Origin of the sequence: Pseudomonas sp. 65/3-MNA-CIBAN-0223, assembly GCF_040310425.1 — a bacterium.
GTDB classification, from domain to species: domain Bacteria; phylum Pseudomonadota; class Gammaproteobacteria; order Pseudomonadales; family Pseudomonadaceae; genus Aquipseudomonas; species Aquipseudomonas gregormendelii.
In genome coordinates, this window is record NZ_JBEOPV010000032.1 from 1 (window position 1) to 42506 (window position 42506).

Consider the following 42506-nt stretch of genomic DNA (forward strand, 5'->3'; position numbering starts at 1 on the left):
CTGGTGGACGCAGCATTTATGTACGGCGCAGATCACTGTGGGAGCCAGCCTGCTGGCGATGGCGTCTGCACATTCGAAAACGATGCGGCAGGGAGATTGCCATCGCGGGCAAGCCTTGCTCCCACAGGGTACTGGTGGTGTACGCAACATTTTTGTACGGCTGACATCTCTGTGGGAGCCGGGCTTGCCCGCGATGGCGGTCTGACAAACACCGCATGATGTCGGATGTAGGAAGCAGGCTACGTCGCCTTGCGCCTTTGCCTACAACTACGTCAGAATCCGCCGGCTTGTGCGGTTTGGACGCGTCCGGTAGCTTGATTTCCGTCACTGCTCATCAGTGATCGGGTTTCGCAGCCCGGGTCAATCAAGGCGCTCAGCGCTACCGTTACGTTCAGTTGGCGTTTTTTACGTCCGCTGCATTTCGTTATGGCGGCTGTGCGCGGGAGATCTTCGGGTCTGCCGGGTTCCTTGATTCCCGGTCTGCGAACCTGCGTACAGCTGCCACCTCCCTCGTTTCGCAGCGAACAGTGGCGGCTCCATTAATCAAGGAGCTTCACCATGTTCAAACCCACGCCCAACCCCCCGCAGCCAGACCAAGAGCACACTGAATCTGACGATTCAGCCCAGCAAAACTACCTCAACTTCAGCGCCCTTAAACACGCTGAAACCCCCTACAAACCCGAAAGCATGTTCATGATCGCCCCTGACATCGCCACCGAAACCTTGCTGGCCCAGGCCTGCGAATCCCTGGCATCGGCGAATGTGATGGCCAATGACCTGGCAGGCTTTATCACTGGCCCGTATCGCAACGCCCTGTTGGGAATAGCGCAGATCATCATGCTGGCCGAATTGGCGGTAAACCGTGCGCTGGATAACATCGAACCTCAGGACTAGCGACGAATCGACGGTCGCTGGTTATTGAGTTTCCCGGTGTTGCAGCGGCCATACTCCGGGTAGAACTCGCCATTGGGTTGGTTTAGTTTTCCCGATTCGTTTCAACGAACAGGGAGTTTCCATGCTGAAAACAACTATCAATCCATCGACCGTTTTTGATTCTCTTCAATACGGATTCAGCCAGGCCGTGGAAGTCACTGGTGGGCGGCGGGTGCTGCTGTCTGGTCAGGTGGGGGTCGATGAGTTCGAGCGCACGGTTGCGCCCGGGCTGTACGAGCAGACGGTCAAAGCTTTCCAGAATATCGAGAGCATTTTGAATGAGGCCGGTGGGAATCTGGCGCATGTGGTCATGATGCGGATTTACGTCGCGGAGTCTGCAAGGGATGAGCAGGACCACATAACCCGCGTCCTGCTGGAACGGTTTGCGGATAAGCCGCCTGCGTCTTCGTGGGTCATTGTCAGTGGGCTTTCTTTGCCGGAGTGGTTGATCGAGATTGAGGTGGAGGCGGTTTTGCCTTGATGGTCGCAGAGCCCTGAGAAGACCGTGTCATCGTTCATCGCGGGCAAGCCTTGCTCCCACATACTTAGCACAGCAGACCTTGGCCCCACAGGCCTTGCTCCAACAGACCTTCCCCCTGCAGTTTGGGGGGAGCTCCAGTTAAAGTGCACACCCACAAAAAAGGCGACCTCAGGTCGCCTTTTTCATTACCGCTCAGTGATCACTGGCCGCCGTAGATCTGGTCAAAAACCCCACCATCATTGAAGTGAGTTTTTTGCACGGTGCGCCAGTCACCGAAGGTTTTCTCTACCGAAAGAAAATCCACTTTCGGAAAGCGATCGGTGTACTTGGCCAGTACTGCCGGGTCACGCGGGCGCAGGTAGTTCGCCGCCGCGATTTCCTGGCCTTCCGGGGACCACAGGTACTTCAGGTATTCCTCGGCGGCTGCGCGGGTGCCTTTTTTCTCGACGACTTTGTCGACCACAGACACTGGCGGCTCGGCTTCGGCGGAGACGCTGGGGTAAATGACTTCAAACTGGTCGCGACCGAATTCGCGGGCAACCATTTCCGCTTCGTTTTCGAAGGTCACCAGCACGTCGCCGATCTGGTTGGTCATGAAGGTGGTGGTGGCCGCGCGGCCGCCAGTATCGAGCACCGGAGCCTGCTTGAACAGTTTGCCGACGAAGTCCTTGGCTTTGTTCTCGTCACCGCCGTTTTTCAGCACGTAACCCCAGGCCGAGAGGTAGGTGTAGCGACCGTTACCCGAGGTTTTCGGGTTCGGCACTATGACTTGCACGCCTTCCTTGAGCAGGTCGGGCCAGTCTTTCAAGGCTTTCGGGTTGCCCTTGCGGACGATGAACACGGTGGCCGAGGTGAATGGCGCGCTGTTGTTCGGCAGGCGGGTGACCCAGTTGTCCGGGACCAGTTTGCCGTTGTCCGCCAGGGCATTGATGTCGGTGGCCATGTTCATGGTGATCACGTCAGCGGGCAGGCCATCGATCACCGAACGCGCCTGTTTGCTGGAGCCGCCGAAAGACATCTGTACGGTGATGTTTTCGTTGTGCTCGGCTTGCCAGTGCTTCTGGAAGGCAGTGTTGTAGTCCTTGTAGAAATCGCGCATCACGTCGTAGGAAACGTTGAGCAGGGTCGGTGCGGCCTGAGCCATGCCGGTCAGTGCCAGGCCAGCGGCGAGAAGTGAGGCACCAAAGAGTTTTTTCACTGCGCATTCCTTGTTTGGTAGGAGCTGCCGAAGGCTGCGATCTTTTGATCCTGATTTGAGGAAGAAGATCGCAGCCTTCGGCAGCTCCTACGGGGTCATTTTTTCAGGTCCAGTAGGTGTCGGCATCTTACCGCAGCGACTATAACGGCAGCGGCATAGTCCTTTAAAGATTAAAAAGCTCTGTGCTTATTCCAGTTTCTTGAACAGCGCATTGCCGCAGCGCGAGCAGAATGCGGCGCCGTGTTCGTGACTGTTCTTGCGGCACACCGGGCAGTCGTGTTGCAGCTGCTCACCGCGCATGGCGTTGGCCAGTTCTGCGGTAAAAATCCCGGTGGGCACGGCGATGATCGAGTAACCGGTGATCATCACCAGCGACGAAATTACCTGGCCCAGCGGGGTCTTCGGCACGATGTCGCCAAAGCCCACGGTGGTCAGCGTAACGATCGCCCAATAGATGCCTTTGGGGATGCTGGTGAAGCCATGTTCCGGGCCTTCGATCACGTACATCAGCGTGCCAAACACCGTCACCAGGGTGCATACGCTGACCAGGAACACCACGATCTTCTGCTTGCTGCCACGCAGCGCCGACATCAGGTAGTTGGCTTGCTTGAGATAGGGGCTGAGCTTGAGCACGCGGAATATCCGCAACATGCGGATGATGCGGATGATCAGCAGGTACTGCGCGTCGGCGTAATACAGCGCCAGGATGCCGGGCACGATCGCCAGCAAATCCACCAGCCCGTAAAAGCTGAATGCGTAGCGCAACGGCTTGGGGGAGCAGTACAACCGCAAGCCGTACTCGATGGCGAAAATAATCGTGAAGCCCCACTCGATATACGCCAGCACGTTGGCGTAGTTCTGGTGGATCGAGTCGATGCTGTCGAGCATCACAATCACAATGCTGGCGAGGATGATCAACAGCAAAATGCCGTCGAAGCGCCGCCCCGCCTTGGTGTCGCTCTGGAAAACCATGACGTAAAGCTCTTCACGCCAGTTTCTGCTGCTGTCCATGGATACCGCCTGAACCAATGATCAGCGAAGCCTAGGTTGATTCTCCTCCAGAGCGCAAGGCGTATGGGCGACAGCGGCCTTTCCGAGCATTTGCACAACCGTGCGGATCAGCCAGCAGGCGAGGATGAAAGGGGCGGTCAGCGTCGGCAGGCCGATGGCGGCAAACACCGGTGTCAGTATCAGTGCGAATGCAATTCCGAGCAGCGGCAGCCAAGGCTTCTGGTGCAGTGAGTTGCAGGCGAGGGCGGCGAGTACGGCGTTGTAGCCACCCAGGCCGATCAATGCGCTGTAGAAGTCGTAATGCAGCATGCTCCAGCCCATGCCCGCGACAGACGCCAGCATCGCCCAGCAGAAGGCACGACGGTCGGCGATCAGCAAGCCGGCGGCAATCATCGCGCCGGCCAGCGGATGACCGAGGAACATCACCTGGCCCAGGCCTTTGAGTGGAGCGGCGAGGATGTTCTGCGGGCTGATTTCGATCAACTGCGCATTGCTCGAGGGCGTGGCGAAGCACAACAGCAACCAGCCCAGTACCACGAATGGCGCCGTATAGGCTGGCAGGCACTGGCTGAAGCGCACACGTTTGAGCCACTGTTGGGTGAACATCGCACTCAGCCCGCCCGCAGCAATGATCAGCGGTGGCAGCAACGCGGACCAAGGGAAATAAAGGCTCAGCAGCAAACCGAGCAGCACGCCGTTGTAGCTGAATAGTCCAGCCTGACGGTCGGCCTTGGCGTAGCCGCGACGTTGCGCGGTAAGCAAGCCGGCGACACCGCCCAGCAGTGCGCCGCCGAGCAGGACGGGCGCGGTGAACAGAATGGCCAACAGGCACAGCAAGCCAAACAGCGGGTGCCGCTGGAGGAAAATCTGGCTGAAGCCGTTGAGCAGGGCAGTCGCCCAATCGGGGCAGTGGGTGTTGAAGTGGTTGGCAGGCATTTTTATTTTGTGTCAGGTGAAATGGGGCGCCTGCATTGCCAGCAGGCTGGCTCCCACACTGAATCTCCGTTCAGCCTTGATGATGTGAACGACACAAAACCAATGTGGGAGCCAGCCTGCTGGCGATGAGGCCGATATGGGCGTTCTAGATCAACGTCTCGATACGCAACGAGTTAGTCGACCCCGGCTGCCCAAACGGCACACCCGCAGTGATCAGCAAGGTGTCGCCGCGCTGGGCCATGCCCTGGGCCTGTGCGATCTCCAGTGCCGTCGAGCACACTTCGTCCACCTGGCGCAGCCGGTCATTGACCACCGAGTGCACACCCCAGGCCACGGTCAGGCGGCGCGCGGCCTGCAGGTTTGGTGTCAGGTTAAGGATGGGCACCGTCGGCCGCTCACGGGCAGCGCGCAGGCTGGAGGCCCCCGACTCGCTGTAGTTGACCAGCACCGCCACCGGCAGCACGTTGCTGATGCGGCGAATCGCGCAGCTGATGGCATCGGACACCGTGGCCTCGGCTTTTGGCCGGCTCACATCCAGTTGCGCCTGGTAGTCCGGACCGTTTTCCACCTGGCGGATGATTTTGCTCATCATCTGCACGGCTTCCAGCGGGTATTCGCCCGAGGCGGTTTCCGCCGAGAGCATCACCGCGTCAGCCCCTTCAGCCACGGCGTTGGCGACATCGGTCACCTCGGCGCGGGTGGGCGCAGGGGAGAAGCGCATCGATTCGAGCATCTGCGTGGCCACTACCACCGGTTTGCCGAGCTCGCGGCAGGTGCTGATGATGTTCTTCTGGATCTGCGGCACGCTTTCGGCGGGCACTTCCACGCCGAGGTCGCCGCGAGCCACCATGATCGCATCGCTCAATTCGGCGATTTCGCGCAACTGGGTGACCGCCGAGGGCTTCTCGATCTTGGCCATCAGGAACGCTTTGTCACCAATCAGCGAGCGTGCTTCGCGGATGTCTTCCGGGCGCTGTACAAACGACAGCGCCACCCAGTCCACGCCCAGCTCCAGGCCGAAACTCAGGTCGCGGCGGTCCTTGGCCGTCAGGGGGCTCAACTCCAGCACCGCTTGCGGTACGTTCACGCCTTTGCGGTCCGACAGCTCGCCGCCATTGAGCACCGTGGTGTCGATGGCGTCGGCGTATTTGGTCACCACCCGCAGGCGCAGCTTGCCGTCATCGAGCAGCAGGTCCATGCCCGGCTCCAGCGCGGCGATGATTTCTGGGTGGGGCAGGTTGACTCGTCGCTCATCACCCGGTGTTGCATCCAGGTCCAGGCGCAGGGCCTGACCACGCACCAGCTGCACCTTGCCTTCGGCGAACTTGCCGACCCGCAGCTTGGGGCCTTGCAGGTCCATCAGGATGCCCAGCGGATAGTTGAGCTGGCGCTCGACTTCGCGGATCCACTGGTAGCGCTGAGCATGATCGGCGTGATCGCCATGGCTGAAGTTCAGGCGAAAAATATTGACCCCGGCCTCGACCAGCTCGCGAATGTCGTCAATACCGTCGGTGGCGGGGCCGAGGGTGGCGAGGATTTTAACCTTCTTGTCAGGCGTCATTTTTAGGGCTCTCGAGGATCAGGATGGCGCGGAAATCGTTGACGTTGGTGCGGGTCGGCTCGGTGACAATCAGGGCGTCCAGCGCCTGGAAATAACCGTAGCCGTTATTGTTGTCGAGTTCATCGCTGGCGCTCAGGCCCAGGGCGGTGGCACGGGCGTAGCTGTCGGGCGTCATGATCGCGCCGGCATTGTCTTCGGAACCATCGATGCCATCGGTGTCCCCAGCCAAGGCGTACACCCCAGGCAGGCCCTTGAGGCTGTCGGTCAGGCTGAGGAGAAACTCGGCGTTGCGCCCACCCCGGCCATTGCCACGCACGGTCACGGTGGTTTCGCCGCCGGAAAGGATCACGCAGGGGGCGGGCAGGGGCTGACCATGCAGCACCACTTGCCGCGCAATGCCGGCGTGAACCTTGGCCACTTCCCGGGATTCGCCTTCCAGGTCACCGAGGATGAGCGGGCTGAAACCGGCTTGCCGGGCTTTCACTGCGGCCGCTTCCAGCGACTGTTGAGGCCGGGCGATCAGCTGGAAATGACTGCGGGCCAAGCTCGGGTCGTCAGGTTTTACAGTTTCCGATTCGGGATTTTGCAGCCACTCGCGTACGGACGCCGGAACTTCGATGGCGTAGCGCTTGAGGATCGCCAGGGCTTCGGCGCTGGTGCTTGGGTCGGCCACGGTCGGGCCGGACGCGATGACCGTGGCGAGGTCGCCCGGTACGTCGGAAATGGCGTAGGTGTAAACGGTGGCAGGCCAGCAGGCCTTGCCGAGACGACCACCCTTGATCGCCGAGAGGTGCTTGCGCACACAGTTCATCTCGCCGATGGTGGCGCCGGACTTGAGCAGGGCTTTGTTGATGGACTGCTTGTCAGCCAGGGTAATGCCGGCAGCGGGCAGGGCGAGCAGCGCTGAGCCTCCGCCCGAGAGCAGAAAGATCACGCGGTCGTCTTCGCTCAGGTTGCTGACCAGCTCCAGTACGCGCTTGGCCACGGCCAGGCCGGCGGCATCGGGCACCGGGTGCGCGGCTTCGACCACTTCGATTTTTTCGCAGGGTGCGCCATGGCCGTAACGGGTGACCACCAGGCCGGAGACTTCGCCCTGCCAGCAGCGTTCGACCACTTGAGCCATGGCAGCAGCGGCTTTGCCGGCGCCGATTACGATCACCCGGCCCGTGCGATCACGTGGCAGGTAAGCTTCGAGAACGTGTTGTGGATGGGCCGCGTCGATGGCGGTGGCGAACAGGTCGCGAAGAAATTGTTGCGGATCGACCGACATGGCAGGCTCCCGGAATTCTTGTTATTGGAGGTGGAGCAACTCTGCTCCTTGTGGGAGCCAGCCTGCTGGCGATTCAGGCGCTGAGGTCTAACAGACACACCGCGTTGATTTCATCGCTAGCAGGCTAGCTCCCACAGGGTTTGTGCAGGGTTTATTTATCGCGAATCGAGAAATTCGCCATGTGCTCCAGGCCCTTGATCAGTGCCGAGTGGTCCCAGTTGCTGCCACCGATCGCCGCGCAGGTGCTGAACACTTGCTGGGTGTTGGCGGTGTTCGGCAGGTTGATGCCCAACTCGCGGGCACCGGCCAGGGCCAGGTTCAGGTCCTTCTGGTGCAGGCTGATACGGAAACCCGGATCGAAGGTGCCTTTGATCATACGCTCGCCGTGCACTTCGAGGATCTTGGAGGAAGCAAAACCACCCATCAGCGCTTCACGCACCTTGGCCGGGTCGGCGCCGTTTTTCGAAGCAAACAGCAGCGCTTCGGCCACGGCCTGGATGTTCAGCGCCACGATGATCTGGTTGGCCACTTTCGCGGTCTGCCCATCGCCATTGCCGCCCACCAGGGTGATGTTCTTGCCCATGGCCTGGAACAGCGGCAGTACGCGTTCGAAGGCATCGGCATCGCCGCCGACCATGATGCTCAGGGTCGCGGCTTTCGCGCCGACTTCACCACCGGACACTGGTGCGTCGAGGTACTGGGCGCCTGTTTCGTTGATCTTGGCGGCGAAGGCCTTGGTCGCGGTCGGCGAGATGGAGCTCATGTCGATGACGATCTTGCCTTTGCCAATACCGGCGGCGACGCCGTCGGCGCGGAACAGCACGTCGTCGACCTGTGGGGTATCGGGCACCATGATGATGATGACTTCAGCTTCCTGAGCGACTTCTTTCGGGTTCGCCAGGGCGATCGCGCCGGCGGCAACCAGGTCAGCAGGCGCAGCGTCGTGGTGTGCCGACAGGAACAGGCTGTGACCGGCTTTTTGCAGGTTCGCCGCCATTGGGTGGCCCATTATGCCGGTGCCGATAAATCCGATTTTAGCCATGAGAAATTCCTCTTGTTTTATGCGGTTCCCTGTAGGAGCTGCCGAAGGCTGCGATCTTTTGATTTTGATCTTGATCTTGATCTTCAAAATCAAGATCAAAAGATCGCAGCCTTCGGCAGCTCCTACAGAGATGTCATGTTCGTTTAGATCGCGTTGTGGGTCTTGAGCCAGCCCAGACCGGCTTCAGTGGTGGTCAACGGCTTGTATTCGCAACCCACCCACCCCTGGTAACCGATGCGGTCCAGGTGCTCGAACAGGAAGCGGTAGTTGATCTCACCGGTACCGGGTTCGTTACGCCCCGGGTTGTCGGCCAACTGCACATGGTTGATCTCGCCCAGGTGCGATTGCAGGGTGCGGGCCAGGTCGCCTTCCATGATTTGCATGTGGTAGATGTCGTATTGCAGGAACAGGTTGGCGCTGCCCACTTGTTCGCGAATCGACAGGGCCTGGGCCGTGTTGTTCAGGTAGAAACCCGGAATGTCGCGGGTGTTGATCGCTTCCATGACCAGCTTGATCCCCGCCGCCTGCAGCTTTTCGGCTGCGTACTTGAGGTTGGCGACAAAGGTTTTTTCCACGGTGGCGTCATCCACGCCTTGTGGACGAATGCCCGCCAGACAGTTGACCTGGGTATTGCCCAGCACTTGCGCGTAGGCAATCGCCAGGTCGACACCGGCGCGGAATTCTTCAACCCGATCCGGCAGGCACGCGATGCCGCGCTCGCCCTTGGCCCAGTCACCGGCCGGCAGGTTGAACAGCACCTGGGTCAGGCCGTTGGCGTCGAGGGTGGCCTTGATCTCGGCCGAGCTGAAATCGTAAGGAAACAGGTACTCGACACCACTGAAACCGGCCTTGGCGGCCGCTTCGAAACGGGCAAGAAAATCCTGTTCGGTGAACAGCATGGACAGGTTGGCTGCGAAACGCGGCATGGTGATCTCCTGTTATAAATTGAGAATGATGGCTCTGTGTAGGAGCTGCCGCAGGCTGCGATCTTTTGATTTTGATCTTCAGCATCAAAGATCAAAAGATCGTCCGAACGCGGCCCGAACCTGCGGAAGCTCCTACACGTGGCGAACCATCAGCAATAGTGGATCAGTCGAGCAACGAAATCGCAGTCGGTGCGTCGTTGCCGACCAGCGCCAGGTCTTCGAACTCGTTGACGGCGTTGATCTCGGTACCCATGGAAATGTTGGTCACACGCTCCAGGATAATCTCCACGATCACCGGCACCTTGAACTCTTCGATCAGTTCCTGGGCCTTGCGCAGGGCAGGCTGGATCTGAGCCGGTTCGAACACACGCAGTGCCTTGCAACCCAGGCCTTCGGCGACCGCGACGTGATCGACACCGTAACCGTTGAGTTCCGGAGCGTTGAGGTTATCGAAGGACAGCTGCACGCAGTAGTCCATGTCAAAACCGCGCTGCGCCTGACGGATCAGGCCCAAGTACGAGTTGTTTACCACAACGTGGATGTACGGCAGTTTGAACTGCGCGCCCACGGCCAGTTCTTCGATCATGAACTGGAAATCATAGTCGCCCGACAGTGCCACGACCTTGCGGCTCGGATCTGCCTTGACCACGCCCAGTGCCGCCGGAATGGTCCAGCCCAACGGACCGGCCTGGCCACAGTTGATCCAGTGACGCGGCTTGTACACATGCAGGAACTGCGCGCCGGCAATCTGCGACAGACCGATGGTGCTGACGTAGCAGGTGTCCTTGCCGAACACCTGGTTCATTTCTTCATACACGCGCTGCGGCTTGACCGGCACGTTGTCGAAGTGGGTCTTGCGGTGCAGGCTGGCCTTGCGCTGCTGGCAGTCCTGCAGCCAGGCGCTACGGTTTTTCAGCTTGCCGGCTGCTTGCCATTCGCGAGCGACTTCGATGAACACGGTCAGCGCGGCGGCAGCATCGGAAACGATGCCCAGGTCCGGGGTGAACACGCGGCCGATCTGGGTCGGCTCGATGTCGACGTGAATGAACTTGCGGCCTTCGGTGTAGACGTCGATGGAACCGGTGTGACGGTTGGCCCAACGGTTACCCACGCCCAGCACCAGGTCGGACTTGAGCATCGTGGCGTTGCCGTAGCGGTGCGAGGTCTGCAGACCGACCATGCCCACCATCAATGGGTGATCGTCCGGAATCGTGCCCCAGCCCATCAGGGTCGGGATCACCGGGATCCCGGTCAATTCGGCGAACTCCACCAGCAGCTCGGAGGCGTCGGCGTTGATGATGCCACCGCCGGCGACCAGCAATGGGCGCTCAGCCTGGTCGAGCATGGCCAGGGCCTTCTCGATCTGCACGCGGTTAGCGGTCGGCTTGGCCAGTGGCAGTGGTTCGTAGGCGTCGATGTCGAACTCGATTTCGGCCATCTGCACGTCGAACGGCAGGTCAATCAGCACCGGGCCCGGGCGACCGGAGCGCATTTCGTAGAAGGCTTTCTGGAAAGCGTAGGGCACCTGGCCCGGTTCCATCACAGTGGTCGCCCACTTGGTGACCGGCTTGACGATGGCAGTGATGTCCACCGCCTGGAAATCTTCCTTGTGCATACGGGCGCGGGGGGCCTGGCCGGTGATGCAGAGGATTGGAATCGAGTCGGCCGAGGCGCTGTAGAGCCCGGTGACCATGTCCGTACCAGCGGGTCCCGAAGTGCCGATGCACACGCCGATGTTGCCAGCCTTGGTGCGGGTGTAGCCCTCGGCCATGTGCGACGCGCCTTCAACGTGGCGAGCGAGGACGTGATCGATGCCACCGACCTTTTGCAAGGCGGAGTACAGCGGGTTGATCGCGGCGCCCGGGATGCCAAAAGCGGTATCAACCCCTTCACGGCGCATCACCAGAACGGCGGCTTCGATTGCTCTCATTTTGCTCATAGTTTTGTGCCTCTTACGTTTTGTAATTGTATACAAGTGGCTTTGCGCAGAGTTTATTCACGGCGGACGGCGCAGGTCAATCCATTTTCTCAAGCGACTGTTTCATTCGTCGGAAGCCCCTTGTGCTGTGGCTTTTCGTCGCATGTGGCGCTTTTCGATAATTATTGTATACAAAAAAATAACTCATTGTGTTCTATTTGTTGCATCGGGCTGCGGCACTAGCGCGCAGGCCACTGGCTTTCCCTATAACAAAATGAGGACGGCACCATGAGCGCTTTAACCTTGAAAGTTGCAGTCAACCTGGTCAATCAGGCCATTTCGGCAGGGCGTGCAATCTCTGCGGCTCCACTGACCATTGCAGTACTGGATGCCGGCGGGCACTTGATCACCTTGCAACGCGAGGACGGCGCCAGCCTGCTGCGCCCGCAAGTGGCCATCGGCAAGGCCTGGGGCGCAATCGCCCTGGGCAAGGGGTCGCGCCTGCTGGCACTGGACGCACAACAACGCCCGGCATTCATCGCGGCCTTGAACAGTTTGGGGCAGGGCAGCGTGGTGCCGGCACCGGGTGGTGTGTTGATCCGGGATCAGGATGGGAATGTACTGGGAGCGGTGGGGATCAGCGGCGATCTTTCGGATGTCGATGAGCAGTGTGCAATCAGTGCGATCGAGGCGTCGGGGTTGCGGGCGGATGCGGGAGTAGTGGCTTGATCTATGGGTGATTGATACCGCTATCGTCAGCAGGCTGGCTCCCACAGGGGTTTATCTGGAGTGTCAGAGATCAACTGTGGGAGCCAGCCTGCTGGCGATGACGGACATTCAAGCACATCCAGCTAACTGTCTGCCCCGCCCTTGGGGAATATCAGGACTAGCCTAGTTCCTGAATCAATCATGCAAAGGGCAAGGAATGCCTGATTTACCCGCTTCAAAGCGCCTGCGAATCGGCCGCTATGCTGAATCCAGCCGCATTTACCTGCTGACTATCAATACTCGCGACCGAGAACCGATATTCAAGGACTTCTCCTTGGGTAGAGGGGTGGTCAATCAATTTCGCTGCGCTCAGGATCAAGGCTTCGCCAACTCACTGGCATGGGTTGTCATGCCCGATCACTTTCATTGGTTGATTGAGTTGCGGCAGGGGTCGTTGGGTGGACTGGTGCAAAGGACTAAATCCTTGAGCACCAAGGCAGTGAAGCAGTCTACCGGTCGAACCACCAGTCTCTGGCAGAGAGGGTTTCACGACCGGGCGCTGCGGCGGGAAGAGGATTTAGTGAAAATGGCTCGATATGTTGTAGCCAACCCGCTGCGGGCTGGACTGGTAGAGAAGCTTGGCGACTATCCGTTGTGGGATGCTATCTGGGTTTGACCCGAATCGGAGTCGTCCCCATCGCCAGCAGGCTGGCTCCCACAGAGTGTTATCTGATTGTCAGAGTTCAACTGTGGGAGCCAGCCTGCTGGCGATGACATCAGTCCGGCTCACACCCCTTCAACACCAACCGGATAATCGTCTGCGCCGCTGCTTCGTAATCCTCTTCATCCAGCTTCGCCTTGCCGGTAATTGCAGTGATCTGCCAGTCAAAGTCTGCATACGTCTGGGTCGCTGCCCAGATGCTGAACATCAGGTGATTAGGGTCGATCGTTGCGATCTGGCCGCGGTCGATCCAGGTCTGGATGCAGTCGATGTTGTGCTTGGCCTGGCTGTTCAGTTGTTCGACCAGGTCGGCGCTCAGGTGTGGGGCGCCGTGCATGATTTCGCTGGCGAACACCTTGGAGGCGAACGGCAGGTCGCGGGAGATGCGGATTTTCGAGCGGATGTAACCGCTCAGCACTTCACTGGGTACACCGTCGGCGTTGAACGGCGTCGAGGCCTGCAGGATGGGCTCGATGATGCTTTCCAGAACCTCGCGGTAGAGGTTTTCCTTGGATTTGAAATAGTAGTAGACGTTAGGCTTGGGCAAACCCGCCTTGGCTGCGATGTCACTGGTTTTGGTCGCAGCGAAGCCCTTGTCGGCAAATTCTTCACTGGCGGCACGCAGGATCAGTTCTTTGTTGCGCTCGCGGATAGTGCTCATAAACCAGGTGGTTCCTTGCCTGTACTGGCGGTGGCGCATGGTAGCACCGGCTTTGCGCACCGCTCAAGAATGCCCCGCGACGGCTCTGGCAGGCTATGCTGCCCAGCATTCACTCTTTGCAGGAAATTTCATTCATGGCAGGAAGCAGTTTGCTGTTGCTGATCGACGACATCGCCGCGGTGCTCGACGATGTGGCGCTGATGACCAAGATGGCCGCGAAAAAGACGGCAGGCGTGCTGGGTGATGACCTGGCACTCAATGCGCAGCAGGTGTCCGGAGTACGTGCCGAGCGCGAAATACCGGTGGTATGGGCCGTTGCCAAGGGCTCGTTCCTGAATAAGCTGATCCTGGTGCCGTCGGCGCTGGCGATCAGCGCATTCGTCCCGTGGCTGGTCACGCCATTGTTGATGGTCGGTGGGGCTTACCTGTGCTTTGAAGGGTTTGAGAAGCTGGCGCATAAATTCCTCCACAGCAAGGCTGAGGACGAGGCTGAACACGCCCAGCTGGTCGAAGCGGTAGCCGACCCGGCGACCGACCTGGTGGCTTTCGAGAAGGACAAGATCAAGGGTGCCATTCGTACTGATTTCATCCTGTCGGCGGAAATCATCGCCATCACCCTGGGAACCGTGGCTGGCGCTTCGCTGACCCAGCAGGTCATCGTGTTATCGGGGATCGCCATCGTGATGACCGTGGGCGTCTACGGCCTGGTCGCGGGCATCGTCAAACTCGATGATCTGGGCTTGTGGATGACCCAGAAGCCAGGCCAGGTGGCCAAGAGCATCGGCAATGGAATCCTGCGGGCCGCGCCCTACATGATGAAAAGCCTTTCGGTGATTGGTACCGCGGCGATGTTCCTGGTCGGCGGCGGGATTCTGACCCATGGCGTGCCGGTGGTTCATCGCTGGATCGAGGAGGTCAGCGCGGGTGCTGGCGGGGCCGGCTTTATCGTGCCGATGTTGCTTAATGCCGTGGCAGGGATTGTGGCGGGTGCGGTGGTGTTGGCGGGGGTGATGCTGGTGAGCAAAATCTGGAAAGCGCTGAAGAGCTGAAGCTGCACGCATTTCAAAGATAATACTGTCCAATGTGGGAGCGGGCTTGCCCGCGATGGCGGCGCGACATTCAACGTAGAGGGTGAATGTTGTGGCCCCATCGCGGGCAAGCCCGCTCCCACAATTGGTTTTGATGTTGCCGCTGTTACTCGGCGATCTGCAACTTGCGCGATTCGGTATACACGTAGCGCACCTTCTCGTACTCGAACGGCGAGTTCAGCTGGCCGTAACGGAAGCTGGTCTGATAGCGCCGATCAACTGCGCGCAGCATCCAGACTTCCGGGTGGTTGGAGCTGACTTCCGAAACGTTGAAGAAGTTGTTCGCCGACTCGGCGGTAAAGTCCACGGCCAGGCCGCCGGTGTCGCGGATGTTGGACGGGCCGAGGATGGGCAGCACGAAGTAGGCGCCGCCCGGTACGCCGTAGAAGCCCAGGGTCTGGCCGAAGTCTTCGCTCTGGCGCGGCAGGCCCATGGCGGTGGCCGGGTCCCAGAGGCCGGCGATGCCGATCGTGGTGTTCAGCAGCAGGCGCGCGGTGGTTTCCATAGAGCGCTTGCCCTTGAACTGCAGCAGGCTGTTCATGAGGTTCGGCACATCGCCGAGGTTGTTGAAGAAGTTGCTCACGCCGGTGCGCAGGAAGCTCGGCGTGATGTAGCGGTAGCCATCGACCACAGGCAGGAACACCCATTGGTCGAAGCGGTAGTTGAAGTGGTAGACCCGGCGGTTCCACTCTTCCAGTGGGTCATAGACGTTAAGCGCGTTGAGCGTCGAGCGCTCGAACTCGCGCTGATCCAGTCCCGGGTTGAACTTGAGTTTGCTCAGCGGTTCCTTGAAACCATCGCTATCGACGACTATAGGCGCATTGGCTTTGCTGTTGTCGGCATGGGCGACGCCTGCACAGAGTAACGCTGCGATAAGCAGGAGAGATTTAGCCACGGAAGAACTCCAGCATGGCGTCGCTGTTGACGCGGTAATTGAGGTTGCCGCAATGGCCGCCCAATGGATAAACGGTCAGGCGGTCACCGAACGTCTTGCGCAGGAAACCCAGGTCACCGGGGCCCAGGATCACATCGTCGGCGTTGTGCATAACGGAAATTTTCGGGCTGTCGCGCAGGTAATCCTCGAGCGCGTAGAGGCTCACCTGGTCGATCAACTGCAGCAGGCTGCCCCCGTCCGTGCGGGCACGCCACATCGGAATCACCTGTTCGGTGATGTAGCAGTCGAAATCACACTGCAGCGCGCGCTTGAGGAACGGTGTAAGGCTGGTGCCTTCGGTGATCGGGTATTTCGGTGGAGTAATCAGGCCGCGACGGTTGATCAAGTCCGAGGTGAACGAAATATCGGCTGCCGAGAAGCGGAACGAGGTGCCGATCAACATCGCCATCTGTTCGTTGCTCAAGTGCTGCTTGGACTGCTGGAAGTCGTAGAGCAGCGCATCGTTGAGGTCGACGTAACCTTTCTGCTGGAAGTAGCGGGTCAGTTTGTTCAGCACCAGTTCATAAAAGGTGGTGCTGTTGTTGATGCCTTTAACCTCGGTCTGGACGAGTTTGTCCAGGTTGGTGATGGAGGTGTAAAGGTTGACCGGTGGGTTGAGCAGCAGCACTTTCTTGAAGTTGAAACTGCGGCGGGTCTCGTCCAGGTGCGCGACAAAGGCCGCATCCAGGGCGCCCAGGCTGTAACCGGTGAGGTAGTACTCGGTCACCGGTACTTTCGGATTCTGCGCCCGCACCGCCTGCATGACCCGGTACATGTCTTCGGCATCTTCCTTGGTGATGCCCGGGGTGGCGAAGCGCGAGGCGGCGCTGATGAAGTCGAAGCTGGTCGGCGAGGACAACTGCACGACGTGGTAGCCGGCCTTGTAGTAGAGCTTTTTCAAATATTCGTTGAGGCTGCTGTCATAGCGCGCGCCGGTACCGGCGATCAGGAAGATCAGCGGCGCGGCCTTGTCCTGGGTGGCGATGCGATAGGTAAGCTTCTTGACCGCCCAGAAGTTGTCCGGCAGTTGGAATGCGCGCTCCGGCCGCAGGGTGACGCTGCGGTCTTCCTGATTGATGTCGTCGTCCAGCGGCAACTCCGGACGCAGGTCCGGTGGAGTCGTGGCAATGGTGGCCTCAAACGGGTTGGTCAAGGGGTAGCCATAACTGGCGGCGTCGATGTCGACCGCCAGTGCGGACGCACTCAAAATAAGGCCGCCAAACAGGGCGGCGAAGCGCAAGGAACGGAGCATGACTAGATCCCTTAGAGGAAGGTGCCGGATGAAGTTCGCAGGCTATGACCACGGCTTTGCCGCCAAAGTGCCACGCATCGGCACGAAACAGGCGTAATTTCGGGTAATAGTAGCTGGACGATACACTTTGCAGCCATTTGATGACTACTTATCTGTCGCGCGCGTTTGATTAAATTGTGAGGAAGATTAAGCTGGCGGCCGTTTTCGCCTATTGGAGTGCCCCATGTCCCGCCGTCTACCCGTGATTCTGCTGCTTGTTTTGCTGCCGTTGTGGCTGGCCGCCAGTTACGGCGCGCGTTATGGCTTCATGGAAGACGCGCAGTGGGTGGGCATCTGCGTGGATGAGGCCAGTCGCTGGGAATGCCAGGCGCGTTCGAGCCTGGGCTTGATGATTCACTTCAAGGTATTAGGCTGGTCGGCGATCGCCGCAGCGGTGCTGGGCTTTGTTGTCCCTGGCCGGGCAGGGTGGTGGTTGGCGGTGTTGGCCCTGGTGCTGGGGTTTCCCGCATTGGCGTTGTACAACACGACGTTGGCGGTGTTTGCGGTGGTGATTGCAGCTTTGCGGCTGGTGCGGGCGGCTCGTAGCGACTGATAGCGGCCATCGCGGGCAAGGCTTGCCCGCGATGAGGCTCGAAGGTTCGCTGAAGGATCAGCCCTGCTGACGAACCCGCAAGCACCGCCACAACGCCGCCACCATCAGCCCACTCACCAGCGCCCAGGCCCAGGCCTGCTGGTTCTGCAACCCTTCTACAAACAGCTGCGGCGCAATGCCTGCGCCGATAATGAAAGTCAGCACGGCGATTTCCCGGCGTGGCACGCTCACCGGGCGGCACAGGTAGATCAGCGCCGGCAGGATGAATGCCATGCTTGGGAAGCTGCGATAACGCGCATCGAACACCAGTTCCAGCATCATCACCGCACCGGCAAAGCCTGCGCCGGCGACCAGCCAGCCGGCCCTGCGCTCCAGCACATTGAATGCTCGTCCACGCCAGCCCGTGCGAGCGCTCAAGGTCAGTGCGGCATGGGCCAGCACCAACAGATTTAATGCCGTCAGTAACGCAACCCACAGCCATTCGCTGGCAAATCGGGTGGTGACGCGCGCCAGGTCGCCCCAGGCGCCGATGGAACACGCTGCCAAGGCGCCCATTAAAGGCAGCACCAGCGCCGCGCGAGTGCTGCGCACGCGACCGCCAAGCACCAGGGTGCCAAGGAAAATCAAACCGCCGACCACCAGCCATTGCGCCCAGTACGGCACGTTCGACACGGGACCGGCCAGCACGCCCTTATCCTGGCGATCAGCATCGAACAGTCCCCAGTAACCGCCCACCGCACCTTCACTGGCGCGTTTCCATGGCTGGTCGAAGGCTTCGATCAGGTTGTAGTGCCAACCCTGTTGTTCTGCCATGGCAACAAAACCGCGGATGAACTTGGCTTCATTGACCCGGCTGGGCAGGGCCGTCTCGCGCTGGCGTCCTTCGCTCGGCCAGCCGGTTTCGCCAATCATGACGTCCTTCGGGGCGAATTTGTTGCCGAACACCTGGCGCACTTCAGCCACATGCTGCAGTGCGGCATCAATGTTGGAGGGATCGTCTTCCCAGTACGGCAGCAAATGAATGGTCAGGAAATCCACCGCCGGGGCGATTTCCGGGTGCTTGAGCCAGAATTCCCAGACGTCGGCATAGGTCACGGGTTGTTTTACGTTGCTCTTGACCTTGTTGATCAGCACGGCCAGTTGCGGGCCGGTGATTTCCTTGCGCAACAGCACTTCGTTGCCGACGATCACCGACGTCACCACGTCGGCATTGGCATTGGCCGAAGCGATCAGCAGGTCGACTTCCTTGGCCGTGTCCAGCGGGTTGCTGTTGACCCAGGCGCCGATCATCAACTTCAAGCCATGCTTGCGCGCCAGATCGGGCAGGGCTTCGAGGCCGGTCATTGAGTAGGTGCGGATGCATTCAAAGCGCGTGGCGAGCAGCGCAAGATCGGCGTCCATGCGCTCGGGGCGTAATTTGAACGGCACGTCGAACGGCGACTGGTCCTTGTCGAACGGCGTGTAGGAAGCGCACTGCAACTTGTGCGTAGCGCTGGCGACGTCCGGCAGGATCACCGGTTTACCAAGGCCGTACCAGAAACCACACAAGGCAAAAAGCCCAAGCAGGCAGGCGAACAGATAGGCAAAAAAAGGAAAGCGCGAGATCGCGGACATGGTCAGGCCGTCTGGGAGCAAAGCGGGGCATGTTACCTGCATTTACCGTGCGCTTGGTGCCTCGCATGGTTTTGACATGCAATGTTCGGGCGGATTGGCCGGGTGCGGGGGAGTGGCGATCATTAATGGCGTTCTGATGTCGTTTCTCGATGGCTTGAGGTCGCTGGCAGAGCAGGTCGCCCGCGGCGTCAGGTTGATTATCGAGGCGTCAGTGCTCTCATGGAAAAACCGAGCTGATGATCGAACGAGCTTGCGGTGTGCGTGATGGGGGCGCGGCGCACCAGAACAATACGTTGACGCGACTCGGCATCCGTCGAGCGCAGCACTTTCGGGGAAGTAACGATGAAGATGCGACGACTTTTAGGCGCGGGTGCCGCTCTGGTGCTTGCGATTGGCTCCACAATGGCCAATGCCGAGAGCAAGACCCTGAGCATCGGTTATGTCGACGGTTGGTCCGACAGCGTCGCGACCACTCATGTGGCGGCCGAAGTGATCAAGCAGAAACTCGGTTATGACGTGAAGCTGCAAGCGGTGGCGACCGGGATCATGTGGCAGGGCGTGGCCACCGGCAAGCTCGACGCCATGCTCTCCGCCTGGCTGCCGGTGACCCACGGCGACTACTGGGCCAAGAACAAGGACCAGGTAGTCGACTACGGTCCGAACTTCAAGGATGCCAAGATTGGCTTGATCGTGCCGGAGTACGTCAAAGCCAAGTCGATTGAAGACCTGAAAACCGACGACAGCTTCAAGGGCCGCATCGTTGGCATCGACGCCGGTTCGGGCGTGATGCTCAAGACCGATCAGGCGATCAAGGATTACGGCTTGAGCAATTACACCCTCAAGGCAAGCTCCGGCGCCGGCATGATTGCCGAGCTGACCCGTGCCGAGAAAAAGAACGAATCCATCGCCGTTACCGGCTGGGTGCCACACTGGATGTTCGCCAAGTGGAAACTGCGCTTCCTCGACGACCCGAAAGGCGTCTATGGCGCGGCTGAAACCGTGAACAGCATCGGCAGCAAAGAGCTGGCGACCAAGGCGCCGGAAGTGGCCAAGTTCCTGAAGAACTTCCAGTGGGCGTCGAAAGACGAAATCGGCGAAGTGATGCTGGCCATCCAGGATGGCGCCAAGCCGGACGCCGCGGCCAAGGCTTGGGTTGCGAAACACCCTGAGCGTGTAGCTGACTGGATCAAGTAATCTGAGGTCAGGCATCTATACCCTGTAGGAGCTGCCGCAGGCTGCGATCTTCTGATTTTGATTTTTCAAGATCAAAAGATCGCAGCCTGCTGCAGCTCCTACAGTCGTGTTTAAGGCAGGGGAATTGTTTGCTGCTGGAAAATGGCGAGTCTGTCATGTCGTTCTAATACTAAGGTCGTCTGGAACCTGGCCCGCAGCCGCATAGAGTGGATAACGTTCCAACAATAATCTGTGCTGCGAGGATAAAAACAATGAACGACAGCATTTACCTCTCGATTCAAAACAGCCCGCGTTTCAAGGAGCTGGTTAGCAAGCGAGAAAAGTTCGCCTGGATTCTTTCGGCGATCATGCTTGGGCTTTACTCCGGATTCATTCTTCTGATCGCTTACGGGCCGCATTTGCTGGGCGCGAAAATCAGTCCTGAGTCATCCATTACCTGGGGCATTCCGATCGGTGTTGGGCTGATCCTCTCCGCCTTCATCCTGACCGGCATCTACGTAAAACGCGCCAACGGCGAATTTGACGACCTGAACAATGCGATTCTCAAGGAGGCTCAGCAATGATCCGGCGTCTATTGGCTCTATTGAGCGTTGCAGCATTTGCACCGGGTGCCTGGGCGGCGGATGCCTTGACCGGCGCAGTGACCAAGCAGCCACTGAATGTCCCGGCGATCCTGATGTTCGTGGCGTTTGTCGGCGCTACTTTGTGTATCACCTACTGGGCCTCGAAGAAAAACAACTCGGCGGCCGACTACTATGCGGCCGGCGGCAAGATCACCGGTTTCCAGAACGGTCTGGCGATTGCCGGTGACTATATGTCCGCGGCGTCCTTCCTGGGTATTTCCGCCCTGGTGTTCACCTCTGGCTACGACGGCCTGATCTATTCGATCGGCTTCCTGGTGGGCTGGCCGATCATTCTGTTCCTGATCGCCGAGCGCCTGCGTAACCTGGGTAAATACACCTTTGCCGACGTGGCGTCCTACCGCCTTGGGCAAACCCAGATCCGCTCGCTGTCCGCCTGCGGCTCGCTGGTGGTGGTGGCGTTCTACCTGATCGCGCAAATGGTGGGTGCCGGCAAGCTGATCCAGCTGCTGTTCGGCCTCGACTACCACGTTGCGGTTATCCTGGTCGGTATCCTGATGTGCATGTACGTGCTGTTCGGCGGCATGCTGGCGACTACCTGGGTGCAGATCATCAAGGCAGTACTGTTGCTGTCCGGCGCCTCGTTCATGGCGTTGATGGTAATGAAGCACGTCAACTTCGACTTCAACGCGCTGTTCTCCGAGGCGATCAAGGTTCACCCTAAAGGTGAAGCAATCATGAGCCCTGGCGGTCTGGTGAAAGATCCGGTCTCCGCGTTCTCCCTGGGCCTGGCGCTGATGTTCGGTACCGCTGGCCTGCCGCACATCCTGATGCGCTTCTTCACCGTGAGTGACGCGAAAGAAGCCCGCAAGAGCGTGCTGTACGCAACCGGCTTCATTGGCTACTTCTATATCCTGACCTTCATCATCGGCTTCGGCGCGATCCTGCTGGTCAGCACCAACCCGGCGTTCAAAGATGCTGCTGGCGCGCTGTTGGGCGGCAACAACATGGCAGCGGTGCACCTGGCTAACGCAGTGGGCGGCAGTATCTTCCTGGGCTTTATCTCGGCGGTAGCGTTCGCGACCATCCTGGCAGTGGTTGCCGGTCTGACCCTGGCCGGTGCTTCGGCGGTGTCTCACGACCTGTACGCCAGCGTGATCAAGAAAGGCAAGGCGAACGAGAAGGACGAGATCCGCGTGTCGAAAATCACCACTATCGCCCTGGCGGTGCTGGCGATTGGCCTGGGTATCCTGTTCGAAAGCCAGAACATCGCGTTCATGGTGGGCCTGGCATTCTCCATCGCGGCGAGCTGTAACTTCCCGGTACTGCTGCTTTCCATGTACTGGAAGAAGCTGACTACCCGTGGGGCAATGATCGGTGGTTGGCTGGGGCTGGTGAGCGCTGTTGGCTTGATGGTCCTGGGCCCGACCATCTGGGTGCAGATCCTGCATCACGAGAAGGCGATCTTCCCGTATGAGTACCCGGCACTGTTCTCGATGATCATCGCGTTCGTGGGCATCTGGTTCTTCTCGATCACCGACAAGTCGGCGGCTGCAGACAGGGAGCGGGCGCTGTTCTTCCCGCAGTTTGTCCGTTCGCAGACAGGTTTGGGGGCGAGTGGGGCGGTTTCGCACTAAGCGCATCGTAGGCTGTTAACAAATGCCCCGGTCGAGAGACCGGGGCATTTTTGTTCCTGTCCAAAATGTGTGTTGTCAGGTTCGGCCTCATCGCCAGCAGGCTGGCTCCCACATTGGAATGTGTACTTCCTGTGGGAGCCAGCCTGCTGGCGACAGCGGTGGTTCAGTCATTGCCTAAAACCAAGGCTGGCTCCCACATTGGAGTGTGAGCTTCCTGTGGGAGCCAGCCTGCTGGCGACAGCGGTGGTTCAGTCATTGCCTAAAACCAAGGCTGGCTCCCACATTGGAGTATGAGCTTCCTGTGGGAGCCAGCCTGCTGGCGATAGCGGTGGTTCAGTCATTGCCTAAAGCCCGGGCTGGCTCCCACATTGGAATGTGTGCTTCCTGTGGGAGCCAGCCTGCTGGCGATAGTGGTGGTTCAGACATTGCCTAAAGCCCAGGCTGGCTCCCACATTGGAATGTGTGCTTCCTGTGGGAGCCAGCCTGCTGGCGATAGCGGTGGTTCAGTCATTGCGTAAAGCCCAGGCAAACAAAAACGGCCTCTATTCACATAGAGGCCGTTCCCGGTGCAGCGTCAAGACGTTATCGCAAGACAGGTCTTATTTACGATCTTCCAGCTTGGTAATGTCACGCGACTCGTAGCCGGTGTACAACTGGCGCGGGCGGCCGATCTTGTACGGGCTGGAGAGCATTTCTTTCCAGTGGGAGATCCAGCCGACGGTCCGCGCCAGGGCGAAGATCACGGTGAACATGCTGGTTGGAATGCCGATCGCCTTGAGGATGATGCCCGAGTAGAAGTCGACGTTCGGGTACAGCGAGCGCTCGATGAAGTACGGATCGGTCAGGGCGATCTCTTCCAGGCGCATGGCCAGTTCGAGTTGCGGATCGTTGTTGATGCCCAGCTCTTTCAATACTTCGTCGCAGGTCTGCTTCATCACTGTGGCGCGTGGGTCGCGGTTCTTGTAGACCCGGTGACCGAAGCCCATCAGTTTGAACGGATCGTTCTTGTCCTTGGCCTTGGCAATGAACTTGTCGATGTTCGACACATCGCCAATCTCGTCGAGCATGGTCAGGACAGCCTCGTTCGCGCCGCCGTGGGCAGGGCCCCACAGTGCAGCGATGCCGGCGGCGATACAGGCGAACGGGTTGGCACCCGAAGAGCCGGCCAGGCGTACGGTGGAGGTCGATGCGTTCTGCTCGTGGTCGGCATGGAGGATGAAGATCCGGTCCATGGCCTTGGCGAGTACCGGGCTGATCGGTTTGATCTCGCACGGGGTGTTGAACATCATGTGCAGGAAGTTTTCCGCGTACGTCAGGTCGTTGCGCGGGTACATCATGGGTTGACCCATGGAGTACTTGTAAACCATCGCTGCCAGGGTCGGCATCTTGGCAACCAGGCGGATCGCGGAGATTTCGCGATGCTGCGGGTTATTGATGTCCAGGGAGTCGTGATAGAAGGCCGAGAGGGCGCCAACTACACCGCACATGACGGCCATCGGGTGGGCGTCGCGACGGAAACCGTTGAAAAAGGTCTTCAGCTGCTCATGAACCATGGTGTGGTTCTTGACGGTGCTGACGAACTGGGCTTTCTGTTCTGCAGTCGGCAATTCGCCGTTGAGTAGCAGATAGCAGGTTTCCAGGTAGTCCGATTTTTCAGCGAGCTGTTCGATCGGGTAGCCGCGGTGCAACAAAATGCCGTTGTCGCCGTCGATATAGGTAATCTTCGACTCGCACGAGGCGGTCGACATGAAACCAGGGTCAAAGGTGAAACGGCCCGTGGCCGTGAGGCCCCGAACGTCGATAACATCGGGACCAACGGTGCCGGTTAAAATGGGCAGCTCGACGGGGGCTGCGCCCTCGATGATCAACTGCGCTTTTTTGTCAGCCATGTGGCCTCCTATTTATGCTTGAAATCATCAGACAGACCCCCCACGCAGGGCCCGCACCACTATAGTGAGATAAATTCGAATGTCAATTTGCCTAAAGTCTTGCTCCAGAAGGCTTTAACCGGACTTTTTCCTCGAAATTGTCTGCCGTTTACGCCTTTTATCCAACTTGTGCAATGCGCTATTAGGGGAAGGTGAACGCGTTGTCATTAGTAGCCTAACTGTCTATACTCGGCCACCGACCTCCAGGGGCTTTTGGGCCTGCTTTATTGGGGGTCGCATCCCTGGGTGGTGGTTACCTGACCAGTGCACTCCCCAACAACTTTGCCCTGATTGTTAGGGGCTCTTCAGTGTGAAAAAAAGCCGTGAAAAGCCAACGACCTGTAAACCTAGACCTAAGGACCATCAAACTCCCCATCACCGGCGTTACGTCGTTCCTGCACCGTGTTTCCGGCATCATCCTCTTCCTGGGCCTTGGCTTCATGCTTTATGCATTGGGCAAATCCCTGGGCTCCGAGGAAGGTTTTGCCGAGGTGAAGGCAACCTTGACCAGCCCGCTGGCCAAGTTCGTAGCATGGGGTCTCCTGTCCGCTCTGCTTTATCACCTGGTAGCCGGCGTGCGCCACTTGATCATGGATATGGGCATCGGTGAGACGCTGGAAGGCGGCCGCCTGGGCTCGAAAATTATCATCGCGGTTTCCGTGGTGTTGATCGTTCTGGCAGGAGTTTGGATATGGTAACCAGCGTTACGAACCTTTCGCGTTCTGGCCTCTACGACTGGATGGCACAACGAGTGTCTGCGGTCGTTCTCGCGGCTTATTTCATTTTCCTGATCGGATACCTCGCAGCGAATCCGGGCATTGGCTACGAGCAGTGGCATGGCCTGTTCGCCCACAACGGGATGCGTATCTTCAGTCTGCTGGCCCTCGTTGCCCTGGGTGCTCACGCCTGGGTCGGCATGTGGACCATCGCGACCGACTACCTGACGCCGATGGCGCTGGGCAAGTCCGCGACTGCAGTACGTTTCCTTTTCCAGGCAGTATGCGGCGTTGCGATGTTCGCTTACTTCGTCTGGGGTGTGCAGATTCTCTGGGGTATCTGATCCATGGCTAACATTCCAACGATTTCATTCGACGCCATCATTATTGGTGGTGGCGGTGCCGGCATGCGCGCGGCGCTGCAACTGGCCCAGGGCGGTCACAAGACTGCCGTGATCACCAAGGTGTTCCCGACCCGTTCGCACACCGTTTCGGCCCAGGGTGGCATCACTTGCGCCATCGCTTCTGCCGATCCAAACGATGACTGGCGCTGGCACATGTACGATACCGTCAAGGGTTCCGACTACATCGGTGACCAGGACGCTATCGAATACATGTGTCAGGAAGGCCCGGCCGCGGTGTTCGAGCTGGACCACATGGGTCTGCCGTTCTCCCGTACCGAGCAAGGCCGTATCTACCAGCGTCCATTCGGCGGTCAGTCGAAGGATTACGGTAAAGGCGGGCAGGCTGCCCGTACGTGCGCCGCTTCCGACCGTACCGGTCACGCGCTGCTGCACACGCTTTATCAGGGCAACCTGAAAGCCGGCACCACGTTCCTGAACGAGTACTACGCGGTTGACCTGGTTAAAAACCAGGACGGCGCATTCGTCGGCGTGATTGCCATCTGCATCGAAACCGGCGAAACCAGCTACATCCGTGCCAAGGCTACCGTCCTGGCGACCGGTGGTGCCGGTCGTATCTACGCCTCCACCACCAATGCCCTGATCAACACCGGTGACGGCGTCGGCATGGCCCTGCGTGCTGGCGTTCCGGTACAAGACATCGAAATGTGGCAGTTCCACCCGACCGGCATCGCCGGCGCCGGTGTACTGGTTACCGAAGGTTGCCGTGGTGAAGGTGGATACCTGATCAACAAGCACGGCGAGCGTTTCATGGAGCGTTATGCTCCGAACGCGAAAGACCTTGCCGGTCGTGACGTGGTTGCCCGTTCGATGGTTAAAGAAATCATCGCCGGCAACGGTTGCGGTCCGAATGGCGACCACGTGATGCTCAAACTCGACCACCTGGGCGAGGAAGTGCTGCACAGCCGTCTGCCAGGCATCTGCGAACTGTCGAAGACTTTCGCGCACGTTGATCCGGTTGTCGCCCCGGTTCCGGTTGTTCCGACTTGCCACTATATGATGGGCGGTGTTCCGACCAACATTCATGGTCAGGCGATCACCCAGAACGCTGAAGGCGTGGACGAGATCATTCATGGCCTGTTCGCTGTAGGCGAAGTGGCTTGCGTATCGGTTCACGGTGCCAACCGCCTGGGCGGTAACTCGTTGCTCGACCTGGTGGTATTCGGTCGCGCGGCCGGCCTGCACCTGGAAAAGGCGCTGACCGACGGCATCGAATACGATGACGCCACCGACGCCGATATCGAAGCAGCCCTGTCGCGTCTGTCCGCCCTGAACGAGCGTACCGATGGCGAAGACGTGGCAACCCTGCGTCGCGAGCTGCAAAGCTGCATGCAGAACTACTTCGGTGTATTCCGTACTGGCGAATACATGCAGAAGGGGATTGCCCAGCTGGCCGACCTGCGTACACGCATCGCCAACGTCAAGATCAACGACAAGTCGCAGGCGTTCAATACTGCGCGGATCGAAGCGCTGGAGTTGCAGAACCTGCTGGAAGTGGCCGAAGCCACTGCAATCGCTGCTGAAGTGCGTAAAGAGTCCCGCGGTGCTCACGCCCGTGAAGATTTCGAAGATCGCGACGACGAAAACTGGCTGTGCCACACCCTGTACTTCCCGGGTGACAAGCGCGTAACCAAGCGTGCCGTGAACTTCTCGCCGAAAACTGTTCCGACTTTTGAACCTAAGATTCGGACTTATTAAGGGTGGCTGCCATGTTGAAAGTCAGCGTTTATCGTTACAACCCTGATCAGGACGCCGCGCCGTTCATGCAGGAATTCCAGGTCGATACCGGTGGTAAAGACCTGATGGTGCTGGACGTGCTGGCCCTGATCAAAGAGCAGGACGAGGGTTTCTCCTATCGTCGCTCTTGCCGTGAAGGTGTTTGCGGTTCCGACGGCATGAACATCAACGGCAAAAACGGCCTGGCGTGCGTTACGCCATTGTCCGCTGTCGTAAAAGGTAACAAGTTGGTTGTTCGTCCGCTGCCAGGTTTGCCGGTTATCCGTGACCTGGTCGTCGATATGAGCATCTTCTACAAGCAATACGAGAAGGTTAAGCCTTACCTGCAGAACGACACGCCGGCTCCGGCCATCGAGCGTCTGCAGTCCCCTGAAGAGCGTGAAAAGCTCGACGGTCTGTACGAGTGCATCCTGTGCGCCTGCTGCTCGACCTCTTGCCCGTCCTTCTGGTGGAACCCGGACAAGTTCCTGGGTCCAGCTGCTTTGCTGCAAGCGTACCGCTTCCTGGCAGACAGCCGTGACACCAAGACGTCCGAGCGTCTGGCTTCGCTGGATGACCCGTTCAGCGTATTCCGCTGCCGCGGGATCATGAACTGCGTCAACGTATGTCCCAAAGGCCTGAACCCGACTAAGGCCATCGGTCACATCCGTAACATGCTGCTGCAAAGCGGCGTGTGATTCAGATGCTGTTGTAAGCGCAGTACCGCTGTACCCGTAGATGCTACGGCGCAGGCTTCAACCGGCGCCGTAGTTTTAACCTGAGCAGCAGCTCAAAAAGCTGCAGCTCTTATTTTGAAGAAATGAGACAAGCAGGGGCATCCGGGCTGGTACCCGGACTATCAGCGTGATCCTAGGTGGCTTGTTTTAGTCGCTGCATTCGGACTTCTGCAAGCGTGCTCGGTGTCGACGCCGGTGGTGTTCCCCTAACCGAGGGTGACCAAGCATGCAAGAAAGCGTGATGCAGCGCATGTGGAACAGCGCCTACCTATCCGGTAGTAACGCTGCCTATGTGGAAGAGCTCTACGAGCTCTACCTGCACGACCCTAACGCTGTGCCAGAAGAGTGGCGCACCTACTTCCAGAAGTTGCCTGCTGATGGCAACACTGCCACCGATGTTTCGCACTCCACGATTCGCGATCATTTCGTCTTGCTGGCAAAGAACCAGCGCCGCGCCCAACCGGTTTCCGCCGGCAGCGTGAGCAGTGAGCACGAGAAGAAGCAAGTTGAAGTGCTGCGATTGATCCAGGCCTACCGTATGCGTGGCCACCAGGCAGCCCAGCTTGACCCGCTGGGGCTGTGGCAGCGTCCTGCACCTGCAGACCTGTCGATCAATCATTACGGCTTGACCAATGCCGATCTTGATACGACCTTCCGTGCCGGCGACCTGTTCATCGGCAAAGAGGAGGCGAGCCTACGCGAAATTCACGAAGCGTTGCAGCAGACATATTGCCGCACCATCGGCGCTGAATTCACGCACATCACCGATTCCGAGCAGCGCCAGTGGTTCCAGCAACGTCTGGAAAGCGTACGCGGCCGTCCGACTTACTCCGCCGACATCAAGAGCCACCTGCTCGAGCGTGTCACTGCCGGCGAAGGCCTGGAAAAATACCTGGGTACCAAATACCCGGGTACCAAGCGTTTCGGCCTGGAAGGCGGCGAGAGCCTGATTCCGATGCTCGACGAGCTGATCCAGCGTTCCGGTTCCTACGGCACCAAGGAAATCGTTATCGGCATGGCCCACCGTGGCCGTCTGAACGTGCTGGTCAACACCTTCGGCAAGAACCCGCGCGAGCTGTTCGACGAGTTCGAAGGCAAGAAGAAGGTCGAGCTGGGTTCCGGTGACGTTAAATATCACCAGGGCTTCTCGTCCAACGTCATGACCACCGGCGGTGAAGTTCACCTGGCCATGGCATTCAACCCGTCCCACCTGGAAATCGTATCTCCAGTGGTCGAGGGTTCGGTGCGCGCCCGTCAGGATCGTCGTAACGACCCTACCGGCGAGAAAGTGCTGCCGATCTCCATCCACGGTGACGCGGCATTCGCCGGTCAGGGCGTGGTGATGGAAACCTTCCAGATGTCGCAGACCCGCGGTTTCAAGACCGGCGGTACCGTGCACATCGTGATCAACAACCAGGTTGGTTTCACCATCAGCAACCCGCTGGACTCGCGCTCCACCGAGTACGCCACCGACGTTGCGAAAATGATCCAGGCGCCGATCCTCCATGTGAATGGCGATGATCCGGAAGCCGTGTTGTTCGTGACCCAGCTGGCGATCGACTACCGCATGCAGTTCAAGCGTGACGTAGTGATCGACCTGGTCTGCTACCGTCGTCGCGGCCACAACGAGGCCGACGAGCCTAGCGGCACCCAGCCGATCATGTATCAGCAGATCACCAAGCAGCGCACCACCCGTGAGCTGTACGCTGATCGCCTGACCCAGGGCGGTGTGCTCGACGCAGAGCGTGTTCAGGCGAAAGTCGACGAATACCGCAACGCGCTGGACAACGGCCTGCATGTTGTTAAAAGCCTGGTCAAAGAGCCGAACAAAGAGTTGTTCGTGGACTGGCGTCCGTATCTGGGCCACGCCTGGACCGCGCGTCACGACACTCGTTTCGACCTCAAGACCTTGCAAGAACTGTCTGCCAAGCTGCTGGAAATTCCGGAAGGCTTTGTGGTTCAGCGCCAGGTTTCGAAGATCTACGAAGACCGTCAGAAAATGCAAGCCGGCGGCCTGCCGATCAACTGGGGTTACGCCGAAACCATGGCGTACGCGACCCTGGCGTTCGAAGGTCACCCGATTCGCATGACGGGTCAGGACATCGGTCGCGGTACGTTCTCGCACCGTCACGCTGTGCTGCACAACCAGAAAGACGCGGGCACCTACATCCCGCTGCAGAACCTGTACAAGGGCCAGCCTCGTTTCGACCTGTACGATTCGTTCCTGTCCGAAGAAGCCGTACTGGCGTTCGAATACGGTTACTCGACCACCACGCCTGAGGCGCTGGTGATCTGGGAAGCCCAGTTCGGCGACTTCGCCAACGGTGCCCAGGTGGTTATCGACCAGTTCATCACCAGTGGCGAGCACAAGTGGGGCCGTCTCTGCGGTCTGACCATGTTGCTGCCGCACGGTTATGAAGGTCAGGGTCCGGAGCACTCCTCGGCTCGTCTGGAGCGTTACCTGCAGCTGTGCGCCGAGCACAACATCCAGGTTGCGGTACCGACCACGCCGGCCCAGATCTACCACTTGCTGCGTCGCCAGGTGATCCGTCCGCTGCGCAAGCCGCTGATCGTGCTGACTCCAAAGTCGTTGCTGCGTCACAAACTGGCCGTATCGACCCTGGAAGATCTGGCCGAAGGTTCGTTCCAGACCGTTATCCCGGAAATCGATGTACTGGACCCGTCCAAGGTCGAGCGCATTGTTCTGTGTAGCGGCAAGGTCTACTACGACCTGCTGGAAAAACGCCGTGCCGAAGGTCGTGACGACATCGCCGTCGTGCGCATCGAGCAGTTGTACCCATTCCCTGAGGACGACTTGAACGAAGTCCTGGCTCCGTACACCAACCTCAAACATATCGTTTGGTGTCAGGAAGAGCCGATGAACCAGGGTGCCTGGTACTGCAGCCAGCACCACATGCGCCGCATCGTTGGCAATCACAACAAGGCACTCGTACTCGAGTACGCCGGTCGTGATGCTTCCGCTGCACCTGCTTGTGGTTATGCATCGATGCACGCCGAGCAGCAGGAAAAACTGCTGCAAGCCGCCTTTACTGTTTAACGCCTTCGCGCACCTGAAACCGAATTTAAGGACCCACAGATAATGGCTATCGAAATCAAAGCCCCCACTTTCCCGGAATCGGTTGCCGATGGCACCGTTGCCACCTGGCACAAACAACCGGGCGACGCTGTAAAGCGTGATGACCTGATCGTCGACATCGAAACCGACAAGGTTGTGCTGGAAGTGTTGGCTACTGCCGACGGCGTGCTGGGCGCAATCGTCAAGAACGAAGGCGAAACCGTTCTGTCCGACGAAGTACTGGGCTCGATCGAAGCAGGTGGCGCCGCTGCCGCTCCAGCGGCTGCCGCTGCTGCTCCAGCCGCTGCCCAAGCCGCTGCTGCTCCTGCTGCCGAAGGCGAAGATGATCCTGTTGCTGCACCGGCTGCTCGCAAGCTGGCTGAAGAGAACGGCATCAACATCGCCTCCGTTGCCGGCACCGGCAAAGGCGGTCGTGTGACCAAGGAAGACGTGGTGGCTGCTGTTGCCGCCAAGAAATCCGCTCCGGCTGCCGCGCCTGCCAAGGCTGCAGCTCCTGCTGCCGCTGCGCCAGTGTTCGCCGCTGGCGACCGCATCGAGAAACGCGTACCGATGACCCGCGTTCGCGCTACCGTGGCCAAGCGCCTGGTTGAAGCGCAGTCCAACATGGCGATGCTGACCACTTTCAACGAAGTCGACATGACTGAAGTCATGGCCCTGCGTTCGAAGTACAAGGACCTGTTCGAGAAGAGCCACAACGGCGTACGCCTGGGCTTCATGTCGTTCTTCGTCAAGGCTGCCACCGAAGCGCTGAAACGCTTCCCGGCTGTCAACGCGTCGATCGACGGTGCTGATATCGTCTACCACGGCTATGCCGACGTTGGTGTAGCGGTTTCCAGCGATCGCGGCCTGGTGGTTCCGGTTCTGCGTAACGCCGAACTGATGAGCCTGGCTGAAATCGAAGGCGGCATCGCCACCTTCGGCAAGAAGGCGCGTGACGGCAAATTGTCCATGGACGAAATGACCGGCGGCACTTTCACCATCACCAACGGTGGTACCTTCGGTTCGATGATGTCGACCCCGATCGTCAACCCGCCGCAAGCGGCCATCCTGGGCATGCACAACATTCTGCAGCGTCCTATGGCGATCAACGGTCAGGTCGTTATCCGTCCGATGATGTACCTGGCTCTGTCCTACGATCACCGCCTGATCGATGGCAAAGAAGCTGTGACCTTCCTGGTTACCATCAAGAACCTGCTGGAAGACCCGGCTCGTTTGCTGCTGGATATCTGATAGAAGCAGCCACAGGTCTCAAGCCACGCGCTGCATGGATATGCAGCCTGGCTTGAGGCTTGTGGCTTCAAGCTTGTTGCCAAAAGAGGATTTTTTGAATGTCGCAGAAATTTGACGTAGTAGTGATCGGTGCGGGCCCTGGCGGCTACGTGGCTGCCATCAAGGCAGCGCAGCTGGGTCTTTCGACTGCCTGCATCGAGAAATACACCGACAAGGAAGGCAAACTGGCTCTGGGCGGTACTTGCCTGAACGTCGGCTGCATTCCATCCAAGGCGCTGCTGGACAGCTCCTGGAAGTACAAGGAAGCCAAAGAAGGCTTCGCGATCCACGGTATCAATCACGCTGGCGTGACCATGGACGTGGCAGCAATGGTTGGCCGTAAAGCCAACATCGTCAAAGGCCTGACCTCTGGCGTTGCCACCCTGTTCAAGGCCAACGGTGTGACTTCCCTGCAAGGCCACGGCAAACTGCTGGCCGGCAAGAAAGTCGAGCTGACCAAGCCTGACGGCACCGTGGAAATCATCGAAGCCGAGAACGTGATCCTGGCATCCGGCTCGCGTCCTATCGACATTCCACCGGCTCCGGTTGACCAGAACGTGATCGTCGATTCGACTGGCGCGCTGGAATTCCAATCGGTTCCAAAACGTCTGGGCGTTATCGGCGCTGGCGTGATCGGTCTGGAACTGGGTTCGGTCTGGTCGCGTCTGGGTTCCGAAGTCGTGGTTCTGGAAGCACTGGAGAAGTTCCTGCCAGCGGCTGACGAAGCCGTTTCCAAGGAAGCCTTCAAGACCCTGACCAAACAAGGTCTGGACATCAAGCTGGGCGCTCGCGTCACCGGTTCGAAAGTGAACGGCGACGAAGTCGTGGTGAACTACACCGATGCCAATGGCGAACAGAACATCACCTTCGACAAGCTGATCGTTGCCGTTGGTCGCCGTCCAGTGACCACCGAGCTGCTGGCAGCTGACAGCGGTGTGAACATCGACGAACGTGGTTTCGTTTTCGTTGACGACCAGTGCGCCACCAGCGTACCGGGCGTTTACGCAATCGGCGACGTGGTTCGCGGCATGATGCTGGCGCACAAGGCGTCCGAAGAAGGCATCATGGTGGTTGAGCGCATCAAGGGCCACAAAGCCCAAATCAACTATGACCTGATCCCGTCTGTTATTTATACTCACCCGGAAATCGCGTGGGTTGGCAAAACCGAGCAGGTCTTGAAGGCTGAAGGCGTTGAAGTTAACGTCGGCACCTTCCCGTTTGCAGCCTCTGGCCGTGCCATGGCAGCCAACGATACCGGTGGTTTCGTCAAGGTCATCGCCGACGCCAAGACTGACCGCGTGTTGGGCGTCCATGTGATTGGCCCGAGCGCTGCAGAACTGGTTCAACAAGGCGCGATCGGTATGGAATTCGGCACCAGCGCTGAAGACCTGGGCATGATGGTTTTCTCCCATCCGACCCTGTCCGAAGCCTTGCACGAAGCAGCCCTGGCAGTGAATGGCGGCGCCATCCACATTGCCAACCGCAAGAAGCGTTAAGACAAGACAATAAGAAACCACGACGGAAGGCCCGTCGTGAGCCTTGCGTGCAAGACTCACCGCGGAATGTCCGCCGGACGCAGCCTTGCGTAGTCTCACCGGTTATCCGGAACGTCTACGCAAGCAGCAGTCACAGGTGGTGCGGCACTGAACAAGTGCAGCACCGAATGCGCAGTACCTAACGAAGACGGTAATAAGCATGAATCTTCACGAGTATCAGGGTAAGCAGCTGTTCGCTGAGTACGGCCTGCCAGTATCCCAGGGTTTCGCCGTAGACACCCCGGAAGCAGCAGCAGAAGCGTGCGACAAGATCGGCGGGACCGAATGGGTTGTCAAAGCCCAGGTTCACGCAGGTGGTCGCGGTAAAGCGGGCGGCGTAAAGCTGGTTCGCAGCAAGGAAGACGCCAAAGCATTCGCTCAACAGTGGTTGGGCAAGCGTCTGGTGACTTACCAGACTGATGCCAACGGTCAGCCAGTCACCAAGATCCTGGTTGAATCGTGCACTGACATCGCCAAAGAGCTGTACCTGGGCGCTGTTGTTGACCGTTCGAGCCGTCGCATCGTGTTCATGGCTTCCACCGAAGGTGGCGTGGACATCGAGAAAATCGCTCACGATACTCCTGAGAAAATCCTCAAGGCCACTATCGATCCACTGGTTGGCGCTCAGCCATTCCAGGGTCGTGAGCTGGCTTTCCAGCTGGGTCTGGAAGGCAAGCAAGTTGCCCAGTTCGCCAAGATCTTCGTTGGTCTGGCCAAACTGTTCCAGGATCACGATCTGGCCCTGCTGGAAGTGAACCCGCTGGTGATCAAGGCTGACGGCGATCTGCATTGCCTCGACGCGAAGATCAACATCGACGCCAACGCCATGTACCGTCAGCCTAAGCTGAAGACTTTCCACGATCCGTCGCAAGACGATCCGCGCGAAGCGCACGCTGCCAAGTTCGAACTGAACTACGTAGCGCTGGAAGGCAACATCGGTTGCATGGTCAACGGTGCTGGCCTGGCCATGGGTACCATGGACATCGTCAACCTGCATGGCGGCAAACCAGCCAACTTCCTCGACGTGGGCGGCGGTGCTACCAAAGAACGCGTTACCGAAGCGTTCAAGATCATCCTGTCCGACACTAACGTCGCTGCAGTACTGGTCAACATCTTCGGCGGCATCGTTCGTTGCGACATGATTGCCGAAGGCATCATCGGTGCAGTGAAAGAAGTCGGCGTGAAAATCCCGGTTGTTGTTCGCCTTGAAGGCAACAACGCTGAGCTGGGCGCTAAAGTACTGGCAGAAAGCGGTTTGAACATCATCGCTGCTACCAGCCTGACCGACGCTGCTCAACAAGTCGTTAAAGCTGCGGAGGGCAAATAATGAGCGTCCTGATCAATAAAGACACCAAAGTTATCTGCCAGGGTATTACCGGTTCGCAAGGTAGTTTCCACACCCAGCAAGCCATCGAATACGGCACCAAGATGGTTGGTGGCGTAACTCCGGGCAAAGGCGGCACCGAGCACCTGGGTCTGCCAGTGTTCAACACCGTGAAAGATGCTGTAGCTGCCACTGGCGCTACCGCCAGCGTGATCTACGTTCCAGCTCCTTTCTGCAAGGACTCGATCCTGGAAGCTGCTTTCGGCGGCATCAAGCTGATCGTCTGCATCACCGAAGGCATTCCTACCCTGGACATGCTGGACGCTAAAGTTAAGTGCGACGAACTGGGTGTTACCCTGATCGGCCCTAACTGCCCAGGCGTGATCACTCCGGGCGAATGCAAGATCGGCATCATGCCAGGCCACATTCACTTGCCAGGCAAGGTCGGTATCGTTTCCCGTTCCGGCACCCTGACCTACGAAGCTGTGAAGCAGACTACTGACGCCGGTTTCGGTCAGTCGACTTGCGTCGGCATCGGTGGTGACCCGATCCCGGGTTCGAACTTCATCGACATCCTGAAGCTGTTCCAGGAAGACCCGAAGACCGAAGCGATCGTCATGATCGGTGAGATCGGCGGTTCGGCTGAAGAAGAAGCGGCTGCCTACATCAAGGCACACGTGACCAAGCCGGTTGTTTCCTACATCGCTGGTGTGACTGCCCCTGCGGGCAAGCGCATGGGCCATGCTGGCGCAATCATCTCTGGCGGCAAGGGCACTGCAGACGAGAAGTTTGCTGCCCTGGAAGACGCAGGCGTGAAAACCGTGCGTTCGCTGGCAGACATCGGCAAGGCTCTGTCCGAGCTGACCGGTTGGGCTGTCAAGTAAGCTTCGCGCTTAGCTGACGCTCTACAGACAAAGGCCACCTTCGGGTGGCCTTTGTCGTTTGTGAAGATCAAAGGATCGCAGCCTCGTTTCTCTCGGCAGCTCCTACAGTTGGAATGCAATCCCCTGTGAGCTGCCGAGAGAAACGAGGCTGCGATCTTTTGACTTTTACATACGCAAACGCGACATGGAAATGTCGTGTATCGGATAGTTCGCCCCCTAACAGTGCGTTTGCCGCACAAATTCGTTAGTCTAGCCGCCATTTTGCGTCCGCCGCCCACAAGGCAGCCATGCGCTTAACGGGTCAGTCCCATACGGATCGACAGCATTTCCCTCACCCACAAGGGAAATCCCTCTCTAAATTCCGATTCAGTAGTGTGGTATTTCCTTAATGAAAGTGTTGAAAGGCCAGGACATTCTGGCACTTGGTTTTATGACGTTTGCCCTGTTTGTCGGGGCTGGCAACATCATCTTCCCGCCTATCGTCGGTTTGCAGTCCGGGCCGCACGTCTGGATGGCGGCGTTGGGTTTCCTGATCACGGCGGTCGGCCTGCCGGTGATCACTGTGGTCGCGCTGGCCAAGGTCGGCGGCGCAATGGATGCCTTGAGCAGCCCGATCGGCAAAATTGCCGGTGGCCTGCTGGCCGCCGCGTGCTACCTCGCCGTGGGTCCGCTGTTCGCCACGCCGCGCACGGCCACCGTGTCGTTCGAAGTTGGCCTGGCGCCGTTGACCGGCGAAAGCCCGCTGGCGCTGTTCCTCTACAGCTCGGTGTACTTCCTGCTGGTGTTCTTCATCTCGCTGTATCCGGGGCGTCTGCTGGACACCGTGGGCCGCTTCCTCGCACCGCTGAAGATCATCGCCCTGGCGGCGCTCGGTATAGCGGCGTTCGCGCTGCCGGCCGGTGATATCGGCGTGGCCACCCCTGAGTACGTGGCGGCACCATTCTCCCAAGGCTTCATCAATGGTTACCTGACCATGGATACCCTGGGCGCACTGGTGTTTGGCATCGTCATCGTCAATGCCATTCGTTCCCGTGGTGTCGAGTCACCTGCCTTGATCACCCGCTATGCGATCATCGCCGGGCTCATTGCCGGTGTGGGCCTGGCGCTGGTGTATATCAGCCTGTTCCGCCTGGGCTCCGGCAGCCATGAAGTGGCCGCTGGCGCAACCAATGGCGCGGCGGTGTTGCACGCCTATGTCCAGCACACCTTCGGCTCCCTGGGCAGTGGTTTCCTGGCGGTGCTGATCTCGCTGGCCTGCCTGGTGACCGCGGTCGGCCTGACGTGTGCCTGCGCTGAATACTTCAGCCGCGTGTTGCCACTGTCCTACAAGACCCTGGTGATCATCCTTGCCGCGTTCTCGCTGCTGGTGTCCAACCTGGGCCTCACCAACCTCATCGCGTTCTCGATCCCGGTCCTGACCGCGATCTATCCTCCGTGCATCGCCTTGGTCGCACTGAGCTTCTGCAAGGACTTCTGGCATGAGCAGGGCCGCATCGTCGGTCCGGTGATGCTGGTGTCGTTCATTTTCGGCCTGATCGACGCCCTCAAGGGTGCGGGCCTGGCGGACTGGATGCCGACCCAACTGACCCATCTGCCACTGAGCGAGCAAGGCCTGGCCTGGCTGGTGCCGTCGGTGATGACCCTGGTGGTCGCGGTGGTGTGTGACCGCCTGTTGGGCAAGCGCGAAGAAGCACTGGCTTAACCTGCTTTTCCAGCCCGTCAAAAGCGGGCCTGGAGCCCGCATGGAAATGCCCCGTATTAATCGATACGGGGCATTTTTTTATGGGGAGATGCGGTGCCTTTTCTTCTGCGCTAACGTCGAAGCATTGCGAAACCCATTGCAGGAGCCAGCTTGCTGGCGAAGGTCGCGAACCATGGCGCGTGTTTTCCGGATAAACGCGTTGCTCTCAGGTTCTTCGCGAGCGAGCTCGTTCCTACAGCGGTATGGTGTTCCTGCCACTCCATCACAAGGACCCGCATGTCGTTCATCCAAGCCAATCTGATCCACCTTCTTGCCGCGCTCTGGTTCGTCATCTGCTGGGGCGGCTACACCCGATACGCCTCGTGGAAAGCCCGGGACACCGCCTGCCTGGCCAGTGTGCTGCACCTGTATCGGGAAGACTGGATGCGCCGCATGCTGCTGCGCGACAACCGTATCGCCGATGCCAGTGTGGTCGGCAACCTGGAACGCAACGCGTCGTTCTTTGCCTCGAGCACCCTGATCATCCTCGCGGGCATCCTGACCGTCCTCGGCGCGTCGGAGCGGGCGGTTTCGCTGCTGGCCGATATTCCCATGGTGCAACAGGCGTCACAGGGCATGTCCGAGATCAAATTACTGTGCCTGGCACTGGTGTTCGTCTATGCGTTCTTTACCTTCAGCTGGTGCATGCGCCAGTACAACTTCGCGGCGATCCTGATTGGCTCGGCACCAATGGTGGGAGAGCGTCACGTCTCCGAGCAGGAGCGCAAGGCTTTCGCCTCCCGGGCGGCACGAGTCATCTCCATGGCGGCCAACCAGTTCAACTTCGGCCTGCGTTCCTATTACTTTGGCATGACCATGCTGGCCTGGTTTGTCAGCCCCTGGCTGTTCATGTTGATGAGTGCCGGCGTGGTGCTGGTGCTCTATCGCCGGGAGTTTCATTCCGACGTTCTTGATGTGATGGTCTATACCCCTACAGAGGCACCGTTGCCTGACGCAAACAAGGAGGCTGTTTGATGAGTATTCCGTTCTGGTGCGTGTTTATCAGTGCGCTGTTGATATACGTGGCCCGTATGCCGGTGGCCAAGGCCATGAAAGAGCAGGGGGGCTACAATAATCACCTGCCACGCCAGCAACAGGCACAACTCACCGGGTTTGGTGCACGGGCATTGGCGGCGCATCAAAACAGCATCGAGGCCTTCATTCTTTTTGCGGTGGGTGTCTTGATGGCGCATACCACGCAAACCGCGGGATGGCTGATTGACTCGCTGGCGATCATCTTCGTGATTGCCCGCGTCATCTACCTGTTGTGCTACTGGGCAGACCTGGCCTGGCAGCGCAGCCTGGTGTGGATCGTCGGGTTAGTGTGTTCATTACTGTTGATGATTAGTCCGACTTTTAGAACGATTTTGCTCTAACTGCAGCTTGCGCCATAAATGACAAGCAAAAGAAAACCCGCACTTGGCGGGTTTTCTTTGGCAGGCTAAAAACTGTCTTAGTTTTTAGGCGCTGCTTCTTTTGCTGCTGCTTCGTTCGATTCGGCCTGAGCTTTGGCAGCTTCGGCGTTTTCTTTGGCCGCGTCGTTCACTTTATCCTGTGCTTTGTTCATGTCTTGCTGAGCTTGCTCAGCATGTTGGTTAGCATCTTGAGCTTTGTCCTCGGATTTTTTATCGCAAGCAGCGAGACCAAGGGAAGCGGTCAACATCAAGGCAATAGCTAAAGTCTTTTGCATGGGGTGTTTCTCCTTATGGAAAGTATCTACTGGCCTTTCGAGCATGGCCGTCAGCGTTAAGTTCCTCCTATCACACAGATATATAAGAATATTCTTACAGGAACTTTTGGCGACAGTGCTTGATGCGATTCTTTAACATTTGGAAGGATTTTGATAAATGGCTGAAAACCCCGTTTTTGAGCGCGCGACGCGGTTTCTTTCGGCGTTGAGACACTGTCACGTACTTGGGCTGAGCGTCCACAGCGCCAGCCAGGAGGGGCTCACCGTCATCCTGCCCTATAGCGCCCAAATCGTTGGCAATCCGCAGACCGGCGTCATCCATGGCGGTGCCCTGACCACGCTGATGGACACCGCTTGCGGCATGTCCACCCTCTGTGTCCTGCCCGAATTCGAAGTCTGTCCCACACTCGACCTGCGCATCGACTACATGCACGCGGCTGAACCGCATAAGGACGTGTACGGTTTCGCGCAATGCTACCGCGTGACCACCGACGTGATCTTCGCCCGCGGTTTCGCTTACCAGGACGATCCCGGGCAACCCATAGCCCATGTGGTGGGCACCTTCATGCGCATGGGCAAGGTGATCAAGGGCAGCAAAGGCACAGGCGCCGCTGGGGCTGGAGGTGCAAAATGAATGACGCCTTCAAGACGCAACTGCAGCAGGCTCATGAGCAGGGCGACTATGCCTCGCTGTTGCACCTGATTCCCTACGCCAAGCTGATCGGTGTCGAATGCTCGCGAGTGGGGGATGAGTTGCTGTTTCGCTTGCCGGCGAACAAGGACAACATTGGTAACCCTTTATTGCCGGCGATCCATGGGGGAGTGATTGCCGGGTTCATGGAGTTGTCTGCAGCGCTGCACCTGCTGGTGTTTACCGGTTCGCCGGGCGTGCCGAAGATCATCGACTTTTCCCTGGATTACCTGCGGGCCGGGCAGTTTCGTGATACCTGGGCCAGATGCCAGGTGTGCCGCCAGGGGCGGCGTGTTGCCAACGTGGCCATTACCGCCTGGCAAAGCACCCAACATGAACCGATTGCCACGGCGCGAGCGCATTTCAAAATCGATGAGCCCTTGAAATCCTGATCCATGCCCCCAACTCTGATGACAACCCGCCGCCGACCCTGAAGGTCGCGGCCACTGCCATCTGATTGGAGTTTGATGACCATGAGTGTGGAAACTCAAAAGGAAACCCTGGGCTTCCAGACCGAGGTGAAGCAGCTGCTGCACCTCATGATCCATTCGCTGTATTCCAACAAGGAAATCTTCCTTCGCGAATTGATCTCGAACGCCTCTGACGCTGTCGACAAATTACGTTTCGAAGCCCTGGCCAAGCCCGAGCTGCTGGAAGGTGGCGCGGAACTTAAAATCCGCGTGAGCTTCGATAAAGACGCCAAAACCGTCACCCTCGAAGACAACGGCATTGGCATGAATCGCGAAGACGCGATCACCCACCTGGGCACCATCGCCAAGTCCGGCACTGCCGACTTCATGAAACACCTGTCGGGCGACCAGAAGAAAGACTCGCACCTGATCGGTCAGTTCGGCGTCGGTTTCTACTCTGCATTCATCGTCGCCGACAAAGTCGACGTGTACAGCCGTCGTGCCGGCGATGCTGCCAGCGAAGGCGTGCACTGGTCGTCCAAGGGCGAAGGCGACTTCGAAGTGGCGACTATCGAGAAAGCCGAGCGCGGCACCCGCATCGTGCTGCACCTGAAATCCGGTGAAGACGAATTCGCTGATGGCTGGCGCCTGCGCAACATCGTCAAGAAGTACTCCGATCACATTGCCTTGCCGATCGAACTGCCAAAAGAAGTCACGGCAGCAGAAGGCGAAGAACAGCCGGCCGTTGAATGGGAAACCGTCAACCGCGCCAGTGCCCTGTGGACCCGCCCGCGCAATGACGTGAAGGAAGAGGAATACCAGGAGTTCTACAAGCACATCGCCCACGATTTCGAAAACCCGCTGAGCTGGAGCCACAACAAGGTCGAAGGCAAGCTGGAATACAGCTCGCTGCTCTACGTACCGGCCCGTGCCCCGTTTGACCTGTACCAGCGCGAAGCGCCGAAAGGCCTGAAGCTTTACGTGCAGCGCGTGTTCGTCATGGATCAGGCCGAATCGTTCCTGCCGCTGTACCTGCGTTTCATCAAAGGCGTGGTCGATTCCAATGACCTGTCGCTGAACGTCTCGCGGGAAATCCTGCAGAAAGACCCGATCATCGACTCGATGAAATCGGCGCTGACCAAGCGCGTCCTCGACATGCTGGAAAAACTGGCGAAGAACGAGCCTGAGCAATACAAAGGCTTCTGGAAGAACTTCGGTCAGGTCATGAAAGAAGGCCCGGCAGAAGATTTCGCCAACAAGGAAAAAATCGCCGGCCTGCTGCGTTTCGCCTCCACACAGGGCGAAGAAGGCGAGCAGGTCGTGTCGCTGGCCGAATACCTGGCTCGCGCCAAGGAAGGTCAGGACAAGATCTATTACCTGACCGGCGAGACCTATGCCCAGGTCAAGAACAGCCCGCACCTGGAAGTCTTCCGCAAGAAAGGCATCGAAGTGCTGCTGCTGACTGACCGTATCGACGAGTGGCTGATGAGCTACCTCAGCGATTTCGACGGCAAGACCTTTGTTGACGTGGCACGCGGTGACCTGGACCTGGGCAACCTGGACTCGGAGGAGGACAAGAAAGCCGCTGAAGAAGTTGCCAAGTCCAAAGAAGGGCTGGTTGAGCGTCTGAAAACTGCGCTGGGCGATTCCGTTGCCGAAGTGCGGGTTTCCCACCGCCTGACCGACTCGCCGGCGATCCTGGCCATCGGCGAACAGGACCTGGGCCTGCAGATGCGCCAGATCCTTGAAGCCAGTGGGCAGAAGGTGCCGGATTCGAAGCCGATTTTCGAATTCAACCCGGCTCACCCGTTGATCGAGAAACTCGACAGCGAGCAGAGCGACGAGCGCTTCGGCGACCTGTCGCACATCCTGTTCGATCAGGCGGCCCTGGCGGCCGGCGACAGCTTGAAGGACCCGGCGGCGTATGTGCGTCGTCTCAACAAGCTGTTGGTTGAGTTGTCGGTTTAACCGAGCTGCAATAAAAAACCCGCTTCGGCGGGTTTTTTTATATGTGCGCCAGGCATGGCGCGTTGCGCGCAAGCGCAACCAGCTTGGCTGTGGTGGCCTCGCTGGTGACTTGGAGGTGAA

At 58.8% G+C, this 42506-nt stretch carries 39 protein-coding genes; 25 read left to right on the forward strand and 14 right to left on the reverse strand.

All coding sequences use genetic code 11. From position 1 onward, the window contains the following. The 3 genes from AAEZ09_RS26325 to AAEZ09_RS26335 form a co-directional block, all read left to right on the forward strand. Window positions 1–205 (forward strand): hypothetical protein (locus AAEZ09_RS26325; RefSeq protein ID WP_350601361.1); only part of this gene is annotated, 205 nt, incomplete at its 5' end. A 353-nt stretch (window positions 206–558) separates the two neighbouring features. Continuing rightward, entirely contained in the window at window positions 559–894 is a 336-nt protein-coding gene (locus AAEZ09_RS26330; RefSeq protein WP_350601362.1) for a DUF6124 family protein, read from the forward strand. A 121-nt stretch (window positions 895–1015) separates the two neighbouring features. Next, complete coding sequence (locus tag AAEZ09_RS26335; RefSeq protein ID WP_045061184.1) at window positions 1016–1414, forward strand: RidA family protein; 399 nt, start codon at window positions 1016–1018, stop codon at window positions 1412–1414. Between the two features lie 199 nt (window positions 1415–1613). On the opposite strand, the gene AAEZ09_RS26340 is transcribed toward AAEZ09_RS26335, so the two are convergent. The 8 genes from AAEZ09_RS26340 to gcl form a co-directional block, all read right to left on the reverse strand. Then, a complete protein-coding gene (locus tag AAEZ09_RS26340; protein WP_045061183.1) occupies window positions 1614–2612 on the reverse strand; it encodes a sulfate ABC transporter substrate-binding protein in 999 nt (332 codons plus the stop codon). Between the two features lie 186 nt (window positions 2613–2798). Next, window positions 2799–3623 carry an ion transporter gene (locus AAEZ09_RS26345; RefSeq protein WP_045061182.1) on the reverse strand — a complete coding sequence of 275 codons (825 nt, stop codon included), beginning with the start codon at window positions 3621–3623 and terminating at the stop codon, window positions 2799–2801. Window positions 3624–3644: 21 nt separating this feature from the next. After that, the gene (locus AAEZ09_RS26350) at window positions 3645–4559 is read right to left on the reverse strand and encodes an urea transporter (protein ID WP_350601363.1); all 915 of its coding nucleotides are present in this window, start codon (window positions 4557–4559) and stop codon (window positions 3645–3647) included. A 145-nt stretch (window positions 4560–4704) separates the two neighbouring features. Beyond that, complete coding sequence (pyk, locus tag AAEZ09_RS26355) at window positions 4705–6120, reverse strand: pyruvate kinase (RefSeq protein ID WP_045061180.1); 1416 nt, start codon at window positions 6118–6120, stop codon at window positions 4705–4707. Continuing rightward, the gene (locus AAEZ09_RS26360) at window positions 6110–7390 is read right to left on the reverse strand and encodes a glycerate kinase type-2 family protein (RefSeq protein WP_045061179.1); all 1281 of its coding nucleotides are present in this window, start codon (window positions 7388–7390) and stop codon (window positions 6110–6112) included. The genes pyk and AAEZ09_RS26360 overlap by 11 nt, the downstream gene beginning before the upstream one ends. A 151-nt stretch (window positions 7391–7541) precedes the next feature. Beyond that, the gene (locus tag AAEZ09_RS26365; protein ID WP_350601365.1) at window positions 7542–8432 is read right to left on the reverse strand and encodes a 2-hydroxy-3-oxopropionate reductase; all 891 of its coding nucleotides are present in this window, start codon (window positions 8430–8432) and stop codon (window positions 7542–7544) included. Between the two features lie 143 nt (window positions 8433–8575). Further along, window positions 8576–9358 carry a hydroxypyruvate isomerase gene (gene hyi, locus AAEZ09_RS26370; RefSeq protein WP_205893834.1) on the reverse strand — a complete coding sequence of 261 codons (783 nt, stop codon included), beginning with the start codon at window positions 9356–9358 and terminating at the stop codon, window positions 8576–8578. A gap of 163 nt (window positions 9359–9521) precedes the next feature. After that, on the reverse strand, window positions 9522–11297 hold the full coding sequence (gene gcl, locus AAEZ09_RS26375; protein WP_045061176.1) for a glyoxylate carboligase: 1776 nt from the start codon (window positions 11295–11297) through the stop codon (window positions 9522–9524). A gap of 267 nt (window positions 11298–11564) precedes the next feature. Here gcl and AAEZ09_RS26380 point away from each other — a divergent pair, with 267 nt between their 5' ends. Beyond that, window positions 11565–12005: a GlcG/HbpS family heme-binding protein gene (locus AAEZ09_RS26380; protein WP_045057745.1), complete on the forward strand. Its 441-nt coding sequence runs from the start codon at window positions 11565–11567 to the stop codon at window positions 12003–12005. A gap of 196 nt (window positions 12006–12201) precedes the next feature. Then, window positions 12202–12660, forward strand: coding sequence for an REP-associated tyrosine transposase (locus AAEZ09_RS26385; protein ID WP_045057746.1), 459 nt, complete (start codon window positions 12202–12204; stop codon window positions 12658–12660). 100 nt (window positions 12661–12760) lie between these two features. Here AAEZ09_RS26385 and AAEZ09_RS26390 read toward each other — a convergent pair whose 3' ends face one another. Beyond that, the gene (locus tag AAEZ09_RS26390; protein WP_045057747.1) at window positions 12761–13366 is read right to left on the reverse strand and encodes a TetR/AcrR family transcriptional regulator; all 606 of its coding nucleotides are present in this window, start codon (window positions 13364–13366) and stop codon (window positions 12761–12763) included. 134 nt (window positions 13367–13500) lie between these two features. On the opposite strand from AAEZ09_RS26390, the gene AAEZ09_RS26395 reads away from it, so the two are divergent. Continuing rightward, a complete protein-coding gene (locus AAEZ09_RS26395) occupies window positions 13501–14415 on the forward strand; it encodes a DUF808 domain-containing protein (protein ID WP_350601367.1) in 915 nt (304 codons plus the stop codon). 145 nt (window positions 14416–14560) lie between these two features. On the opposite strand, the gene AAEZ09_RS26400 is transcribed toward AAEZ09_RS26395, so the two are convergent. Together AAEZ09_RS26400 and mlaY are read right to left on the reverse strand one after the other, a co-directional pair. Then, window positions 14561–15349 carry an MlaA family lipoprotein gene (locus AAEZ09_RS26400; protein WP_350601368.1) on the reverse strand — a complete coding sequence of 263 codons (789 nt, stop codon included), beginning with the start codon at window positions 15347–15349 and terminating at the stop codon, window positions 14561–14563. Further along, a complete protein-coding gene (mlaY, locus tag AAEZ09_RS26405; protein WP_045057749.1) occupies window positions 15342–16640 on the reverse strand; it encodes a lipid asymmetry maintenance lipase MlaY in 1299 nt (432 codons plus the stop codon). Before mlaY ends, AAEZ09_RS26400 begins: the two co-directional genes overlap by 8 nt. A gap of 223 nt (window positions 16641–16863) precedes the next feature. Between mlaY and AAEZ09_RS26410 the strand changes: the two genes are divergently transcribed. Beyond that, window positions 16864–17232, forward strand: a complete 369-nt coding sequence (locus AAEZ09_RS26410) for a hypothetical protein (protein ID WP_205893838.1) — start codon at window positions 16864–16866, stop codon at window positions 17230–17232. 57 nt (window positions 17233–17289) lie between these two features. On the opposite strand, the gene AAEZ09_RS26415 is transcribed toward AAEZ09_RS26410, so the two are convergent. After that, window positions 17290–18888 (reverse strand): glycoside hydrolase family 17 protein, encoded by a 1599-nt coding sequence (locus AAEZ09_RS26415; RefSeq protein ID WP_350601370.1) that lies wholly within the window; start codon window positions 18886–18888, stop codon window positions 17290–17292. 300 nt (window positions 18889–19188) lie between these two features. Here AAEZ09_RS26415 and AAEZ09_RS26420 point away from each other — a divergent pair, with 300 nt between their 5' ends. From AAEZ09_RS26420 to AAEZ09_RS26430, 3 genes are all read left to right on the forward strand, one after another. Then, window positions 19189–20040 carry a glycine betaine ABC transporter substrate-binding protein gene (locus AAEZ09_RS26420; RefSeq protein ID WP_045057752.1) on the forward strand — a complete coding sequence of 284 codons (852 nt, stop codon included), beginning with the start codon at window positions 19189–19191 and terminating at the stop codon, window positions 20038–20040. 251 nt (window positions 20041–20291) lie between these two features. Next, complete coding sequence (locus tag AAEZ09_RS26425; RefSeq protein WP_042558286.1) at window positions 20292–20603, forward strand: DUF485 domain-containing protein; 312 nt, start codon at window positions 20292–20294, stop codon at window positions 20601–20603. Continuing rightward, window positions 20600–22258 carry a cation acetate symporter gene (locus tag AAEZ09_RS26430; protein ID WP_045057754.1) on the forward strand — a complete coding sequence of 553 codons (1659 nt, stop codon included), beginning with the start codon at window positions 20600–20602 and terminating at the stop codon, window positions 22256–22258. Before AAEZ09_RS26425 ends, AAEZ09_RS26430 begins: the two co-directional genes overlap by 4 nt. 599 nt (window positions 22259–22857) lie before the next feature. On the opposite strand, the gene gltA is transcribed toward AAEZ09_RS26430, so the two are convergent. After that, window positions 22858–24147, reverse strand: coding sequence for a citrate synthase (gene gltA, locus AAEZ09_RS26435; RefSeq protein ID WP_003222994.1), 1290 nt, complete (start codon window positions 24145–24147; stop codon window positions 22858–22860). 362 nt (window positions 24148–24509) lie between these two features. On the opposite strand from gltA, the gene sdhC reads away from it, so the two are divergent. The 12 genes from sdhC to AAEZ09_RS26495 all read left to right on the forward strand — a co-directional run bounded on the left by sdhC (window position 24510) and on the right by AAEZ09_RS26495 (window position 39003). Then, window positions 24510–24884, forward strand: a complete 375-nt coding sequence (gene sdhC, locus AAEZ09_RS26440; RefSeq protein WP_045057755.1) for a succinate dehydrogenase, cytochrome b556 subunit — start codon at window positions 24510–24512, stop codon at window positions 24882–24884. After that, window positions 24878–25246 (forward strand): succinate dehydrogenase, hydrophobic membrane anchor protein, encoded by a 369-nt coding sequence (gene sdhD / locus AAEZ09_RS26445; protein ID WP_045057756.1) that lies wholly within the window; start codon window positions 24878–24880, stop codon window positions 25244–25246. The genes sdhC and sdhD overlap by 7 nt, the downstream gene beginning before the upstream one ends. Before the next feature lie 3 nt (window positions 25247–25249). Further along, a complete protein-coding gene (sdhA, locus tag AAEZ09_RS26450; protein ID WP_045057757.1) occupies window positions 25250–27022 on the forward strand; it encodes a succinate dehydrogenase flavoprotein subunit in 1773 nt (590 codons plus the stop codon). A gap of 11 nt (window positions 27023–27033) precedes the next feature. Next, the gene (locus AAEZ09_RS26455) at window positions 27034–27738 is read left to right on the forward strand and encodes a succinate dehydrogenase iron-sulfur subunit (protein WP_045057758.1); all 705 of its coding nucleotides are present in this window, start codon (window positions 27034–27036) and stop codon (window positions 27736–27738) included. Between the two features lie 265 nt (window positions 27739–28003). Then, a complete protein-coding gene (locus AAEZ09_RS26460) occupies window positions 28004–30835 on the forward strand; it encodes a 2-oxoglutarate dehydrogenase E1 component (RefSeq protein ID WP_350601373.1) in 2832 nt (943 codons plus the stop codon). Window positions 30836–30877: 42 nt separating this feature from the next. Beyond that, entirely contained in the window at window positions 30878–32104 is a 1227-nt protein-coding gene (gene odhB / locus AAEZ09_RS26465; protein WP_205893842.1) for a 2-oxoglutarate dehydrogenase complex dihydrolipoyllysine-residue succinyltransferase, read from the forward strand. Window positions 32105–32202: 98 nt separating this feature from the next. After that, entirely contained in the window at window positions 32203–33639 is a 1437-nt protein-coding gene (lpdA, locus tag AAEZ09_RS26470; protein ID WP_045057761.1) for a dihydrolipoyl dehydrogenase, read from the forward strand. A 199-nt stretch (window positions 33640–33838) separates the two neighbouring features. Beyond that, window positions 33839–35005 (forward strand): ADP-forming succinate--CoA ligase subunit beta, encoded by a 1167-nt coding sequence (sucC, locus tag AAEZ09_RS26475; RefSeq protein WP_045057762.1) that lies wholly within the window; start codon window positions 33839–33841, stop codon window positions 35003–35005. After that, entirely contained in the window at window positions 35005–35886 is an 882-nt protein-coding gene (gene sucD, locus AAEZ09_RS26480; protein ID WP_010166265.1) for a succinate--CoA ligase subunit alpha, read from the forward strand. Before sucC ends, sucD begins: the two co-directional genes overlap by 1 nt. A gap of 388 nt (window positions 35887–36274) precedes the next feature. Then, window positions 36275–37588 carry a branched-chain amino acid transport system II carrier protein gene (brnQ, locus tag AAEZ09_RS26485; RefSeq protein WP_205893843.1) on the forward strand — a complete coding sequence of 438 codons (1314 nt, stop codon included), beginning with the start codon at window positions 36275–36277 and terminating at the stop codon, window positions 37586–37588. 276 nt (window positions 37589–37864) lie between these two features. Then, a complete protein-coding gene (locus AAEZ09_RS26490; RefSeq protein ID WP_045057764.1) occupies window positions 37865–38602 on the forward strand; it encodes a DUF599 domain-containing protein in 738 nt (245 codons plus the stop codon). Further along, a complete protein-coding gene (locus AAEZ09_RS26495) occupies window positions 38602–39003 on the forward strand; it encodes an MAPEG family protein (RefSeq protein WP_045057765.1) in 402 nt (133 codons plus the stop codon). The genes AAEZ09_RS26490 and AAEZ09_RS26495 overlap by 1 nt, the downstream gene beginning before the upstream one ends. A 77-nt stretch (window positions 39004–39080) precedes the next feature. Here the strand turns inward: AAEZ09_RS26495 and AAEZ09_RS26500 are convergent, their stop codons facing one another. Continuing rightward, window positions 39081–39317, reverse strand: coding sequence for a hypothetical protein (locus tag AAEZ09_RS26500; RefSeq protein ID WP_045057766.1), 237 nt, complete (start codon window positions 39315–39317; stop codon window positions 39081–39083). Between the two features lie 157 nt (window positions 39318–39474). On the opposite strand from AAEZ09_RS26500, the gene AAEZ09_RS26505 reads away from it, so the two are divergent. The 3 genes from AAEZ09_RS26505 (at window position 39475) to htpG (ending at window position 42386) form a co-directional block, all read left to right on the forward strand. Further along, entirely contained in the window at window positions 39475–39951 is a 477-nt protein-coding gene (locus AAEZ09_RS26505) for a PaaI family thioesterase (protein WP_350601375.1), read from the forward strand. Continuing rightward, a complete protein-coding gene (locus AAEZ09_RS26510) occupies window positions 39948–40400 on the forward strand; it encodes a PaaI family thioesterase (RefSeq protein ID WP_045060547.1) in 453 nt (150 codons plus the stop codon). The genes AAEZ09_RS26505 and AAEZ09_RS26510 overlap by 4 nt, the downstream gene beginning before the upstream one ends. 81 nt (window positions 40401–40481) lie before the next feature. Beyond that, entirely contained in the window at window positions 40482–42386 is a 1905-nt protein-coding gene (gene htpG / locus AAEZ09_RS26515; protein ID WP_045060594.1) for a molecular chaperone HtpG, read from the forward strand. The last annotated feature ends 120 nt before the right edge of the window (window positions 42387–42506 follow it).

Coding starts and splice junctions, on each gene's coding strand:
- AAEZ09_RS26330 (WP_350601362.1), top strand. CDS start 559: ATGTTCAAACCCACGCCCAACCCCCCGCAGCCAGACCAAGAGCACACT.
- AAEZ09_RS26335 (WP_045061184.1), top strand. CDS start 1,016: ATGCTGAAAACAACTATCAATCCATCGACCGTTTTTGATTCTCTTCAA.
- AAEZ09_RS26345 (WP_045061182.1), bottom strand. CDS start 3,623: ATGGACAGCAGCAGAAACTGGCGTGAAGAGCTTTACGTCATGGTTTTC.
- AAEZ09_RS26350 (WP_350601363.1), bottom strand. CDS start 4,559: ATGCCTGCCAACCACTTCAACACCCACTGCCCCGATTGGGCGACTGCC.
- pyk (WP_045061180.1), bottom strand. CDS start 6,120: ATGACGCCTGACAAGAAGGTTAAAATCCTCGCCACCCTCGGCCCCGCC.
- AAEZ09_RS26360 (WP_045061179.1), bottom strand. CDS start 7,390: ATGTCGGTCGATCCGCAACAATTTCTTCGCGACCTGTTCGCCACCGCC.
- AAEZ09_RS26365 (WP_350601365.1), bottom strand. CDS start 8,432: ATGGCTAAAATCGGATTTATCGGCACCGGCATAATGGGCCACCCAATG.
- hyi (WP_205893834.1), bottom strand. CDS start 9,358: ATGCCGCGTTTCGCAGCCAACCTGTCCATGCTGTTCACCGAACAGGAT.
- gcl (WP_045061176.1), bottom strand. CDS start 11,297: ATGAGCAAAATGAGAGCAATCGAAGCCGCCGTTCTGGTGATGCGCCGT.
- AAEZ09_RS26380 (WP_045057745.1), top strand. CDS start 11,565: ATGAGCGCTTTAACCTTGAAAGTTGCAGTCAACCTGGTCAATCAGGCC.
- AAEZ09_RS26385 (WP_045057746.1), top strand. CDS start 12,202: ATGCCTGATTTACCCGCTTCAAAGCGCCTGCGAATCGGCCGCTATGCT.
- AAEZ09_RS26390 (WP_045057747.1), bottom strand. CDS start 13,366: ATGAGCACTATCCGCGAGCGCAACAAAGAACTGATCCTGCGTGCCGCC.
- AAEZ09_RS26395 (WP_350601367.1), top strand. CDS start 13,501: ATGGCAGGAAGCAGTTTGCTGTTGCTGATCGACGACATCGCCGCGGTG.
- mlaY (WP_045057749.1), bottom strand. CDS start 16,640: ATGCTCCGTTCCTTGCGCTTCGCCGCCCTGTTTGGCGGCCTTATTTTG.
- AAEZ09_RS26410 (WP_205893838.1), top strand. CDS start 16,864: ATGTCCCGCCGTCTACCCGTGATTCTGCTGCTTGTTTTGCTGCCGTTG.
- AAEZ09_RS26415 (WP_350601370.1), bottom strand. CDS start 18,888: ATGCAGGTAACATGCCCCGCTTTGCTCCCAGACGGCCTGACCATGTCC.
- AAEZ09_RS26420 (WP_045057752.1), top strand. CDS start 19,189: ATGAAGATGCGACGACTTTTAGGCGCGGGTGCCGCTCTGGTGCTTGCG.
- AAEZ09_RS26425 (WP_042558286.1), top strand. CDS start 20,292: ATGAACGACAGCATTTACCTCTCGATTCAAAACAGCCCGCGTTTCAAG.
- AAEZ09_RS26430 (WP_045057754.1), top strand. CDS start 20,600: ATGATCCGGCGTCTATTGGCTCTATTGAGCGTTGCAGCATTTGCACCG.
- gltA (WP_003222994.1), bottom strand. CDS start 24,147: ATGGCTGACAAAAAAGCGCAGTTGATCATCGAGGGCGCAGCCCCCGTC.
- sdhD (WP_045057756.1), top strand. CDS start 24,878: ATGGTAACCAGCGTTACGAACCTTTCGCGTTCTGGCCTCTACGACTGG.
- sdhA (WP_045057757.1), top strand. CDS start 25,250: ATGGCTAACATTCCAACGATTTCATTCGACGCCATCATTATTGGTGGT.
- AAEZ09_RS26455 (WP_045057758.1), top strand. CDS start 27,034: ATGTTGAAAGTCAGCGTTTATCGTTACAACCCTGATCAGGACGCCGCG.
- AAEZ09_RS26460 (WP_350601373.1), top strand. CDS start 28,004: ATGCAAGAAAGCGTGATGCAGCGCATGTGGAACAGCGCCTACCTATCC.
- odhB (WP_205893842.1), top strand. CDS start 30,878: ATGGCTATCGAAATCAAAGCCCCCACTTTCCCGGAATCGGTTGCCGAT.
- lpdA (WP_045057761.1), top strand. CDS start 32,203: ATGTCGCAGAAATTTGACGTAGTAGTGATCGGTGCGGGCCCTGGCGGC.
- sucC (WP_045057762.1), top strand. CDS start 33,839: ATGAATCTTCACGAGTATCAGGGTAAGCAGCTGTTCGCTGAGTACGGC.
- sucD (WP_010166265.1), top strand. CDS start 35,005: ATGAGCGTCCTGATCAATAAAGACACCAAAGTTATCTGCCAGGGTATT.
- brnQ (WP_205893843.1), top strand. CDS start 36,275: ATGAAAGTGTTGAAAGGCCAGGACATTCTGGCACTTGGTTTTATGACG.
- AAEZ09_RS26490 (WP_045057764.1), top strand. CDS start 37,865: ATGTCGTTCATCCAAGCCAATCTGATCCACCTTCTTGCCGCGCTCTGG.
- AAEZ09_RS26495 (WP_045057765.1), top strand. CDS start 38,602: ATGAGTATTCCGTTCTGGTGCGTGTTTATCAGTGCGCTGTTGATATAC.
- AAEZ09_RS26500 (WP_045057766.1), bottom strand. CDS start 39,317: ATGCAAAAGACTTTAGCTATTGCCTTGATGTTGACCGCTTCCCTTGGT.
- AAEZ09_RS26505 (WP_350601375.1), top strand. CDS start 39,475: ATGGCTGAAAACCCCGTTTTTGAGCGCGCGACGCGGTTTCTTTCGGCG.
- AAEZ09_RS26510 (WP_045060547.1), top strand. CDS start 39,948: ATGAATGACGCCTTCAAGACGCAACTGCAGCAGGCTCATGAGCAGGGC.
- htpG (WP_045060594.1), top strand. CDS start 40,482: ATGAGTGTGGAAACTCAAAAGGAAACCCTGGGCTTCCAGACCGAGGTG.